Below are 42,700 nucleotides of genomic sequence, written 5' to 3'. Positions count from 1 at the left end.
GCGGCCCCCCACCGCTTAAATTTGTGGCCGGGTTTTGGTCCCGGGCCCCCCCGTTCAAAATTGCCCCCCGCCTTCATTCCTCATCCGGTGGGGGGCGGCCCGCGGGGGCCCCCCCCACGACCTATTGCGAAGGGCTCAGAGAGAAACGCCGTGCTCGCGCAGGTACGCCAGCGGGTCGACGTCGGAGCCGTAACTCGGACCGGTGCGGATCTCGAAGTGCAGGTGCGGACCGGTGGAATTGCCGGTGGAACCGGAGAGGCCGATCTGGTCGCCGCCGCCGACACTCTGGCCCGCCGAGACGCTGAGCGAGGAGAGGTGGGCGTACTGCGAGTACTGGCCGTCCTCGTGCTGGATGACGACCTCGTTGCCGTACGACCCGGCCCAGCCGGCCGAGACGACGGTGCCGGGGCCGACCGCCTTGACGGTGGTGCCCGACGAGGCCGCGAAGTCCACGCCGGTGTGGTAGCCGCTGGCCCAGCTGCCGCCGGCCGCGCGGTAGGCGGTGGTGGTGGTCGCTCCGTCGACGGGGGCGGTGTAGCCGGAGCTGTTGCTCTGCGCCGCCGGCTGGTTCGCCGTGGTGTCGGCCTTCGGGGCGGGCTTCGCGGGAGCGGCCTTCTTCTTGGGCGCGGCCTTCTTCTTCGGGGTGGCCTCGGCCTTGCCCTCGGAGTCCGCCGTGGCCTTGGCGCCGATGGTGAGCTTCAGGCCCGGATGGATCAGCGACGGGTCGTCACCGACGGCCTCGCGGTTGTCCTCGTACAGCTTCTGCCAGCCGCCGCTGACCTTCTGCGTCTCGGCGATCTTGGCGAGGTAGTCGCCCGCGGTGACTGAGTACGTCTTCACGGTCTTGGCGGCGGCGGCCTGCTGGGCCGTCTGCGCGGCGGAAGCGGCGTGCGCGGCGGACGGGGCGGCGGCGGTCTGCTCGGCGGCGTGGGCGCCTGTGGCACCGATGAGCGGAATGGCGATGACCGCGCCACCCGCTCCGGCGGCGACAATTCCGCGCGTGATCGGGTTGGTCCTCGGACGGCGGTGCTTACCCTTTGCGGGCATGGCGATTTCCTTCTCCGGCGCCTACGAGGTGAGCTGTCGGGTTCGGGCTGGAGATGCCCGGCCGCGCGGAGACGCGACTTCACCCCAAGCCGTCCGGATATCCGGACCGGCGTTCTACCTGGGTCCCCCGCTCCTGCCACACATGGATGAGTGCTGGGTGGATGCGGATTCCGAACGGCGGCAGGATTCGGCGATCCGCTCGGATTGCGGTGACCGTAATCCGGGTGGGCCGACCGGTACAAGCCGTTGGTATTCCTCGGCAATCCACCCTCGAATATCGGCCGCCTCGAGCGGTCACCCTGCGTGGATTACGGATCTTCGAATTCCGTGCGCCGTCCCAATTCCCCTTCCGGACGCCGCCACACACCGTCACGGATATGATCTGGCTCACCAACCGAGGACGATCTACCCCCATCCCCCCTGCGATCAGGGCACGTTATACACAATCACCCAATACGGACAGAAGCCCTATTCGTGAGGTCATTTCCGCAAGACCCCATGTCGTAAAGTCGGAGCGCGACAGCGACAGCGTCGGCGACCAGCGCCGACCGCAAACGCGGAGGAGCCCACGTGACGCACGACGTGCCGCAGCAGGTCCCGCCGGCCGAGCCCGAGCTGGCCGGTGTCCGGAACTTCCGCGACGTGGGCGGTCTGCCGACCGTCGACGGGCGGCTCGTACGGTACGGACGACTCTTCCGCAGCGGCCACCTCGCGCACGCCACCCCCGAGGACACGGCGTTCCTGACGTCGCTGGGGCTGCACACGGTCTTCGACTTCCGCAACGCGGCCGACCAGAAGCTCGACGGCCTGGACGTGGAGCTGGTCGGCGTACGCAATGTGAACATTCCGCTCACCGACCCGGCCGACGGGACCGAGTTCTGGAAGATGGTCCGCCACGGCGATCTCGATCAGCTGCGGTCGATCCTCGCGGACGGCAAGGGCGTGGCCCGGATGTCCGCTTCGTACCGTTCGATCATCCTGGACCGCACCGCCGAGCACCGGCAGGTGCTGCACGCGCTGGCCGAGGAGAGCCTGCCCGCCCTGATGCACTGCGCGGCGGGCAAGGACAGGGCGGGGCTCTCCATCGCGGTGTCGCTGCTTGCCGTGGGCGTGGAGCGGGACGCGATCGAGGCCGACTATCTGAAGTCCAACGACCCGCACCGCAGGTACCTGGTGCGCCGCGGCGACCCGTCGCCCGAGGGGACTTCGCCGGAGGTCCTGGAGTTGCTGGCCCCGCTTTTCGACGCGCGCGCCGCGTACCTCGAAACGGCGTTCACGACGATGGAGGAGACGTGGGGCAGCGTCGACCGCTATCTCGCGGACGGCTTGGGGCTGACGGACGAGGCGCGCGAGCGGCTGCGGGCACGTCTCGTGGACGAAGGCTAGGACCTACGAGGGACTACCAGGGCTCACTTGGCGGGCTCACTTGGCGCCCGCCTCGAAGAGCAGCCAGAGGAACCCGGCGACCGCGTGGCCGGCCACCAGGTAGATGAACAGCCGGAGGGCGAGGCCGCGCGGGAAGTTGCTCTCCTCATCCATGACCGACTCGGCGGGCGACGCCTCGGGCGACGGCTCCTGGCGCTGCTCGGGTGGGTTCTCGGGCACGGCGAAGGCCTCTCTGATCTGGTGGAGGTGTTCTGGTCGGAGCTGACGCCGTCTCAGCGGCGGTGGGCCCCGCCCGGCAGGCACAGCTCGGCGACCGGGCTGGTCAGCAGGGTGTGTACGAACAGCAACTCGGTGCCGCCGGGACCGGCCGCCGCGAGGCGGTGCGGTGTCGTCGAGTCGAAGTGGGCGCTGTCCCCCGGATCGAGCACATGGACGGCGTCCCCGAGGCCCAGCCGCAGCCGCCCCTGAAGGACATGGATCCACTCCTCCCCCGGATGGACGCGGACGAGGTCGCCCTGCGCCCCGTACGGCACCGTCACCCGCAGCGGCTGCATCGCGCGGCCGGACGAGCTGCCCGCCTGGCGGTAGATCCAGCCGTCGGCCTCCACGGGTTCCGCCCGCGCGGCTCGGATGACGGGATCGCGCTCGGGCGGCTCCTCGCCGAGCAGCTCGGAGACCGTCGTACCGTAGACGCGGGCCAGACCGAGCAGCATCGGCAGTGAGGGCTGGCGCCGCCCGGTCTCCAGCCGGGAGAGGTGGGCCGGGGAGAGCCCGGCCCGGCCGGCGGCGGCCTCCAATGTGAGGCCCCGGCCGTGCCGCAGTTCTCGCAGCCGGGGGGCGACGTCCGGCAGGTCGTCCGCCGTGGCGTCGGTGGCGTGGGGCTCGGGGCTCGTGTGCTCAGAGGCTGCTGCGGGGTGGTTCATGGCTCCATTGCGCCAGTGATTTTCCTCTGAGGCAAATTCCTTGCCTCAGAGGCAAACCGACATCGGCGCCTTCCCCGCTCACCGGTTGGCGATGGCCTGCTTCACCAGGGTTCTGCCGAAGTCCCACATCAGCCCGCCGCCGCTGTGCGCGTCGTCCATCACGGCCGTGAAGGCCGTCATGAAGCGGTCGACCTCCGGTTCACCGATGGTCAGCGGCGGAATCAGTTTGATCACTTCGAGGTGGTCCCCCGAGACCTGCGTGAGGATGCGGTGCTTCTGGAGCAGCGGCACCACGACCATCTGCGCGAAGAGACCCTTCCGGGCCGCCTGGAGCATCGCCCATCGGCTCCGCAGCCCGATCGACGTCGGCCGCCCGAATTCGATGCCGATCATCAGCCCCCGGCCGCGCACCTCGCTCAGCAGCTCGTACCGGTCGACCAGCGCGGCCAGCCGCGACCGCAGCAGATCACCGGTCGCGCGGGCGTTGGCGACGATCTGCTCGTCCTCGATCACCGACAGGACGGCCAGGCCCGCCGCCATCGCCTGCGCGTTGGATCCGAAGCTGGCCGAGTGGACCAGCACCCGGTCCATCGAGGAGTAGACCTTCTTGAAGATCCAGTCCCTGCCGAGGGTCGCGCCGACCGGCACATAGCCGCCGGAGAGCGCCTTCGCCACACACACCAGGTCCGGCTCGACGCCTTCCTCGTGCTGGTACGCGTAGAAGTCGCCGGTCCTGCCGAGCCCGCTCTGCACCTCGTCGGCGATGAGCAGCGCCTTGTGCCGACGCAGCAACTCCTGTGCGGCCCGCAGGAAGCCGGGCGGTGTCGCGTTCACGCCCTTGCCCTGGATCGGTTCGACGACGAACCCGGCGACGTCGCCTCGCTTCAACTCCCGCTCCAGCGCGTCGAGATCACCGATCTCGAGCGCGGTGTCGGGGAGCAGCGGCGCGAAGCCGTCGCGGAAGCCGTCCTCGCCGTTGACGGAGAGCGAGCCGGTGGTCAGGCCGTGGAAAGCGTGCGAGCAGTAGAGAATCCTGGGCTTCCCGGTGGCGTACCGGGCGAACTTCAGCGCGGTCTCCACGGCTTCCGTACCGCTGTTGCCGAAGAAGACCCGGTCCAGGTGCGGGCTGTGCGCGAGCAGTCTCTCGGCGAGCAGGCCGGGCAGCGGCTGGCAGTCGAAGCGGGTGAGGTCGGCGAGCGAGGCGTCGAGGACGTCGTGCAGGGCCTTGCGTACGACGGGGTGGTGCCGGCCGAGCCCCATCACGCCGAACCCGGCGAGCATGTCGAGGTAGTCGTTGCCCTCGGCGTCCCAGAAGTAGGCGCCCTCGGCGCGCTCGTAGACCTTGTCGAAGCCGATGGTCCGCAGCATGCGCGGGAGTTGGTGGTTCAGGTGCGCGGTGTGCAACTCGTAGCGCTCACCGCCCCGTTCGGCCAGCAGCTTCGCGAGGTCGAACCCCTTGCCCGGTGCGCCGGGCGTCGCCTGCTCGGACATTGCGTGTTCTCCTTGCGCGTCAGTGCGGCGCTGACTACCGGTCAGGTCACCTGAGGGACAGCGGCGACGGGCGCCACTGTCCCTCAGGCGACCATGACGTCACGGGCCGCCGGTGTCACTTGCTCCCGGAGACCGTCTCCCGAACCGCGCGCAGCGACTCCTTGAGGGAGCCCATGGTGGCGAGTACGGCCGTCGGCTCGTAGCCGCAGTGCGCCATGCAGTTGGCGCAGCGCGGGTCCTTGCCGCGGCCGTACTTGTCCCAGTCGGTCTCCTCGATCAGTTCCCTGTACGTCGGGACGTACCCGTCGCTCATCAGATAGCAGGGGCGCTGCCAGCCGAAGAGTGAGTAGTTGGGAATCGCCCAGGCCGTGCACGGGAAGTCGGCCTTGCCTTCCAGGAAGTCCAGGAAGAGCGGTGAGTGGTTCAGGCGCCAGCGCCCCCTGTTGCCGCCGGCGAACGCCTTCTTGAACAGCTCCCGCGTCTGCTCGACGCCCAGGAAGTGCTCCTGGTCGGGTGCCTTCTCGTAGGCGTAGGCGGGCGAGATCATCATCTCGTCGACCTTCAGGTCGTCGTTGAGGTAGTTCAGGACCTCGATGATGGTCTGCGGGGTGTCGGTGTTGAAGAAGGTGGAGTTGGTGGTGACCCGGAAGCCGCGCTTCTTGGCCTCCTTCATCGCCTCCACGGCCTCGTCGAAGACCCCTTCCTTGGCGACGGACTCGTCGTGCCGCTCGCGCAGGCCGTCGATGTGCACGGCGAACGCGAAGTACGGCGACGGCGTGAACTTGTCCAACTTCTTACGCATCAGCATCGCGTTGGTGCAGAGGAAGACGTACTTCTTCTTCGCCACCAACTGCCGGACGATCTCATCGATCTGAGGGTGCATCAGCGGCTCGCCGCCGGCGATGGAGACCATCGGCGCCCCGGATTCGAGCACCGCCCCCACCGCTTGCGCCACGGGCATACGCTGCTTCAGGACCCCGGCCGGGTGCTGGATCTTGCCGCAGCCCTCACACGCGAGATTGCAGGCGAAGAGGGGTTCCAGCTCGACGATGAGGGGGAACTTCTCGCGCTTGCGGAGCTTCTGTTCGACGAGGTACGTCCCGACCCTGATGGTCTGACGGAGCGGCATGGCCATCTAGCTCACCTCCTGGGGAGCAGCAAAGAACGGTGCCATTCAAGAAAAGCCGGAATGACGGCACGAAGGACACGGAAAGCTGATATTCCACCGCGAACTGTGCCAATTCGGACTAGCTCATGCTCTGGAGCGTCCACGACCACCCGTACGGCCGCAACCGGGCCGGACCCGGCGCTCAGAGCACTGAGGAGCGTGGCGGCGGACTCCATGTCCACGGCGACGGCTCCCGTGGCGCGCAGCCCGGCCCTCTCGGGGCCGCGCACCACATGGTCGGATCCGGTCAGCGGGCCGGTATGGACCGTACGTCCGGGCAGCGCACGGGACAGCGCCTCCACGAGCAGCCCCGTACCCGTGCAGGGGGACGAGCCGTGGGGACCTCGGGTCTCGTCGGCGACGATCAGGTCCCCCGGCCGCATGCCGGGGACCAGGCCGGCACAGAATCCGGACGCGACGACGGCCGCGTCCCTGTTCCGGTCCGTTCCGAGCGCACGCGCCGTCGCACGCTCGGCGTTCTTGGGGCCCATACCCGTACGGAGCACGGTGACGGGCCCGGTGTCGCCGGTCCGGTCGTCCCGGCCCGGCAGAGCGCCCCGCAGGCCACTGCGCAGGGCAAGCTGCTCGATGCCGAGGGCGCAGGCGATCAGCAGCGGGGTGGCGAGCGGCGCGGCGGCCGGGTCGCCCGCCCTGTCGGATTCCTCGGCGGGGGCCGCTCTGTCGGGGGGAGAGTCCATCAGGCCCCCTTGCGGCTGTCCGCCCGGCTGTCGGGCCGTCGCTCCTCGGCGTTCCCCGCCCGGCCGTCCCCGAGCAGCGCGGCGCGGTCGGGGGCGCGATCCAGATGCGGCTCCCCGTTGACGTACCGGCCGAGCGCCGTGAGCGGGAACACCTGCCGGTAGAGGTGGTAGTTGATGGAGAAGTCCCACGGGAACCCGGTGCCGGTGAAGTACGGCTCGTCCCAGGAGCCGTCCTCCCGCTGGGCCGCCACGAGCCAGGCGACACCGCGCTCGACGGCCGGTGTGTCGTGGCGCCCGGCGGCGAGGAGCGCGAGCAGCGCCCACGCGGTCTGCGAGGCGGTCGAGGCGCCGTGCCCGATCCACTTCTCCTCGCGGTACGAGCGCAGGTCCTCGCCCCAGCCGCCGTCGTCGTTCTGCACGGACTCGACCCAGCGGACCGCGCGGCGGACGGCGGGATGGCCGACGGGCAGCCCGGCGGCGACGAGCGCCGGTACGACGGACCCGGTCCCGTACACGTAGTTGACGCCCCAGCGGCCGAACCAGGCGCCGTCCGCCTCCTGTTCGGCCAGCAGCCACTCGATGCCGCGCCGGGTGCGGGGGTGCTGGGCCAGGCCCTCGTACGCCAGCATCTCCACGACGTGCGCGGTGACGTCGGCCGACGGCGGGTCGATGACCTCGCCGAAGTCGCAGAACGGCAGGCGGTTCGGGAACGGGCTGACGTTGTCGGCGTCGAAGGCGCCCCAGGCGCCGTTCTTCGACTGCATGCCGAGGGTCCAGCGCGCGCCGCGCTCGACGGCCCTGTCCATGCGCACGGTGTCCGGGTGGGTCACCCGGCGCAGGGCGAGGATGACCTCGGCGGTGTCGTCGATGTCCGGGTAGTTGTCGTTGTGGAACTCGAACGCCCAGCCGCCGGGCGGAAGTCCGGGCCTGCGGACGGCCCAGTCGCCGGAGCGGACGATCTGCTCGTCCAGCATCCACTCAGCCGCCTTGAGGAGCGCGGGATGGTCCGCGCCCACGCCGGCGTCGGCCAGCGCGATCGTGGCGAGACAGGTGTCCCACACCGGGGACTGACAGGCCTCGATCATGCGCGCGCCGTCCTCGCGCCAGACGGCGAAGCGGTCGAGCGATTCGAGTCCGGCGCGCATCACCGGGTGCTTCAGGTCGTAACCGAGCAGATGCAGGGCGATGACCGAGTAGACGGCCGGGGGCTGGATGCCGCCCCAACAGCCGTCGTTCTCCTGGCGTTCGACGATCCAGCGGGCCGCCGCGTTCATCGCCGTGCGGCGTACGACGCGCGGCGCGACCTTGTGGTAGAGGTGCAGCGCCTTGTCGATCCGCTGGAAGATTCCGTCCCAACTGGCCGCCGCCGCAAGGGGCTTGGTAGGGTTCGGACGGTTGGCATCCGTGTGCAGCTCGTCGAGCGCGAAAGGCGCGGGACGGACGGGACGCAGGGCCGAGACGATCGTGAGCGGCACGATGGTCTGCCGCGCCCAGCAGCCGAACGAATAGATGTTCAGCGGGAACCACTTGGGCAGGAAGATCAGTTCGGGCGGTACCTCGGGCAGGTCGTCCCACTTCCACCAGCCGAAGAGCGCGAGCCAGATCCGGGTGAAGACCCGGCTTTCGGCGATGCCCCCCTGCTCCCTGATCCAGGCGGCGGCGCGCGCCATGTGCGGGTCGTCGGGTCTGTCCCCGGCGAGGCGGAGCGCGACGTATCCCTCGATGGTGGTGGAGAGTTCGCCGGGACCGCCGTAGAAGGTGGCCCAGGTCCCGTCGGCGCGCTGCTCGCCCCGGATGAACCGGCCGGCCGCCTCGGTGGTCTTCGCGTCCTGCACACCGAGGAACTGACGGAGCAGCAGATCCTCGGCGTCCATGGTCACGTTGGTCTCCAGATCGCCCTTCCACCAGCCCTGGGCGTCCTGACGGCCGAGCAGATGCTCGACGGATCGTGCGGTGGCACGCCGTGCGGCCTCTCCGATGTCGCTCGCGACGGGAGTGGTGTCGGACGGTTCGCTCGCCGCGGCAGCACGGGGTCCCACGGCCCCGGTGCTTCCGTCGGTCGTCGCTGTCATGGCTTCCCCTTACGTGCAGTTGGTCCTCTGCTGTGCTGGGGTCTCCGTCGTCCGCCGGATCGAGTGGAAATGACGACCCTGACGAACGGCGACTACGGAGGCTGACGGTCCGTCAGCCTCCGGTGAGCGTGGATATGCGATTGGCGATGGTGATCATCTCTTTCGTACGACGACGAAGTCCGCGAGCGCGGTGAGCTGCGCACGGACCCGTTCGGGCATGTCCACGCCGCTCAGGGCCTCGATGGCGACGGTGTGCTGCCTGCGGGCCTCCTGCGAGGTCCACTCCCGGCCGCCCGCCTCCTCGATGAGTGCGGCCCTGGTCGCGAACTCCTCCTCCGAGAAGCTGGCGAAGTCGTTGCTCTTGGCGTCGGCGGCCAGCAGTTCGGCGAGCCGTTCCGACGCGGGACCGCCCGCGGCGAGAGCGGCGACGACCGGCAGGGACTTCTTGCGCTGGCGCAGATCGCTCCATGTCTGCTTGCCGGTGGCTCCGGGGTCGCCCCAGATGCCGAGCAGGTCGTCAACGGCCTGGAAGGCGAGGCCGAGGTGGTGGCCGTACGACTCCAGGATGTCGGCCGTGCGGTCGTCGGCCCCGCCGAGGACGGCGCCGATGGAGACGGCGCAGGCGAGCAGCGCGCCCGTCTTGTTGCCCTCCATCTCCAGGCACTCCTCGACGGTGACCCGCTCGCGGTGCTCGAAGGAGATGTCCTGCGCCTGGCCGTCGATCAGTTTGCGGGTGGCGGTGGTGAGCCTGCGGGTGGCACGGCCGGCCTCGGCGGTGCCGATCTCCAGCAGGATCTCGTTGGCGAGCGCGAAGAGCGCGTCACCGACGAGGATCGCCTGGGCGGGGCCGTGCACCTTCCAGACGGTGTCGCGGTGGCGGCGCTGCTCGTCGCCGTCCATCAGGTCGTCGTGCAACAGCGAGAAGTTGTGCACCAGTTCCACGGCGACGGCGCCGGGGACACCGGTCTCGGCCGCCGATCCGGCGGCCTCCGCCGACACCAGGGCGAGCGCGGGGCGCAGGGCCTTGCCGCCGTCGCCGTCGGCGGGCCGGCCCTTGGAGTCGATCCAGCCGAAGTGGTAGGCGGCGACGGTGTTCATCGGCGGCGCGAGCCGGTCGACGGCGGCCCGCAGCACGGGGGCGGACAGGGCACGGCCGCGCTCCAGCAGCGCGACGACGTCCGCGGTGTCGACAGCCTGATTCGCCGGGGGCACAGTCGGCACGGTCTCTCCTCTTGTTGCAGTACTCATGGGTCCCGTACGCGTCCTCGCCGCGCTCATCCCCGCCGCGCTCGTCGTCGCCGTGTCCGTCACGGCCGCCTCCGGCCTCATGCGGCCTCCCGCAGCGGATGCAGATGGGTACGGCCGAGTTCGGACAGGGCCGCACCCGCCGCGTTGAAACCGCTGCGGACCGCACCTTCCATAGTCGCGGGCCAGCCGGTATCGGTCCACGCCCCGGCGAGAAAGACGCCGGGCGCACGGGTGCGCGCGGCGGGGCGAAGCCGGCCCACGCCGGGCGTGGGGGCGAACGTCGCCGTCCGCTCCCGCGTGACGAAGAAGTCCCGCACCTCGGCGCTTCTCGCGGCCGGGAGGAGACGTTTCAGCTCAGGCAGATAGCGGGCACGCAGCTCCGCGACGGGCAGGTCGATCTCGTCCGCCACGGCCGACTGCGAGAGCGCCACGTACTGGCCGTCCTTCAGACCCGAGGCGTCCGTGCGGTCGAAGACCCACTGGACGGGGGTGCCGAGCGCGGCGAAGAAGGGGCGGCGCAGCACCTTGCGGTCGTAGACGACATGCACGTTGAGGATCGGCGACGTGCCGATGTCCAGGAGCCGGCCCGGTTGGTCGAGCGCGCCGTCGGGCAGCAGCGCGTGTGTCTCGCGCTGCGGTACGGCGAGGATCACCGTGTCCGCCTCGATGCTCTCGCCCGGTACGTCGACGCTCCAGCGCCCGTCCTCGGTCCGGGCCACGGCCGTGACACGGGTGCGCAGTTCGGTGCGTACGCCCGCGGAGTCGAGGGCCTTGCGGGCCAGCGTGTCGTGCACGTCGCCGAGCGGCACGCGTGCCCAGCCGATGTCGGCGGCGCCGCGCTCGGAGAGCAGTCCGGTCTTGAAGACCATCGCGGCCAGCCCCATGGAGGCCTGCGCGGCGCGGACGTTGAGCGTGGCGACGCAGACGAGGTCCCACAGGGCCTCGACGGCGCGCGGCGACTGGCCGTGGCGGCCGAGCCAGGTCGCGAAGTCGATGCCGTCGAGCGCGGGGTCGGCCGGGTCGAGCGCCTTGAGGGCGAGGGCGGCGCGTCCTACGGAGGCCTTCTCGGCGAACGAGAGGTGCGGGTAGGTCGCGAGCCCTCCGGCGAGGTGCAGCGGCACGGGCAGCGAGTCGCGGCGCAGCCGTCCGACCCGCGGCCGGTCGCGTCCCACGTCCAGCACGGGTACGTCGAGCCGGTCCTGCAGGGGGGCGAGGGCCGCGCCGTCGACACGGTCGAGGAACCAGCGGTAGGCGGTGCAGCAGCGCAGATACACATGCTGGCCGTTGTCGACGGTCAACTCGCCGCGGGTGAAGGAGAAGGCGAGTCCGCCGAGGCGCGGGCGGCCCTCGACGAGCGTGACACGCACTCCGGCGTCGGCGAGCTGGAGTGCGGCGGTGACACCGGCGATGCCGCCGCCGACGACGACGGCGTGGCGCGACGCCGTTCTGCCCGGTGTCGTCATGCGCCCTCACCCCTGACTGTCTCAGTCAGGGACGCGGCAGGTACCCGGAAGGTTGATCGCGGCGCACGGGCGTCGCCGCCGGCGCGGGACAGCGGCGTCACGGACGCCTCCTGACGCTCTGCCGGGAGATGCTCCTGGCGTCGAGTCCGGAGAGGCCACGCACCGCGACGTACGCCTTCTCGCGGCCCGGCAGCGAGACCCGGCCGCGCAGGACGGCTTCGGGGTCGCGCTCGATGCGGTCGAGGAGCCGGCGGTAGATGCCCGCCATGGCGGCGACGCAGGCACCGCTGCGCCGGTCGAGCATGGGCAGCAGCCGGTAGCCCTCGGCGAACAGCGCGCGGGCGCGTCTGACCTCGAAGTGGACGAGCCCGGTGAAGTCGGAGCCGGCGGGAGGGGCGGCGCTGTCGAAACCGGCCGAGCAGCCGAACTTGGCGAGATCGTCGGCGGGCAGATAGACCCGCCCGTTGCTCGCGTCCTCGCGTACGTCACGCAGGATGTTGGTCAGTTGGAGCGCCAGGCCGAGGGTGTCGGCGTACTCGGACGCGCGCTCGGCGCCCGGTGCGGCGGGGTCGGTGCCGAAGACCCCGAGCGAGAGTCTGCCGATGGCTCCGGCGACGCACCGGCAGTAGATCTTGAGGTCGTCCCATGTCTCGTACGTCTCGCCCTTGACGTCCATCAGGACGCCGTCGATCAGTTCGTCGAGGCCGCCGAGCGGGAGCGGGAAGCGGCGGGCCGCGTCGGCGAGCGCGACGGCGACGGGGTCGGTGTCGTCCTCCTCGACGCGGCCGTTTCTGATCCGCCCGAGGAGGCCGCGGGTGTCTTCGAGCCTGGACTGCTTGGCGCCGGGCTCCAGCGTGCCGTCGCCGATGTCGTCGACGCGCCGCGAGAACGCGTAGAGCGCCGACATGGCCTGCCGCTTGTCGGCGGGCAGCAGCCGGATGCCATAGGCGAAATTACGGGCCTGCTGCCCGGTGATGGCCTCGCAGTAGCTGTACGCGGCCTCTACCGGCGCCGACACGGGGGTCTGTTCCTCCACGATCCGGCTCACCCCTTTCTGTGCGTTTTCCGCAGGACTGCTCCCACTTCACGCAGCAGACGCGGTGTGGTGGCTTTGGGCGGTCCGGGCAGTACATCGTGTCCGACGGCGGCGACGGAGGAGAGGGCGGCGCGCCCCCCGCCGACGAATCCGGCGAGCAGCAGTCGGAGCCTGCCGCGCACGCTGTGGACCAACGGCCCTCCCTCGTCCAGGAGTTGACGGGCGCGATCGGCCTCGAAGGCGATCAGGCTGCGGACGGACGCGTTCGCGGTCGGTGCGGCGAGGTCCGCCTCGGTGACATGGAACCGCTTCATGTCGTCGGCCGGGAGATAGATCCGGTCGCTCGCCAGGTCCTCGGCGACGTCCTGGAGGTGCTCGACGATCTGGAGCCCGGTGCAGACGGCGTCGGAGCGTCGGACGCGCTCGGGGGTCGCGGTGCCGGTGATGGCGAGGACGAGACGGCCGACGGGGTTGGCGGAGAGTTCGCAGTAGGCGAGGAGGTCGTCGTAGGTGCCGTAGCGCCGTACGGACTGGTCCTGGCGGTTGGCCTCGATCAGGCCGAGGAACGGCTCGGGCGTGAGCGCGTGGCGCCGTACGGTCGGGACGATGCCCCGCAGCAGCGGGTGGCGGGGGGCCGGGCCCGCCGGGTCGAACACCCGGCGCAGGTCGGTTTCGAAGGCGTCCAGCATGGCGAGCCTGTTGTCCGTCATGGCGGGGTCGAGGCCGAGGTGACGGGCGTCGGCGCCGCCGGGTGCGAGGTCGCCGTCGCCGATGTCGTCGACGAGGCGGGCGTAGCCGTAGACAGCCATCAGGTCTTCGCGCCAGGTGCGCGGCAGGAAGAAGGGGGCGACGGGAAAGTTCTCACCGGACGCCTTGTCGAGGGTGGCTCGCGAGGAGGTCTCGGTCTGCCTCTGGGCGGCCCCCGTCACTGCGGTCCGCCTGCTGCGGGGACGGCGCGACCCTCGCGGAGCTGGAGATCAACCGTCATTGCCGTCACGTCTCCCGTTCTACACTGCCGACCCAAACATCCCATTTCGGACACGCCGCGCGGCCTGGCGACTGGGATACCGCCGATATGGGCGGATCCGCAGCCGGTCAACCGGGGCTCACGGACGTATCGCCGCTCTTGCCACGAATCAGCACCGCTACAGCTTACGTCGTACAACACCCTCGGCCGCGCCGGGGGACCTCGCGCACCACGACAACACCACGGATCCGTACAACCTTCCTCAGCGGCACGGGACTTGACGGAAGTTTGACGATTGACGGGCCCTACGGCCCCGGCTCACGCTCCGCCGGGCCGGTCTCGGGGCACCAGCAGGCCGGCCACGATCGTGTCGGTCGTGCGCTCGATGACGGCGGCCAGGTCCGTGGCCGGAAGCCGGCGCATCGGCCCGTCGAGGACGAGCATCGCGAGGCCGTGCGCCGTCGACCAGGCGGCGGCCTCGGCGCCGGGGCGGTTGTGGGCGGGCATACGGCCGGTGGCGACCAGCTCGTCCAGCGCCTTGGTGAGCAGGTTGTACGAGCGGTACTGAGGGCTGTCGGCGGGCGGCGTCACACCACCCCAACCATCGCCCACACCCTCGTCGCCGTCCTGCAGCGAGTGGGAGAAGGCCGTACGGAAGAGGCCGGGCTGGTCCAGGGCGAAGCCGACGTAGCCCCGGCCGATCGCCGCCAGCCGCTGTTCCGCGGCCAGACCGGGGTCGTCCGCGCCGGGCGCCGCCGCGGCGACCCGTTCCATGGCGTCCGCGAGCATCTGCTGCGCCTGGATCTTGACGGCGAGGAGCAGATCGCCCTGGCCGGCGAAGTGGCGGTAGGCGGCGGTGGCCGAGACGCCCGCGCGGCGGGCGACCTCACGCAGGACCACCTTGGCCGGCCCCCCGTCGGTCGCGAGCTCCACCCCGGCTCCGATCAGCGCGTTGCGCAGGTCGCCGTGGTGATAGCCGGCCTTGCCTCCCTGGTTCGCCCGGTTGTTCGCCATGCCTTCATCCTGCCCGATGTTGACAGCATTAACATCCCCTGCCAGAGTCAGTGTTGACGCCGTTAACATTCCTGGATGGGGGATCCCGTGCTGTCCACGATCGCTGAGCTGGCCCTGAAGAGGTCGCGGCTCCTACTCGTACTGACCACCGTCACCGTGGTCGCCATGGGCGCCCTCGGCGCGGGCGCCTTCGGCAAGCTTCTCGGCGGCGGATTCGAGGACCCGGACGCGCAGTCGTCGCGGGCCGCCGTCCAGATCGACGAGAAGTTCGGAGGCCAGACCAATCTGCTGTTTCTGATCGGCGAGGAAGGGAGCGGCCGGCAGGGGCCCGGCTCCCTCGCCGTCGACGAGCAGGGCCGCGCCATCACCGCCGGCCTCAAGAACGACCCCACCGTGAGCAACGTGGTGTCGTACTGGGACACCAAGAGCCCGCGTCTCATCTCGGAGAGCGGCGGCGAAGCACTCGTCGCCCTCCATGTGAAGGGCGACGAGTCGCAGCGCACCGAACGCGCCGAGGAGCTGATCGACCGCTACAGCGGCGAGCACGACGGTGTCCAGGTCCGGGCGGGCGGCGCGACCGCCATCGGCATCGACATCGGCGGCCAGGTCTCCGGCGACCTCGCCGTCGCCGAGGCGATCGCCGTACCGGTGACGCTCCTGCTGCTGGTACTCGCCTTCGGCAGCCTGGTGGCCGCCATGCTGCCCCTGGTCATCGGGCTGATCGCGATCGTCGGCACCTTCGCGCTGCTCTTCGTCCTCGGCAGCGTGACCGACGTGTCGGTCTTCGCGATCAACCTGACCACCGCGCTGGGCCTCGGCCTCGGCATCGACTACGCGCTCCTGCTCGTGAGCCGCTTCCGTGAACAGCTCACCGCGGGCGACGAGGTCCCCGACGCGCTGCGCGCCACCGTGCGGACGGCCGGGCGCACGATCCTGTTCTCGGCCGCCACCGTCGCCGCCGCGCTCGCCGCGCTGCTCGTCTTCCCGCAGTACTTCCTGCGCTCCTTCGCCTACGCGGGGATCGGCGTGGTCGCGATCGCGGTCGTCGCCGCCCTGTTCGTCGTGCCGCCGCTGCTCGCCGTGCTCGGCCACCGGGTCAACAAGGGCCGGGTGCCCTGGGCTCGTACCGTACGGCGCTCGGACGCGCCGTTCTGGGGGCGGCTCGCCGCGCTCGTCATGCGCCGTCCCGCCCTCACCGCCCTGCCGGTGCTCGCCGTGCTGCTGCTCGTCGCGAGCCCGCTGCTCGGTGTCACGTTCGGCACACCCGACGAGCGGGTGCTGCCCGAGGAGGCGGCAGGCCGCCAGGTCGCGACCGCCGTCCGGGACGACTTCCCCACCGACGAGGCCGGCGCCGTGCAGATCGTGAGCACGTCGGCCGTCGGTGCCGGGCCGCTGGCGGCGTACGCGGGCGAGGTGTCCCGGCTCGACGGTGTGGTACGCGTCGACGCCTCCGCCGGTACGTACACCGACGGGCGGAGCCAGGAGCCGGGCCCGGCCAACGCGGGCCTCGGCCGGCCGGACGCGCAGCGCCTGGTGGTCGTCACCGACACGGTGCCCAAGTCCGGCGCCGCACAGGACCTGGTGGCGGACATCCGGGCGCTGGAGCGGCCCGCTGGCACCGAGCTGCTGGTCGGCGGCGTGGACGCGGTGCTGGTCGACTCCCGGCAGTCCATCGGTGACCGGCTGCCGCTGGCGGTCGGGCTGGTCGTCGTGACGACCTTCGTCCTGCTGTTCCTGTTCACCGGCAGCGTCGTCCAGCCGCTGCGTGCGCTGCTGCTCAACACGATCAGCCTGTCGGCCGCGGTCGGCGCGATGGTGTGGATCTTCCAGGACGGCCATCTCTCGTCGCTGCTGGGCTTCACGCCACAGCCCATGGACACCTCCATGACCGTGCTGCTGTTCTGCGTCGTCTTCGGACTGTCGATGGACTACGAGGTGTTCGTCACCAGCCGGATGAAGGAATTGCACGACGCGGGCGCGGACGGGACCACGACCGTCACCCAGGGCCTGGCCCGCACCGGGCGCATCGTCAGCATGGCGGCCGGGCTGCTGGCCGTGAGCTTCTTCGCCTTCGGTACGAGCCAGATCAGCTTCCTCCAGATGTTCGGCATCGGGACCGGTCTGGCGATCGTCATCGACGCGGTCGCCGTGCGCGGTGTGCTCGTACCGGCCGTGATGCGGCTGCTGGGACGCGGGGCCTGGTACGCGCCGTCCGCGCTGCGCACCCTGCACGGCAAGGTGGGCCTCGCCGAGGAGCCCGCCGCCAGGGAGCCGGAGCGCACCCCGGCCGGTGTCTGACCACGCGTACACACGCCGAGGCGGCCCCCGCCGGATCCAGTCCGGCGGGGGCCGCCTCGGTCGATGCGGGGCTCGAACTCCCGTGGAGACACGCCTACTTGCCGGTCTCCTTCTCGTACGCCTTGAGCACCTCGTCCGTCGGGCCGTCCATCAGCAGCTCGCCCTTCTCCAGCCACAGCACACGGTCGCAGGTGTCCCTGATCGACTTGTTGCTGTGACTGACCAGGAAGACCGTGCCCGCTTCCTTCCGCAGCTCGCGGATCCGCGCCTCGGAGCGGATCTGGAACTTGCGGTCACCGGTGGCCAGGGCCTCGTCGATCATCAGGACGTCGTGGTCCTTGGCCGCCGCGATGGAGAAACGGAGCCGGGCCGCCATACCCGAGGAGTACGTCCGCATCGGCAGCGTGATGAAGTCGCCCTTCTCGTTTATGCCGGAGAAGTCGACGATCGACTGGTAGCGCTCGCGCACCTGCTCGCGCGACATTCCCATGGCCAGACCGCCGAGGATGACGTTGCGCTCGCCGGTGAGATCGTTCATCAGCGCGGCGTTCACACCGAGAAGCGAGGGCTGGCCGTCGGTGTACACCTTGCCGTGCTCGGTGGGCAGCAGCCCCGCGATGGCGCGCAGCAGGGTCGACTTGCCGGAGCCGTTGGTGCCGATCAGGCCGATCGCCTCGCCGCGGTACGCGGTGAAGGTGACGCCCCTGACGGCGTGGACCTTGCGGACTCCGCGCGACTCGTCCTTGTCGCGCCTGAGTATGCGGCTCAGTGCCGCGGTCGCGCTGCCCTTGCCACCGCCGCCGCCGTTGACGCGGTACACGATGTGCACGTCGTCGGCGATGACGGTGGGGACACGTCCCTGCTCGTTGAGGTCAGCCACGGCCGTACCGTTCCTCAGCCTTCCAGAAGTACACAAAGCCCGCGATGCCGACGAGGAGCGACCAGGCGAGACCTGAGGCCCACACGTGCTGGGGCAGGTTCTCGGGGCCGTAACCGTCGATCAGCGCGAAGCGGATGAGGTCCATGTAGATGGCGGCGGGGTTGTACTGGAGGACGTCGACGATCCAGCTCGGCCAGTCCGGCTTGTTGGCGAGCATCAGCGGGATGGAGAACATCACTCCGGACGCGTACATCCAGGTGCGCATGATGAACGGCATGAGCTGGGCGAGGTCGGGCGTCTTGCTGCCCAGCCGGGCCATGATCAGCGCCAGACCGGTGTTGAAGAAGAACTGGAGCACCAGGACGGGCAGCACCAGCAGCCAGGACAGGCCCGGCAGGCTGCCGAAGGCGACCACCACGACCAGCAACACGATCATCGAGAACATCAGCTGCTGGAGCTGCTGGAGCGCGAAGGAGATGGGCAGCGAGGCACGCGGGAAGTGCAGGGCCCGCACCAGCCCCAGATTGCCCGAGATCGACTTCACGCCCGCCATCACGGACGTCTGTGTGAAGGCGAACACGAACACGCCCGTCACCAGGAACGGGATGTAGACGCGGATCTCCATCCCGCGGCCGGCGTTCAGGATCAGACCGAAGATCAAGAAGTAGACGAAGGCATTGAGCAGCGGGGTCGCCACCTGCCAGAGCTGGCCGAGCTTCGCCTGGCTGTACTGGGCCGTCAGCTTCGCCTGGGAGAAGGCGAAGATGAAATGGCGCCGGCCCCACAGTTTGCGGATGTACTCGGCCAGTCCCGGACGGGCACCGCTCACCGACAGGCCGTACTTGGCGGCAAGTTCGGTCGAGGACAGACCGTCGTCGGGAGACGGCGGCGCGCTCATGGCGATCGCGCCGTCATGGGTTGTGTCACTCACAAGTTGAAACTTTCGTGTTCAAGATGCGCAGCCGGTCGGGCACGAGCATGGACGGCCGTGACCCGGAAGTTATATCTCCCGATGGTCTCAGAACCGAGCCTGTCAGATGACAGGCGGTCGGCCCAGTCGGGTCAGCCGCCACACCGTACGCCACTTCATGGGCCTGCGGGGACCGCACGGAGTTGTCCAGCCTTCCCGGAAACCGCCGAACCATGCCTTGAGCGCGGGGACGGTGGGGCGGCGGGCCAGGGTGAGCAGGATCCAGACGCCGAGATAGACGGGGACGACGGGCGCGGGCAGGTTGCGGCGTGCGAGCCAGACCCGGTTGCGGGCCACCATGCGGTGGTACACCGCGTGCCGCGACGGCGGCATCGTGGGGTGGAAGAGCACCATGTCCGCGCGGTAGTCGATCATCCAGCCGGCGTCCAGCGCCCGCCAGGCCAGGTCCGTCTCCTCGTGGGCGTAGAAGAAGTCGCCGGGCAGGGCGCCGACCTCGGCGATGACCTTCGTACGGACGGCGTTGGCGCCGCCCAGGAAGGTCGTCACGCGGGAGGACCGCAGCGGGTCGGAGGCGCGCAGCCGGGGGACGTGGCGGCGCTGGGTGAGGCCGGTGTCGGGGTCGGCGATCCGGAAGCTGACGATACCGAGGACCGGGTCGGCGGCGAACGCCGTGCGGACCAGTTCGGCGGTGTCGGTGCCGGGCAGCAGGCCGTCGTCGTCGAGGAAGAGCAGGACGTCCACGTCGGAGCCGGAGGGGCCGAAGGCCTCGATGCCGACGTTACGGCCGCCGGGGATGCCGAGGTTGTCGGGCAGCTCGATGGTCCGTACGCCGTCGGGCACGTCGCCGACCGGGGCGCCGTTGCCGACGACCACGACGTCGATCGCATCGCCGTCCTGCTTGGCCACGGAGTCGATGAGGGCGCGCAGATCGTCGGGGCGGTTGCCCATGGTGATGATCACCGCACCGAGACGCATGTCACTCACCTCAGCCTGCTGGAGGCGAGGATCGACACGAGGTGCAGCACGGCCTGGAGGAGCGCGATACCGGCCAGCACGGCGACGCCGAGACGGGAGAAGAACAGGTCGTCCCTGATCGAGTCCAGGATCGCCAGGACGAGGATCAGCAGGGACGCCTCGATGCCGAGGATGAGCCGGTGGAACTTCAGCGCCCCGGCCGCCCTGCGGGCCAGCGCCATGCCGGACGAGCGCGGCTCGGAGGCGGACTCCTTGACCGGCGGCAGGCCCTGCTGGTGGCGGGCGACGCCGACCAGGTCCGTCTCGGCCTTGATCAGGATGGCGCCGAGGGCGGCGAGCGTACCGAGGAAGGCCCACAGCCAGTCGATCCGTCCGGTGCCCCACAGGTCGGCGGCGCGCAGCCCGAAGCCGACCAGGACGGCGGCGTCGCACAGATAGGCGGCGACCCGGTCCAGATAGACCCCGGTCATCGAGTACTGCTTCTTCCAGCGGGCGATCTCACCGTCGACACAGTCGAGCAGCAGATAGAGCTGGACCATCAGCACGCCGAGCACCGCGCCCGTGATCCCCGGCACCAGGAGGGCGGGGGCCGCGAGGGCGCCGGCGACGGTCATCACGTAGGTCACCTGGTTCGGCGTGACCCGCGTGTTCACCAGGTACCGGTCGACACGCAGGGAGACCTCCCGCATGTAGAGCCGGCCGCCCCAGTGCTCGCCGCTCCGCCGGTCCTTGACGCCCGGAGGGTGAACGACCGGACGGAGTTCAGCTACTGATGGTCGTGGCATAGTCGGCGTACGCGTCCCTGATCTGGTCGGTGGACAGGTCGAGGTGCTCAAGAATCGTGAAGCGGCCCGGACGGGTCTGCGGTGCGTATTCGACGGCCTGGACGAACTCGTCGGCGGTGAAGCCGATCTGCTCGGGCAGCACCGGCAGTTCGTGTCTGCGCAGGACCTCGGCGATGAGCCCCGCCTGCTCGCGCGCGCCGCGCAGATGCATCGCGAAGGCGGCGCCGATGCCTACCTGCTCGCCGTGGCTCGCGGCCCTCTTGGGGTGGAGCAGGTCGAAGGCGTGGCTGATCTCGTGGCAGGCGCCGGACGAGGGGCGGGTGTCGCCGCTGATCGAGATGGCGATGCCGGACAGGACCAGCGCCTCGGAGAGCACGGTGAGGAATTCGTCGTCGCCGACGCCGCCGGGGTGGCGCAGGACGGACTCGCCGGCGGTACGGGCCATGGCGGCGGCCAGCCCGTCCACCGGTTCGCCGTTGATCTCGTGCGACAGCTCCCAGTCGGCGATCGCCGAGAGGTTGGAGATGGCGTCGCCGATGCCGGAGCGTACGAAGCGGGCCGGGGCCTCGCGTACGACATCGAGGTCGATGACCATCGCGATCGGCATCGGCACGCCGTAGGAGCCGCGGCCGTTGTCGTTGTCCAGGGTGGCGACCGGTGAACACAGGCCGTCGTGGGCGAGGTTGGTGGCGACGGAGACCATCGGCAGCCCGACCCGTGCGGCGGCGTACTTCGCGACATCGATGATCTTGCCGCCGCCGAGCCCGACCACCGCGTCGTACCGCTTGCCCTTTATGTCGTCGGCGAGCTTCACGGCGGAGTCGATCGTGCCGTCGGCGACGGCGTACCAGGCGGCGCCCGGCAGCAGCGGTGACAGCTTCTCGCGCAGGGCCTGCCCCGAGCCGCCGCTGATCGCGATGGCGAGCTTGCCGGACGCGGAGATCCGCTGGTCGGCGAGGAGGCCGGCGAGGTCGTCCATGGCGCCGCGGGTGATGTCGACGACGACCGGGGACGGGATGAGTCGGGTCAGTACTGGCACGCGATGACACGGCCCTTCGCGAGGTCGTCGTGGTTGTCGATCTCCACCCAGGGGACGTCGCCGATGGGGGCGACGTCGATGGTGAAGCCTCTGTCCACGAGTTCCTGGTAGCCGTCCTCGTAGTAGAGGCCGGGGTCGCGCTCGAACGTGGTCCTGAGGGCGTCGGCGAGTTCGTCGGCGGCCTCGGGCTCGATGAGGGTGACGCCGATGTACTCGCCGGTGGCGGTGGCGGGGTCCATCAGCTTCGTGATGCGCCGCACGCCCTTGTCCGGCTCGGCGATGACCTTCATCTCCTCGTCGGCGAGGTGCTTCTCCGCGTCGAGGGCGAGGATGATCTTCCGGCCCTCGCCGCGCGCGGCGAGCAGTGTGCGCTCGACGGAGACGGGGTGGACGGTGTCGCCGTTGGCGAGGATCACACCCCGCTTGATGACGTCACGGGCGCACCAGAGGGAGTAGGCGTTGTTCCACTCCTCGGCCTTGTCGTTGTCGACCAGGGTGAGCGTGAGGCCGTACTTCGCCTCCAGGGCGGCCTTGCGCTCGTACACGGCCTCCTTGCGGTAGCCGACGACGATCGCGGCCTCGGTGAGCCCGATCTCGGCGAAGTTGCCCAGTGTGAGGTCGAGGACGGTCGTGTCGCCGTCGACCGGGACGAGGGCCTTGGGGAGCGTGTCGGTGTAGGGGCGCAGGCGCCTTCCGGCACCAGCTGCCAGTACGAGGCCGATCATGCGGTTTCTCCTTCGTCGTGTACGGCGGGGGCGCCGGAGGACACCCAGAACTGGATGGACTCCGTGAGCGCGATCACGGCGACGACGACGGCGAGCACCGTCAGTCCCGGCGGGAGGTCGAATGCGGTCGTGGAGAAGGCGGCGAGCACGGCGACGAGCAGCGTGCGGCCCTCGTGTCCGCCGAGCGACCGGACCAGCCCGCGGGGCGGGGCTCCGGCGCCGCCACGGATGCGGTACACCGTGTCGTAGTGGTGGTAGGCGACCGCCGCGACCAGCCCGAACGCGGCGGGCAGGGCACCGGGGACGTCGGCGCGGGCGGCGAAGATCAGGACGGTGCTGTACTCGGTCGCCCGGAAGACCGGCGGGATGAGCCAGTCGAGCGGGCCGCCCATCCGGTGGGCGACCGCGATCCCCGAGGTCACGACGTACACCAGGGCGCCGAGGACGAGGACAGGGCTGTCGAGCGGGCCGAAGGCGGCCATGGTGACGGCGGCGGTGCCGCCCGCGACGGCGATCAGCAGAGGCAGCACACCGGGCAGCGGGCGGGCCGGGCGCCGTACGACGCGTGCGACCAGTTCGGCGAGCGGGCCCGAGTCGGCGAGGTCCGCGAGCGCCTGGGCGGCGCGGTCGGTGCGGACGGCCTTGCGGGTCACCGAGCGCAGGACGCGGCCGGCGGTGGTGTAGCAGGCGGCGAAGGCGCAGCCGGCGAGGAGCGCGTAGAAGACGATCCGGGGAGTGGTCAGGGCCGTGAGGACCGCGATCATCGCCCAGCGCTCACCGATCGGCAGGACGATCATCCGGCGCACCCAGACGGTCCAGCCGACGCTGTCGAGTCTGCTGGAGAGGGCGGTGGTGGGGGTGCCGACGACGGCCTTGCCGTTGACCGTCGCGGCGGTGCTGTCGGCGTTGGCCTCGTTGAAGGAGAAGTCCACGAAGTGGCGGACGGACTGGAGGACCATCGCGGCCAGCGCGAGGGTCCATACGTCGTCACCGCCGCCGCGGGCCGCGCCGATCGCGAGACCCGCGTAGTACGCGTACTCCTTGGCCCGGTCGAAGGTCGCGTCCAGCCAGGCGCCCATCGTGGAGTACCGCAGCGAGTAGCGGGCCAGCTGTCCGTCGGTACAGTCGAGGACGAAGGAGAAGATCAGCAGCAGACCGGCCGCGACATAGCCGCCGCGGGTGCCGGTGGCCGCGCATCCTGCCGCGATCAGGGCGGTGAACAGGGACGCGGTGGTGACCTGGTTGGGGGTCAGTCCGCGCCGGGCGCACCAGCGGGCGAGGTAGCGGGAGTAGGGGCTGACGCAGAAGGTGGTGAAGAAGCCGTCGCGTGCCTTCACGGCGGAGCGCAGCCGTACGGCCTCGTCGTCGACGGCCGCGACGGCGGCCAGCGCCTGTTCGCGGGCGGCCGGCCGGTCGGGGACGGTGGCGACGAGCGAGCCGAGTTCGGGGTGCTGTACGGCGGTGCCGTCGGCTTCGAGGGCGGCGCTCACCCGGTCGGCGAGGGGGAGTTCGACGGGCTGTTCGGCCTCGGTCACCAGGCCGGTGCCACCGGTCCGTACGGCGGGGGCCTCGGCGGCCCTGTCCGTACGGTCCACGGCTGTGCCGTCGGTCACGGTGGCCAGCGCCACGGTCAGCGCGGCTCGCGCCTCGGGTTGGGCGGTCAGCGCGCCGTTGACGGCCGCGGCCGGGAACCGGGGATCGGTCAACGCCAGCCGCAGCGCGTGGAGATGACCGACGAAGCGCTGATCGACAAGGGCGACGCGGTCGGCGGCGGGCGCCGAGGCGAGCAGGCCGAGGGCCGCCGCCGCGTCGGGCGCGGTGCGCACGTCGAATCCCAGCGACCGCAGATCGCCTTCGAGCGGCGATCCGGGTACCGGCGTACCGGTGAGGATGGCGGTCGACAGACGAACTCACTCCTTGACACTGACAGGGCGGACGCGCGGCGGCTCTGCCCAGGGGGGTCCGGGCGGGCGGCATGTCGGCAGAGGCTATCGGATGAACGGAAGACCGAGTTCACTACCCGTTCATGCCCCGGACGCCCCGGACACCACGAGCCGGGCCAATTCCGACCCGCCGGGAGATCATCATTGTCGATCGGTGCCCCGCCTCACAAACCGTGGCCGTCAGGGACCCCAACGTCCCCGTAAGACATATCCGACTCCGCACGATATGCACCGTCGAAGCCGCGACCGCGAGATGAACGTCCGGTAACCGTACGGCCTCCGGAGGCGTCCCGGCACAGGCTCTATGGTGACGGCATGACTTGGCTGATCACAGGTGGAGCGGGGTACATCGGGGCGCATGTGGCGCGGTCCATGGCCGAGGCGGGTGAGCGGGTCGTCGTCCTCGACGACGTCTCGTCGGGTGTCGTCGAGCGGCTGCCCGCCGAAATCCCTCTGGTGCGCGGCTCGTTGCTCGACCGGGAGGTCCTCGACCGGGTGCTGGCCGAGCACGCGGTGACCGGTGTGGTGCATCTCGCCGCCAAGAAACAGGTCGGCGAATCGGTCGAGCGACCGCTCGCGTACTACCGGGAGAATGTGCACGGTCTCACCGTGCTGCTGGAGGCCGTGGTCGCCGCCGGAGTCGAGCGGTTCCTGTTCTCGTCGTCGGCCGCCGTGTACGGCGTGCCCGATGTGGAGCTGATCACCGAGCGGACCCCGGCCGTCCCGATCAACCCGTACGGCGAGACGAAGCTCACGGGCGAGTGGCTGGTACGCGCCACCGGCCGGGCCCATGCGCTGTCCACCGCGTGCCTGCGCTACTTCAACGTGGCGGGGGCGGCGCGCCCCGAGCTGTCGGACACCGGGGTGTTCAACATCATCCCGATGTTCTTCGACCGGATCACCCGCGGGGAGCCGGTGCGGATCTTCGGCGACGACTATCCGACGCCGGACGGCACCTGCGTACGGGACTACATCCATGTGGCGGATCTGGCCGACGCCCATCTCGCGGTGGCCCGGCGGCTGGCCGCGCGGGACGTGCCGGGCGACCTGACGTACAACATCGGGCGCGGCGAGGGCGTGTCCGTGCGCGAACTCGCGGATCTGGTGGCCGAGGTCACCGGCCGCACGGCTCCCCCGGTCGTCGAGCCGCGCCGGGCGGGGGACGCGGCGAAGGCCGTCGCGTCGGTCGAGTCGATCACCAGGGACCTCGGCTGGACGGCCCGGCGCGGGGTACGCGAGATGGTCGAATCCGCATGGGAGGGGTGGCGGCTGCACCACCCCGAGCTGCCCGCCGGCTGACCCGTAAAAGATCTTGCCAACCTGTTGACCTGCGGGCATTCCCGCAGGTCAGAGGTAATGACAACGGTGTTCAGTCCCGTGTTGCTAGATACCCCCCACCCGTAGTTCACTGGGCCGCGTCGGCACGTTCGAACAGACCGGGAGGCACCCCATGGGGGCTGGGCACGATCACGGGCACACGCACGGCGCGCCACCGCCGGGAACCGCGACCGCCGCGTACAAAGGGCGGCTGCGCATCGCTCTGGGAATCACCCTTTCCGTCATGGTCATGGAGATCATCGGCGGCATCGCCTCCGACTCCCTGGCCCTGATCGCCGACGCCGCGCACATGGCGACCGACGCGGTCGGTCTCGCCCTGGCGCTGCTCGCCATCCACTTCGCCAACCGGCCGTCGACGAGCAACCGCACATTCGGCTTCGCCCGCGCCGAGATCCTGGCCGCGCTCGCCAACTGTCTGCTGCTGCTCGGCGTCGGCGGCTTCCTGCTCTACGAAGCGGTCGAGCGCTTCATCACCCCCGCCGACACCAAGGGCGGGCTCGCGATCATCTTCGCGACCGTCGGCATGTTGGCCAACCTGATCTCCCTCTCCCTGCTGATGCGCGGGCAGAAGGAGAGCCTCAATGTGCGCGGCGCGTATCTGGAGGTGCTGGCCGACACCCTCGGCTCGGTCGCCGTCCTGGTCTCGGCGACGGTCATCCTGACCACCGGCTGGCAGGCGGCCGACCCGATCGCGTCCCTGGTGATCGGCCTGATGATCGTCCCGAGGACCGTGAAGCTGCTGCGCGAGACGCTGAACGTGCTGCTGGAGGCGGCGCCCAAGGGGGTGGACATGGGCGAGGTCAGGGCGCACATGGTGGCGCTGCCCGGCGTGGAGGACGTGCACGACCTGCACGCGTGGACCATCACCTCGGGCATGCCGGTGCTCTCGGCGCACGTGGTGGTGGACCAGTCCGCGCTGAGCAGCATCGGGCACGAGAAGATGCTCCACGATCTCCAGGGCTGTCTGGGCGAGCACTTCGACGTGGAGCACTGCACGTTCCAGCTGGAGCCGGCGGGGCACGCCGAGCACGAGGCGAATCTCTGCCACTGAGCGCCGGGCACGGCCCTGTTAGAGTCCCGGCCGGAGGCGACAGCGACTCCCCTGTCGTGAGAGGAGCTGAGGTTGATGACCGTCGCAGTGGAGGTCGCCATGCGCGGCACACGGTCCTTCCTCAGCTTCCGGGCTGCCGGCTGACCGGTTCTCGCACCACACCGGTCCCGCGTCGGCCGGAGCCCCTCACACAAGGGTTCTCACGTTGTCCGACAACGACACGCACGACACCAACGACATTCACGACGCCTTCTTCGCCCTGCACCACGGTCTGCCGCGGCAGGGCCCCGGTTCCGACGCCACCACCCGGCGGCTGCTGTCCTTCGCCGGACCGCTGCCGTCGCACCCGCGCGCGCTCGACCTGGGCTGCGGCCCCGGCCGGGTGTCGCTCCTGCTGGCCGCCGAGGCCGGCGCACAGGTGACCGCCGTCGATCTGCACGAGCCGTTCCTCGACGAGCTGCGGCAGAGTGCCGCCGCCCGCGGACTCACCGGATCGATCAGCGCGGAGACGGCCGACATGGCCGAACTCCCCTACCCGGACGGGGCGTTCGACCTGATCTGGGCCGAGAGCTCGATCTACTCCATCGGCTTCGACAAGGGCCTCGGCCGCTGGCGGCGGCTGCTCGCACCCGGCGGCACCCTGGTCGTCACCGAGTGCGAGTGGACGAAGGCCGAGCCGAGCGCCGAGGCGCGTGCCTTCTGGGACGGGCAGTACGCGCTCCGTACGACGGAGGAGAACACGGCCGCGGCCGTCGCCGCCGGATACACCGTGCTGGAGGTGTACCGGCAGCCGGAGAGCGACTGGGACGAGTACTACGGGCCGCTCGGCGCGCGGGCCGACTCGGCAGACCGGGGGGCGCCGGGAATGGACCAGGCGCTCGCGCTGACCCGTGCGGAGATCGCGATGCGCCGCGAGCACGGCACGGAGTACGGCTACACCGGCTATGTCCTGCGTCCGGCCAGGGCCGCGGCTCCGGACGCGGCTTAGGCTTAGGCTCCGGCTCCGGCTCCGGCTCCGGCTCCGGCTCCGGCTCCGGGGCGAGTCGGGGCGTAACACCCGTGTCCGCCCCCGCAGCACATCGCGGGGGCGGACATGCCAGTTTCACGGAAGTGCGGACAAGGCGCTGTCGTACGGCAGACTTGGGGGGCCGAGGACCGAAGCGAAGGATGGCTATGCCGACCACACCTGTCACTGCCCCGAGCGACTCGCCGAACGGCGTAGAAGAAGCGATCATGCTTGAGCTGGTGGACGAGGACGGCAACACCATCGGCACAGCCGAGAAGCTCGCGGCACATCAGCCGCCGGGCCGGCTGCACCGGGCGTTCTCGGTGTTCCTCTTCGACGCGCAGGGCAGGCTGCTGATCCAGCGCCGCGCGCTCGGCAAGTACCACTCCCCCGGTGTCTGGTCGAACACCTGCTGCGGGCACCCGTATCCGGGTGAGGCGCCCTTCGCCGCCGCCGCCCGGCGCACGTACGAGGAGCTGGGCATCTCCCCCACGCTCCTCGCCGAGGCGGGCACGGTCCTCTACAACCACCCGGATCCGAAGTCCGGGCTGGTGGAGCACGAGTACAACCACCTCTTCGTGGGGCTGGCCCAGGCGACGCTGCGGCCGGACCCGACGGAGATCGGCGACACGGCCTTCGTCACACCGGCGGAGCTGGATGAGCGGCACCGGTCGGCGCCGTTCTCCGCGTGGTTCATGTCCGTGCTGGACGCGGCGCGCCCGGCGATGCGGGAACTCACGGGGCAGGCCGCGGGCTGGTAGCCGGGCCACCGGCGCGCTCCCGCTCCTCCCGCCCCTCCTGGATCACCCGCGCGGCGGGCACCATCAGAGCCTCGGGAGTCAGCGGGAGCAGCGCCCAGACGATCTTTCCACCGCTCGCCGTGTGCTCGACGTCGCAGCTGCCGCCCGCCTCCCGCGTGATCTCCCGTACGAGCAGCAGACCGCGCCCGCCGGTCTGCGCGTAGTCCCGCTCCAGCGCCTTCGGCCGGTACGGGTGGCTGTCCTCCACCGACACCCGGATCCAGGCGGTGGTGATGGCGACCTCCACCGCGAGTTCGGGCGACAGCAGGGCCGCGTGCCGTACGGCATTGGTCACCAGCTCCGACACGATCAGCAGCAGCCCCTGGACGGTCTCGTCGGACACCGGGGCGCCCTGCCGGTCCAGCAGGTCGCGTACGGCGTGCCGCGCCTGTGGCACGGAGATCTCGACGGCCGGTGCCGTGAACCGCCAGACCCCCTCGTACGGCTTCGGTCTGGCCGGCACGCTCCCGAGGCTCTCCATCAAACAGCCACCCGCCCTCGGTTCCCCAGCGCTCCGAGCGCGCTGTGCATCGGACACCGAGTCTTGGCAACGAGGCCGGGGGGACCGCGGCACTGAACAGAAGTCTGCGCCTATCGATGGATAGTGTCCGGGGTCGTTCGGCCGTGTCAGGCGGCTGACCCACGGTGTCGCTTTCCGGCCCCTTCGCGATCACCGGTCCGCGGGCCCCGGATAGCATCCGGCCCATGGAGCCCACCGAGCCCGCACCGCCGGGGCTGGCCGCCGTCGTCGCCGACGGGATCGCCACCGTGACCATCACGCATCCCGCCAAACGCAACGCGCTGACCGCGGACATGTGGCGGGCGCTGCCCGAGCTGCTGGGCTCGATGGCGACGGATCCCGCCGTACGCGCCCTGGTGCTCACCGGCGCCGGCGACTCCTTCAGCGCGGGTGCCGACATCGGTGCGCTGCGCGAGCCCGGCGACACGATGCAGGACCTCAGCGTGCGGGCCGAGGAGGCGCTGGCCGCGTTCCCCAAGCCGACTCTCGCGGCCGTACGCGGCTACTGCGTGGGCGGCGGCGCCCAGTTGGCGGTGGCGTGCGATCTGCGCTTCGCGGAGGAAGGCGCGCGGTTCGGGGTCACGCCCGCGAAACTCGGCGTCGTCTACCGCTCGTCGTCGACCCGGCGGTTGGTCTCCCTGGTCGGCCCGTCGACCGCCAAGTACCTGTTGTTCTCCGGGGAGTTGATCGAGACCGGGCGGGCCCTGCGGGTCGGTCTGGTGGACGAGGTGCTGGCGCCGGGCGAACTGGGCAAGCGGGTGGCCGAGTTCACCCGCGTACTGACCGCGCGCTCGCAGCTGACGCAGGCCGCGGCGAAGGAGTACGCGACGGGCCGCGAGGACCGGGACGCGTACTGGGACGAGCAGGCGCGCGGCAGCGGGGACCGTGCGGAGGGCGTGGCGGCGTTCCTGGAGCGCAGGACCCCGCGGTTCGGGTGGACGGTGCGGGACCGACCCGTTGACGGCACCGGGACTGTCGGCCGTACCAACTAGTCGGTAACATGCGGGACATGGCCACTCTCACCCCGCGCGCCGGACGCCGCTGCCACAACGCTCTCAACCCGTTCCACGCGACGGTCTACTTCTCCCCGGACCTCGACAAGGAATTCGCCGGGATCGGCATCGACGACCCGAGGGCCGTGTACTTCGCCGGGCGCGCCGCGGCGATGGGCGCGGTCGGGCCCGGCGTGATCGCCGCCGCCTTCTACAACTTCAACTACGAACTGCTCGCCCGGCACGTCCCCGCCGTGTGGCGCGTCGCCTCGCCCGAGACCGTGCTCGACGCCCGGCTGCGCGCCGCCGACGCCACCCTGCGGCGTGTCCTCGGTGAGGAGGTCGTCGCGTCCGACGAGATGGCCGAGGCGGCCCGGCTCGCGCTGCGCGCCGCCGAGGCCTGCACCCGGAACGCCCGGCCGCTCTACGCCGCGCACGCCGATCTGCCGGTTCCCGAGCAGCCGCACCTCGCCTACTGGCACGCGGCGACGCTGCTGCGCGAGCATCGCGGCGACGGCCATCTCACCGCGCTGCTGTCCGCCGGGCTCGACCCGGTCGAAGCGCTGGTGAGCCACACGGCGACCGGCAAGGGCATGTCCCCGCGGTGGCTGCTCGCTACCCGTGGCTGGCAGCGTACGGACTGGGACGCCGCCGCCGAGCGGCTGAGGGAGCGCGGACTGCTGGACGGCGCCGGCGAGCCGACCGAGGCGGGGACCGCGCTCCGTGCCGATCTGGAGGAGCACACGGACCGGCTCGACGCCGCTCCGTACGAGCATCTGGGCGCCGACGGTGTGGAGCGGCTCACCGAGCTGGGGCGCGGCTTCCTGATCACCGCGACCGGTGCCGGTGCGTTCCCCGCCGACCTCATCGGAAAGGGCTGACGTTCGCGGGCGCGCTCAACGGTCGTACAACGCCACGAGGCCCCGGATCGAGAGGGCGCGCGACACGGCACCCGGCCACACGGCACAATGCAGGCACAGCCAGCACGAGAGCCGAGTCGGGGAAAACGTGACGACGTCCATCGAAGGCAGGATCGCCGGGGAACTCGGCGTACGCGAGCGGCAGGTGAAGGCGGCCGTCGAGCTGCTGGACGGCGGGTCGACCGTCCCGTTCATCGCCCGCTACCGCAAGGAAGCGACCGAGATGCTCGACGACGCGCAGTTGCGCACGCTCGAAGAGCGGCTGCGCTATCTGCGCGAACTCGAAGAGCGCCGGACGGCGATCCTGGAGTCCGTACGCGAACAGGGCAAACTGGACGAGGTTCTGGAGGCGCAGATCCGGGCCGCCGACACCAAGTCGCGGCTTGAGGACATCTATCTGCCGTTCAAGCCCAAGCGGCGCACGAAGGCGCAGATCGCCCGTGAGGCCGGGCTCGAACCGCTCGCCGACGGAGTGCTCACCAATCCGTCGGTGGAGCCCCTGGCTGCCGCGGCGGCGTTCGTCGACACCGACAAGGGCGTCGCGGACGCCGCCGCCGCGCTGGACGGCGCCCGCGCCATCCTCACCGAGCGCTTCTCCGAGGACGCCGACCTCATCGGCGAGCTGAGGGAGCGCATGTGGACGCGCGGCCGGCTCACGGCGAAGGTACGGGAGGGCAAGGGCAACGCCACGGAGGGTCCGGCCGCCAAGTTCGCCGACTACTTCGACTTCGCCGAAGCGTTCACCGAGCTGCCCTCGCACCGTATGCTCGCGCTCTTCCGCGGCGAGAAGGAAGAGGTCCTGGACCTCAGCCTGGAGCCGGAGGCGGACGACGCCGACGCGGGGACGCAGCCGGGGCCCAGCGCGTACGAGTCCATGGTCGCCCGCCGCTTCGGCGTCGCGGACCGGGGCCGGCCGGGCGACAAGTGGCTTGGTGACACGGTCCGTTGGGCCTGGCGCACCCGGATCCTCGTGCACCTCGGCATCGACCTGCGCCTTCGGCTGCGCACGGCGGCCGAAGACGAGGCGGTACGGGTCTTCGCGTCGAACCTGCGCGATCTGCTGCTGGCCGCGCCCGCGGGGACGCGCGCGACGCTCGGGCTGGATCCGGGATTCCGTACGGGGGTCAAGGTCGCCGTCGTCGACGCGACGGGCAAGGTCGTCGGCATCGACACGATCCATCCGCATGTCCCGGCGAACAGGTGGGACGAGTCCCTGGCGAAGCTCGCGCGCCTGTGCGCCACGCACTCCGTCGATCTGATCGCCATCGGCAACGGCACGGCGTCCCGCGAGACGGACAAGCTGGCGGGCGAACTGATCGCGAAGCACCCGGAGTTGAAGCTGACGAAGGTGATGGTCTCGGAGGCGGGCGCCTCCGTGTACTCCGCCTCCGCGTTCGCCTCCCAGGAACTGCCCGACCTCGACGTGTCGATCCGCGGCGCCGTCTCGATCGCGCGGCGCCTCCAGGACCCGCTCGCCGAGCTGGTGAAGATCGACCCCAAGTCGATCGGCGTGGGCCAGTATCAGCACGACCTGTCCGAGGTGAAGCTCTCGCGCTCGCTGGACGCGGTCGTGGAGGACTGTGTGAACGGTGTGGGCGTCGACGTCAACACGGCGTCCGCGCCGCTGCTTTCGCGGGTGTCCGGCATCGGCTCGGGTCTCGCGGAGAACATCGTCGCCCACCGCGACTCCAACGGTCCCTTCCGCTCGCGGCGGGCGCTGAAGGACGTGGCGCGGCTGGGGCCGAAGGCGTACGAGCAGTGCGCGGGCTTCCTGCGGATCCGGGACGGGGACGACCCGCTGGACGCGTCGTCCGTCCACCCGGAGGCGTATCCGGTGGTCCGCGCGATGGTCAAGACGACGGGCGGTGAGGTCGCGGCGCTGATGGGCAACGCGGGGGCGCTGCGCTCGCTGCGGGCCGCCGACTACGTCAGCGACGCGTTCGGTCTGCCGACGGTCACGGACATCCTGCGCGAGCTGGAGAAGCCGGGGCGGGACCCGCGGCCGGCGTTCAAGACGGCGACGTTCAAGGACGGTGTCGAGAAGATCGGCGACCTCGCCGCCGGGATGGTGCTGGAGGGCGTGGTCACGAACGTGGCGGCGTTCGGGGCGTTCGTGGACGTCGGGGTGCATCAGGACGGGCTGGTGCACGTGTCGGCGATGTCGAAGACGTTCGTGAAGGATCCGCGCGATGTGGTGAAGCCCGGTGACGTGGTGAAGGTGAAGGTGCGGGAGGTCGACATTCCGCGCAAGCGGATCTCGCTGACGCTGCGGCTGGACGACGAGGCGCAGTCGCCCGCCGGCGGTGGTGGCGGCGACCGGGCGCCGCAGCAGCGTCGTAATGGCGGCGGTGGCGGTAACGGCAAGCAGCGCGGGTCCGGCGGCGGCGACCGGGGCGGCGCGCGGCGCCAGTCACCCGCGAAGTCGGCGAAGCCGGCCCCGACGAACAGCGCGATGGCGGACGCGCTGCGGAGGGCGGGGCTGGGCGGCTGAGCGACGGGCGCAGGTGGGTCGCCCGTCCCTTCGCGACCGGTCCGGTCGCGAAGGGACGGGGCCACCTCGGCTGATGCGGTTGCCCGGACGAGATCAGTGGGCGGGCTTGCCGAACCAGCGGGAGAGGTGGTCGTCCAGGTCCCGCTGATCGTCGCCGATCCAGGCGACGTGGCCGTCGGGTCGTAGCAGGACGCTCGGAACGTCCAGTGCCGCGGAGGGGTCCGCGAGGTGATCGACCCGGTCCGACCAGCCGCCGGCGGTCAGGCGTTCGGTGCGGTCCAGCAGCAGGCCACGGCCGCGACGCAGCAGACCGTAGAGGTGGCCTTGGTTCACGTCGATGTCGGGCAGGCGGCGGCCGAGCAGGTCGGGGCCTTCGCCGAAGTCGTAGCGGATGCCGATCGCGGTGATCTTCTCGATGAGGTGGCGGTTCACCTCGTCGAAGTCCATCAGTTCGGTGAGCAGTCTGCGCAGGGCCCGCGGGCCCGGTTCGGCGGAGTGCAGTTCCATCTGGGCGCGGGTGTTGTCCAGGACGTCCTCGGCGACCGGACGGCGTTCGGCCTCATAGGTGTCCAGCAGTGTTTCCGGCGCCCAGCCGCGGAGGTACGCGGCCAGTTTCCAGCCGAGGTTGAAGGCGTCCTGAACGCCCAGGTTGAGGCCCTGACCGCCGGTGGGCGGGTGGATGTGTGCCGCGTCGCCGGCCAGCAGCACCCGACCGACCCGATAACGCTCGGCCAGCCGGGTGGCATCCCCGAAGCGGGACAACCAGCGCGGGGAGTGCACGCCGAAATCGGTTCCGGCGATGGTGAGCAGCTGTTGTCTGAAATCCTCAAGAGTGGGCGGTTCCGCGCGGTCGCCGACCCCTGCGGCGGGGACCAGGACGCTGTAGACCCCTTCGCCGAAGGGCCTGAGCCAGAATCGCTCATTGGTCTGGCGGATTTCGGTCACCCTGGCGGCGATCTCCTCCCGCGGCACACCCACTTCCATCTCGCCCATCAGCGTCTCGGTCCGCGAGGGCTCACCGGGGAAGCCGACGCCGAGCAGCTTGCGCACCGTACTGCGCCCGCCGTCACAGCCGACGAGACAGCGCGTGCGCAGCTGTTCGCCGTCGGCCAGCTCGACGGTCACGCCCTCGTCGTCCTGCTCGAAGCCGGCCACCGCACCACCGCGCCGGACCTGCGCACCCAGTTGGGTCGCATGGTCTTCGAGCAGGCGAACGATGACCGGCTGCGGGATGCCCAGCATGTAAGCGTGCGCGGAATCCAGGCCCTGGGGCGCCGGCTTGTTGATGGCGGCGAAGAAGCCGCCGGCCGGACGCTGTCTTCCGTGTGCGCGAATGCGGTCCAGCAGTCCGCGCATCTCCATCAGCTCAAGACTGCGAATGTGCAGGCCTACGATGCGGACGAACGACAGGGGCTCGGTTTCCTGCTCCAGAACGAGTACCCGTACATCGTGCAGCCGGAGTTCGGCGGCCAGCATCGCGCCGGTCGGCCCGCATCCGGCGATGATCACGTCGAACATGTCGTTCGACGATCGTTCGGTGGTGAACTGCCAAGAGTCCATGGGGTGTTGCCTTTCGGGAGTGCCTTGTTGTGGCGGCGCTCCCGGCGACACCTACGTCAGTCGCCGGCCGTGACAGGAAAGGGGGAGCACCCACGTCGATACTGCGTTCATGGGTCTCACCTCCTCGGGCGGTGTCACGGTCCACTGCGAGCTGCAAACTACAAGCCCGAGCAACACCCCGTCCAACCCTTTCCCAGCCACATGATCATGACTCCGTACGTCAGGCCTCGGTGACCTTGCCCGCTGTGACCTCGATGCGGCGCCCCGTCCGGACGGAGCCCAGCATCCGGCGGTCGTGGGTGACCAGCAGCAGCGTTCCCTCGTACGAGTCGAGCGCCGACTCCAGTTGTTCGATCGCGGCCAGGTCGAGGTGGTTCGTCGGCTCGTCCAGGACCAGCAGATTCACTCCCCGGCCCTGGAGCAGCGCCAGGGCCGCGCGAGTGCGTTCACCGGGAGAGAGCGTGGTCGCCGGACGTAGCACGTGGGCCGCCTTGAGGCCGAACTTGGCCAGCAGCGTGCGGACTTCGGCCGGCTCCGTCTCCGGCACGGCCGCGCAGAACGCGTCCAGCAACGTCTCCGTGCCGTGGAACAGCGCGCGGGCCTGGTCGACCTCGCCGACCACCACGCCCGAGCCGAGCGAGGCCGCGCCCGCGTCCGGTGACAGCCGTCCGAGGAGCAGCCCCAGCAGGGTGGACTTGCCCGCGCCGTTCGCGCCGGTGATGGCGACCCGGTCCGCCCAGTCGATCTGGAGCGAGGCGGGCCCGAAGTGGAAGTCGCCGCGCCGGACTTCGGCGCCGTTCAGCGTCGCGACGACCGAGCCGGAGCGCGGCGCCGAGGCGATCTCCATCCGGAGTTCCCACTCCTTGCGGGGCTCGTCGACGGCCTCGGCGTCGAGGCGTTCGATCAGGCGCTGGGTCTGGCGGGCCTTCGCGGCCTGCTTCTCGGTGGACTCGGAGCGGAACTTACGGCCGATCTTGTCGTTGTCCGTGGCCTTGCGGCGGGCGTTCTTGACGCCCTTGTCCATCCAGGAGCGCTGCGTCTGGGCCCGCCCCTGGAGGGCGGCCCGCTTGTCGGCGTACTCGTCGTACTCCTCGCGGGCGTGCTGCCGGGCCCGCTCACGTTCTTCGAGATACGCGGCGTAGCCGCCGCCGAAGAGGTTGACCTGCTGCTGGGCCAGGTCGAGTTCGAGGACCTTGGTGACGGTGCGGGTGAGGAACTCGCGGTCGTGGCTGACGAGGACCGTTCCGGCCCGGAGGCCGGTGACGAAGGATTCGAGGCGTTCGAGGCCGTCGAGGTCGAGGTCGTTCGTCGGCTCGTCCAGGAGGAAGACGTCGTAACGGGACAGCAGCAGGGACGCGAGGCCGGCGCGGGCCGCCTCGCCGCCGGAGAGCGCGGTCATCGGCTGGTCGAGGCCCACGGTCAGGCCGAGGGACGCGGCGACTTCTTCGGCGCGTTCGTCGAGGTCGGCGCCGCCGAGCCCGAGCCAGCGCTCCAGGCCGACGGCGTACGCGTCGTCCGCGCCGGGCGCCCCGTCGACCAGGGCCTGGGTGGCCACGTCGAGGGTGGCCTGGGCGCCGCTGACGCCCGTACGCCTGGCCAGGAAGTCCCGTACGGATTCGCCGGGGTGGCGCTCGGGCTCCTGCGGGAGGTGTCCCACCGTCGCGGTGGGCGGGGACAGGCTCAGCGCCCCGTCCTCGGGCGTGTCGAGCCCGGCGAGCAGCCGGAGCAGGGTCGACTTCCCGGCTCCGTTGACTCCGACGAGACCGATCACGTCACCGGGCGCGACGACGAGGTCGAGCCCGGCGAAGAGTGAGCGGTCGCCGTGGCCTGCGGCGAGATTCTTGGCGACGAGGGTGGCAGTCATCAGACCGTCGATTCTAGGGTGCGGAGGACGTGGGGCCGTGGTCAGAGCAGGCCCGCCAGTCTGTAGAGCCCCAGGCTCCCGGCCACGGCGACATTGAGGCTGGCACCGGTGCCGAGCATCGGGATTTCCACGCAGGTGTCCAACAGGTCCAGGGCTTCCGGCGGGATGCCGTGCTGTTCGTGGCCGAGGACCATGACGGTGGGCCGGCGTGCGGCGGGCAGGTCCGCCAGGCGTACCGCCTCGTCGGCCAGCTCGACCCCCACGACGTGCGCGCCGCGCTCCCGCTGCCTGGCGAGCCAGCCGAGCGGGTCGCCCGTCCAGTGGACGCACGGGGGTCTGCGCAGGGTGTTGCCGCGTGCCAGTGCCTCCGGGACCCAGGAGAAGCGCGGCAGCGCCAGGCACGCGCCGACCGCGTCGCAGGTGCGGGCGAGGGTGCCGAGGTTGGCGCCGTGCAGGGGCCACAGCGGCGCCGCGTAGAGGTGGTCCCAGCAGGAGTGGGCGCGGGGGCGGCGGCTGCGGCGCAGTTCGCCGGGGGTACGGGGACGGATCGCCGTCATCGGCGCGAGGAGGCCGGCCTCCGGGGGTGTGGACTCATGTCGTACGGCGATTCGCGGCTCGCCGGGGCCATCGTCGGTCCATGTCGTGCTGGACCGAGCTTCGCGTCCGGCCGGCGGGATGTCCAACGAATTCCTCCTCCGCTACGGTCCCGGCATGAGTGAGACGGTGATCGTGGTCGGTGGCGGGGTCGTCGGGCTGACGAGCGCCGTCGTGCTCGCCGAGCGGGGGCGGCGGGTCCGCGTGTGGTCGCGGGACGCCGCCGAGCGGACCACGTCGGCGGTGGCGGGCGCGCTGTTCTGGCCGTATCGGATCGAGCCCGCCGAGCGCGTCGGCCCGTGGTCCCTGCGGTCGTTGCGGGAGTACGTGGCGCTGGCGCGGGATCCGGAGGCGACGGGCGTCCGCGTGGTGGCGGGTCTGATGACCGGCACCGCTCCGGCGGGGCTGGGGAGTTGGGTGCGGGAGCTGCCGGAGCTGCGGGAGGCGCGGCCCGGGGAGTTGCCCGCCGGGTGCGGTCAGGCGTTGCGCGGCCGGGTGCCGTTGATCGACATGCCGGCGCATCTGCGGTATCTGGAGGGGCGGTTGCACGCCGCCGGCGGGAGCGTGGAGCCGCGTACGGTCGGCGCTCTGGAGGAGGCGGCGGCCGAGGCTCCCGTCGTGGTCAACTGCTCGGGGCTGGGGGCCCGCGAGTTGGTGCCCGACGCGTCGGTGTTCCCGGTGCGCGGGCAGCTCGTGGTGGTCGAGAACCCGGGAATCGAGGAGTGGTTGGTGTCGAAGGGTGGGGACGGGGGCGGGGGCGCGGCCGGTTTGGCGTACCTCTTTCCGCAGCCGTTCGGTCTGGTCCTCGGCGGGACCGCAGAGGACCACTCGTGGGACCTGCGGCCCGACCCGGCGACCGCCGCCGCCATCGTCGAGCGCTGCGCCGTACTGCGTCCGGAGCTGAGGGGTGCGCGGGTGCTCGCGCACCGGGTGGGGCTGCGGCCAGCACGAGCGCGCGTACGGGTCGAGGCCGGTCAACTGCCGGGCGGAGCACGGTTGGTGCACAACTACGGCCACGGTGGCGCGGGCGTCACCGTGGCCTGGGGCTGTGCGGAGGAGGCCGCCCGGCTGGCGGGGTGAACCCGCGGCGCCGGGGCCGGGCGGCCTGTCGTACCCGTGAGCCGACTCAGCGCGGCGCCGACGTCTCCGGGGTGCGCCCGGTCGGTTCGTCGTCGGGCGTCGGGCCGATCTGGATCTCGAAGTCGCCGTCGTACTGCTCGTGTCCGGCGATGACGGCCGACTCGACGACCTCGACGCCCCGCTCCTCACGGATGATCAGCGGGTCACGGCGCAGGTCGCTCATCAGGGCCACACACATGCCGATCATGACGAGCGCGAACGGCGCGGCCACCAGGATCGTCATGTTCTGCAGCCCCTTCAGCGCGTCGCCGCCGCCGTTGCCGACGAGCAGCATCACCGCCGCGACGGCGCCGGTCAGCACACCCCAGAAGACGATCACGTACTTGCTGGGCTCGAAGTGGCCCTTCTGGGAGAGCGTGCCCATCACGATGGACGCGGCGTCGGCGCCGGAGACGAAGAAGATGCCGACGAGGATCATCACCAGCAGGCTGGTGACGGTGGCGATCGGGAAGTCCTGGAGCAGTTGGAAGAGTTGGCCCTCGGGCGTCGCCTCCTTGACGAGTTCGCCCTTGCGCTCCTGGAGCCTGATGGCCGACCCGCCGAAGATGGCGAACCAGATCAGGCTCACGGTGCTCGGTACGAGGATGACGCCGCCCACGAACTGACGGATCGTCCGGCCGCGGCTGATGCGGGCGATGAACATGCCGACGAAGGGCGTCCAGGAGATCCACCACGCCCAGTAGAAGACCGTCCAGCTGCCGAGCCATTCGGCGACGCCCCGGCCGCTGCTGGCCTCGGTGCGGCCGGCCAGTTCGGCGAGGTCGCCGAAGTAGGCCGCGATCGAGGTCGGCAGCAGGTCGAGGATGAAGACCGTCGGGCCGAGGACGAACACGAACAGGGCCAGGAGCAGCGCCAGCACCATGTTGGTGTTGGAGAGCCACTGGATGCCCTTCTCGACGCCGGAGACCGCGGAGGCGACGAACGCCAGGGTCAGGACGGCGATGATGGTGACGAGCAGTCCGGTGGTGACGGTGTCGAGCCAGTTCAGCTCGGTGAATCCGCTGCCGATCTGGAGTGCGCCGAGGCCCAGCGAGGCGGCCGAGCCGAAGAGGGTCGCGAAGATCGCGAGGATGTCGATGACGCGGCCGGGGGTGCCGTTCGCGTGCTTCTCGCCGATGAGTGGCACGAAGACGGCACTGATCGTCTGGCGCCGCTTGCGCCGGAAGGTGCTGTACGCGATGGCGAGGCCGACGACGGCGTAGATGGCCCAGGGGTGCAGGGTCCAGTGGAACAGCGTGGTGGCCATGGCGGTTTCGGTGGCCGCCGCCGCGTCCGGCGGGTTGGTGCCGGGCGGCGGGCTGGTGAAGAAGGTGAGCGGTTCGTTCACGCCGAAGAACATCAGGCCGATGCCCATGCCGGCGCTGAACATCATCGCGACCCAGGAGACGGTCCTGAACTCGGGCTTCTCACCCTCTTCACCGAGTGTGATCTTGCCGTAGCGGCTGATCGCCAGCCAGAGGGCGAAGACCACGAACCCCGAGGCCACCAGGACGAACGCCCAGCCACCGTTGTGGATGAGACCGGAGAGCATGGAACTCGACACGTCCTCCAGGGAGTCGGTCGCGACCGATCCCCAGATGACGAAGGCGAGGGTGAGGACGGCCGTGACACCGAACACCACCCGGTCGGTCTGGGGGTGTTGGGAGTCCTGGGGGTGGCCGGGACCCGCCGTCGTGACCGACGGCGGACCTCCTCCGGCTCCTTCGGCTCCCGATTTCTGAGCGTCCTGCGGCACGAGCAACACCTTCCGGGGGTTTCACGGAGCGTGCGTGGGGGCTCCGTTACGCCTTAGCACTTGTGATTTGAGTCTCTTTCTATCAACAAGCCTCCACCGGTTGTCCAACGGTGAGGTGGTACGTGGCGCGTCCGTCGAGCAGGAGCGGGATCAGCTTGCGCTGGGACTGACGCAGCGGAACGAAGGCGCCGTCGGCGCTCGCGGGCAGGGCTTTGACGCCGTGCAGCGCCAGTTCGTCCTTCACATCCGCGTACTGGGCGGCGTCGAGCCGGTAGCCGCAGGGCGGGTTCTCGACGGTGTCCTCGGGCGTCGCCGGCTCGTTGTCGGCGCCGCCGAGGTAGATCGCGCCGCGGTCGAGCAGTCCGGCGGCGCGGGACAGGGCGGTGGCGGTGGAGATCTGGGCGCGGCGCTCGTCGGCGTAACCGAACAGGCCCTTCAGGGAGTCGAGTTGACTGACGACGCGGCGCTGGTGGTTCAGCGCGGGGTCGTTCTGCTCGGCTTCGGACAGGGCGTCGACGCGGCTCTCGATGAGCAGGCCGACGGAGTGCTTGACGCCGGAGGCGTTGCGCAGGATGCGCTCCTGCCCGTCGCCCGCCGTCTGCTTGATCGGGTCGCCGGTGACGGGGTCGGTCCAGATGCCGTACGTGCCGATGGAGTGGCCCTCGGCGCGGGCGGCCGGGCGTACGTACGCCTCCGAGAGGGTCTGCGCCTCCTTGTGCACGCGGGAGGAGGTGTTGAGGTTGCGCGGCCAGAGGTCGAAGAGGTCCTTGTCGTAGTACGGCGGCGTGGCTCCGTACTCGTGCAGGTCGTAGATGACGTCGGGCTCGCGGTCGCGGGTGAGGGCGGCCATGGTGCGGCCCTCGGCGGTCTTGAGCGCGATGTGGTCGCGGTTGATGTCGACGCCGTCGGAGTTGCCGCGGGTGTCGGCGGCCCGGCCGTCGGGGTTGGCGGTCGGCACGACCAGCACGCTCGTACGGTCCAGGAAGCGCTTCGTCGCGCGGTCCTTGGGATAGGCGAGGTCGCGGACGGTGGTGAGGCAGGCCTCGCGGCCCGACGGCTCGTCGCCGTGCTGGCTGCAGATCAGCAGGAGACTGGTCGCCGAGCGCTTGTTGCCCAGTTCGACGAGGTTGAGCGGGCGGCCCTGCTTGGTGGTGCCGATGGTGCTGACCTCGACCCGGTCTCCGCCGCGGTCGACGGCCGCGAGGAATTCCTGCTCCTGCGCCAGGGTGGTCCAGTCGGCGCCGTCGCTCTCTTCGAAGCCGGTACGCGGCGGGGTGTCGGCCGGACCGGAGGAGACGGCCGACGAGGGAAGTGCGGTGAGGGGAACGACGAGGGCGGCTGCCGCCGCCGAGAGGACGAGCGTGCGAATCCGGGACGTTCTCATCTGCTGCGGTCTCCGATGCTCGGCGGGGTGGTCCGACAGACACATGCCCCGTGAACGGATTTCCATGGGGCGGAAACGTACTCCGGTGAACAGCGGTGCGACAGAGGGTTGTCCGCGATCAGCCTTATGTCGGGAGACTGGCGCCGTCCCTGCTGAGGCGGGTACGGGCCGTCGCGTGAAGCGCGCGTCGGCGCTTGGGAGCGCTCTCTGCGCGGCGGAGGCAGCGGATACCCTGTACCGGCCCGGCTGCCCGTACGGGCACCTTCGCCTACGAGGAGCGCCCGCCTTGCCCGAGCAGTCACCTGGGCCCCGGCCCACGCTGGAAGCCGTCGCGGCACGTGCCGGTGTCTCCCGTGCCACGGCGTCCCGCGTGGTCAACGGCGGCGCCGGGGTGCGGCAGCCACTGGTCGACAAGGTGCTCAGGGCCGTGGAGGAGCTGCGGTACGTGCCGAACCACGCGGCCCGCACGCTGGTCACCCGGCGGACCGGCGCGGTCGCCGTGATCATCGCCGAGCCGGAGATCCGGATCTTCTCGGACCCGTTCTTCTCGCAGCAGATACGCGGCATCAGCAAGGAACTGACCGCCCACGACACCCAACTGGTGCTGCTCCTGCTCGAAGGCCCCGGCGACTTCGGGCGGATCGCCCGGTATCTGGCGGGCGGCCATGTCGACGGCGCGCTCGCCTTCTCGCTGCACATCGACGACCCGCTGCCCGCGATCATCCGCAGGTCGGGGACACCGACGGTGTACGGCGGCCGGCCGAGCTGGACGTCCGCGCCGAGCGACCAGGGCGTGCCGTACGTGGACGCGGACAATCGCGGCGGAGCGCGGGCGGCCGTGCAGTATCTGCGCGATCTCGGGCGCGAGCGCATCGCGCACATCGCGGGTCCGCGCGACCAGACCTCGTCCACGGACCGGCTCGACGGCTACCGCGACGTGCTGCTCGACGCCGACCCGACGCTGATCAGCGAGGGCGGGTTCACGGTGGAGAGCGGCGCGCGGGCGATGAAGGAACTGCTGGACCGGCGTCCCGATCTGGACGCGGTGTTCGCGGCCAACGACCTGATGGCGTCGGGTGCGCTGCGGGTGTTGCGCGAGCGCGGGGTCTCGGTGCCGGATGAGGTGGCGCTGGTCGGTTTCGACGACATGGTGTCCATCGCCGAGGACACCGACCCGCCGCTGACCACGATCCGGCAGGACGTGGAGGGGCAGGGG

At 70.7% G+C, this 42,700-nt stretch carries 35 protein-coding genes, 1 pseudogene and 1 riboswitch (1 of these 37 only partly in view); of the genes and pseudogenes, 11 read left to right on the top strand and 25 right to left on the bottom strand.

Annotated elements, in window-relative coordinates:
- Positions 1-135: 135 nt before the first annotated feature.
- Entirely contained in the window at positions 136-1,047 is a 912-nt protein-coding gene (locus tag ACIBLA_RS04910; protein ID WP_363246741.1) for a LysM peptidoglycan-binding domain-containing M23 family metallopeptidase, read from the bottom strand.
- Between the two features lie 3 nt (positions 1,048-1,050).
- Positions 1,051-1,210, bottom strand: a riboswitch (cyclic di-AMP (ydaO/yuaA leader).
- Positions 1,211-1,629: 419 nt separating this feature from the next.
- Here ACIBLA_RS04910 and ACIBLA_RS04905 point away from each other — a divergent pair.
- Positions 1,630-2,433, top strand: a complete 804-nt coding sequence (locus tag ACIBLA_RS04905) for a tyrosine-protein phosphatase (RefSeq protein WP_399197752.1) — start codon at positions 1,630-1,632, stop codon at positions 2,431-2,433.
- Positions 2,434-2,469: 36 nt separating this feature from the next.
- Here the strand turns inward: ACIBLA_RS04905 and ACIBLA_RS04900 are convergent, their stop codons facing one another.
- The 11 genes from ACIBLA_RS04900 to ACIBLA_RS04850 all read right to left on the bottom strand — a co-directional run bounded on the left by ACIBLA_RS04900 (position 2,470) and on the right by ACIBLA_RS04850 (position 14,513).
- A complete protein-coding gene (locus ACIBLA_RS04900; RefSeq protein ID WP_399197744.1) occupies positions 2,470-2,652 on the bottom strand; it encodes a DUF6126 family protein in 183 nt (60 codons plus the stop codon).
- A gap of 53 nt (positions 2,653-2,705) precedes the next feature.
- Positions 2,706-3,356 carry a helix-turn-helix domain-containing protein gene (locus ACIBLA_RS04895; RefSeq protein WP_399197743.1) on the bottom strand — a complete coding sequence of 217 codons (651 nt, stop codon included), beginning with the start codon at positions 3,354-3,356 and terminating at the stop codon, positions 2,706-2,708.
- A gap of 78 nt (positions 3,357-3,434) precedes the next feature.
- On the bottom strand, positions 3,435-4,847 hold the full coding sequence (locus ACIBLA_RS04890; RefSeq protein ID WP_399197742.1) for an aspartate aminotransferase family protein: 1,413 nt from the start codon (positions 4,845-4,847) through the stop codon (positions 3,435-3,437).
- A gap of 115 nt (positions 4,848-4,962) precedes the next feature.
- Complete coding sequence (gene hpnH / locus ACIBLA_RS04885; protein ID WP_363246737.1) at positions 4,963-5,982, bottom strand: adenosyl-hopene transferase HpnH; 1,020 nt, start codon at positions 5,980-5,982, stop codon at positions 4,963-4,965.
- Between the two features lie 5 nt (positions 5,983-5,987).
- A complete protein-coding gene (locus ACIBLA_RS04880) occupies positions 5,988-6,713 on the bottom strand; it encodes a 1-hydroxy-2-methyl-2-butenyl 4-diphosphate reductase (protein WP_399197741.1) in 726 nt (241 codons plus the stop codon).
- Positions 6,713-8,785, bottom strand: coding sequence for a squalene--hopene cyclase (gene shc / locus ACIBLA_RS04875; RefSeq protein WP_399197740.1), 2,073 nt, complete (start codon positions 8,783-8,785; stop codon positions 6,713-6,715). The genes ACIBLA_RS04880 and shc overlap by 1 nt, the downstream gene beginning before the upstream one ends.
- 153 nt (positions 8,786-8,938) lie before the next feature.
- Complete coding sequence (locus tag ACIBLA_RS04870; RefSeq protein ID WP_363246734.1) at positions 8,939-10,033, bottom strand: polyprenyl synthetase family protein; 1,095 nt, start codon at positions 10,031-10,033, stop codon at positions 8,939-8,941.
- Between the two features lie 77 nt (positions 10,034-10,110).
- Positions 10,111-11,496 carry a hydroxysqualene dehydroxylase HpnE gene (gene hpnE / locus ACIBLA_RS04865; RefSeq protein ID WP_363246733.1) on the bottom strand — a complete coding sequence of 462 codons (1,386 nt, stop codon included), beginning with the start codon at positions 11,494-11,496 and terminating at the stop codon, positions 10,111-10,113.
- Positions 11,497-11,593: 97 nt separating this feature from the next.
- The gene (gene hpnD, locus ACIBLA_RS04860) at positions 11,594-12,544 is read right to left on the bottom strand and encodes a presqualene diphosphate synthase HpnD (protein ID WP_363246732.1); all 951 of its coding nucleotides are present in this window, start codon (positions 12,542-12,544) and stop codon (positions 11,594-11,596) included.
- Complete coding sequence (hpnC, locus tag ACIBLA_RS04855; RefSeq protein ID WP_363246731.1) at positions 12,541-13,461, bottom strand: squalene synthase HpnC; 921 nt, start codon at positions 13,459-13,461, stop codon at positions 12,541-12,543. The genes hpnD and hpnC overlap by 4 nt, the downstream gene beginning before the upstream one ends.
- Positions 13,462-13,817: 356 nt before the next feature.
- Positions 13,818-14,513, bottom strand: a complete 696-nt coding sequence (locus tag ACIBLA_RS04850) for a TetR/AcrR family transcriptional regulator (protein ID WP_363246730.1) — start codon at positions 14,511-14,513, stop codon at positions 13,818-13,820.
- 87 nt (positions 14,514-14,600) lie between these two features.
- On the opposite strand from ACIBLA_RS04850, the gene ACIBLA_RS04845 reads away from it, so the two are divergent.
- Positions 14,601-16,811, top strand: coding sequence for an MMPL family transporter (locus ACIBLA_RS04845; protein WP_363246742.1), 2,211 nt, complete (start codon positions 14,601-14,603; stop codon positions 16,809-16,811).
- 94 nt (positions 16,812-16,905) lie between these two features.
- On the opposite strand, the gene ACIBLA_RS04840 is transcribed toward ACIBLA_RS04845, so the two are convergent.
- From ACIBLA_RS04840 to ACIBLA_RS04810, 7 genes are all read right to left on the bottom strand, one after another.
- On the bottom strand, positions 16,906-17,691 hold the full coding sequence (locus ACIBLA_RS04840; protein ID WP_363244809.1) for an ABC transporter ATP-binding protein: 786 nt from the start codon (positions 17,689-17,691) through the stop codon (positions 16,906-16,908).
- Positions 17,684-18,622 carry an ABC transporter permease gene (locus ACIBLA_RS04835; RefSeq protein WP_363244810.1) on the bottom strand — a complete coding sequence of 313 codons (939 nt, stop codon included), beginning with the start codon at positions 18,620-18,622 and terminating at the stop codon, positions 17,684-17,686. The genes ACIBLA_RS04840 and ACIBLA_RS04835 overlap by 8 nt, the downstream gene beginning before the upstream one ends.
- A 102-nt stretch (positions 18,623-18,724) precedes the next feature.
- Entirely contained in the window at positions 18,725-19,597 is an 873-nt protein-coding gene (locus ACIBLA_RS04830) for a glycosyltransferase (RefSeq protein ID WP_363244811.1), read from the bottom strand.
- 5 nt (positions 19,598-19,602) lie between these two features.
- A complete protein-coding gene (locus ACIBLA_RS04825; RefSeq protein ID WP_363244812.1) occupies positions 19,603-20,382 on the bottom strand; it encodes a CDP-alcohol phosphatidyltransferase family protein in 780 nt (259 codons plus the stop codon).
- A complete protein-coding gene (locus tag ACIBLA_RS04820; protein ID WP_363244813.1) occupies positions 20,360-21,421 on the bottom strand; it encodes an iron-containing alcohol dehydrogenase family protein in 1,062 nt (353 codons plus the stop codon). Before ACIBLA_RS04820 ends, ACIBLA_RS04825 begins: the two co-directional genes overlap by 23 nt.
- On the bottom strand, positions 21,409-22,146 hold the full coding sequence (locus tag ACIBLA_RS04815; RefSeq protein WP_363244814.1) for a phosphocholine cytidylyltransferase family protein: 738 nt from the start codon (positions 22,144-22,146) through the stop codon (positions 21,409-21,411). The genes ACIBLA_RS04820 and ACIBLA_RS04815 overlap by 13 nt, the downstream gene beginning before the upstream one ends.
- Complete coding sequence (locus ACIBLA_RS04810; protein WP_399197751.1) at positions 22,143-24,050, bottom strand: DUF5941 domain-containing protein; 1,908 nt, start codon at positions 24,048-24,050, stop codon at positions 22,143-22,145. The genes ACIBLA_RS04815 and ACIBLA_RS04810 overlap by 4 nt, the downstream gene beginning before the upstream one ends.
- Before the next feature lie 354 nt (positions 24,051-24,404).
- On the opposite strand from ACIBLA_RS04810, the gene galE reads away from it, so the two are divergent.
- The 4 genes and pseudogenes from galE to idi all read left to right on the top strand — a co-directional run bounded on the left by galE (position 24,405) and on the right by idi (position 28,245).
- Positions 24,405-25,388, top strand: coding sequence for a UDP-glucose 4-epimerase GalE (galE, locus tag ACIBLA_RS04805; protein WP_399197739.1), 984 nt, complete (start codon positions 24,405-24,407; stop codon positions 25,386-25,388).
- A 151-nt stretch (positions 25,389-25,539) separates the two neighbouring features.
- The gene (locus tag ACIBLA_RS04800) at positions 25,540-26,478 is read left to right on the top strand and encodes a cation diffusion facilitator family transporter (RefSeq protein WP_363244816.1); all 939 of its coding nucleotides are present in this window, start codon (positions 25,540-25,542) and stop codon (positions 26,476-26,478) included.
- A gap of 205 nt (positions 26,479-26,683) precedes the next feature.
- Positions 26,684-27,439: pseudogene (locus ACIBLA_RS04795) on the top strand (class I SAM-dependent methyltransferase); the annotation flags it as partial.
- Positions 27,440-27,651: 212 nt separating this feature from the next.
- The gene (gene idi / locus ACIBLA_RS04790; RefSeq protein WP_363244817.1) at positions 27,652-28,245 is read left to right on the top strand and encodes an isopentenyl-diphosphate Delta-isomerase; all 594 of its coding nucleotides are present in this window, start codon (positions 27,652-27,654) and stop codon (positions 28,243-28,245) included.
- Here idi and ACIBLA_RS04785 read toward each other — a convergent pair.
- Positions 28,220-28,765 (bottom strand): ATP-binding protein, encoded by a 546-nt coding sequence (locus tag ACIBLA_RS04785; protein ID WP_363244818.1) that lies wholly within the window; start codon positions 28,763-28,765, stop codon positions 28,220-28,222. The genes idi and ACIBLA_RS04785 overlap by 26 nt on opposite strands.
- A 224-nt stretch (positions 28,766-28,989) precedes the next feature.
- Here ACIBLA_RS04785 and ACIBLA_RS04780 point away from each other — a divergent pair, with 224 nt between their 5' ends.
- The 3 genes from ACIBLA_RS04780 (at position 28,990) to ACIBLA_RS04770 (ending at position 33,207) form a co-directional block, all read left to right on the top strand.
- A complete protein-coding gene (locus ACIBLA_RS04780; RefSeq protein ID WP_363244819.1) occupies positions 28,990-29,796 on the top strand; it encodes an enoyl-CoA hydratase-related protein in 807 nt (268 codons plus the stop codon).
- A 17-nt stretch (positions 29,797-29,813) separates the two neighbouring features.
- Entirely contained in the window at positions 29,814-30,677 is an 864-nt protein-coding gene (locus ACIBLA_RS04775) for a hypothetical protein (protein ID WP_399197738.1), read from the top strand.
- 127 nt (positions 30,678-30,804) lie between these two features.
- Entirely contained in the window at positions 30,805-33,207 is a 2,403-nt protein-coding gene (locus tag ACIBLA_RS04770) for a Tex family protein (protein WP_363244821.1), read from the top strand.
- Between the two features lie 93 nt (positions 33,208-33,300).
- Here ACIBLA_RS04770 and rox read toward each other — a convergent pair whose 3' ends face one another.
- The 3 genes from rox to ACIBLA_RS04755 form a co-directional block, all read right to left on the bottom strand.
- Positions 33,301-34,767 carry a rifampin monooxygenase gene (gene rox / locus ACIBLA_RS04765; RefSeq protein ID WP_399197737.1) on the bottom strand — a complete coding sequence of 489 codons (1,467 nt, stop codon included), beginning with the start codon at positions 34,765-34,767 and terminating at the stop codon, positions 33,301-33,303.
- Between the two features lie 220 nt (positions 34,768-34,987).
- Positions 34,988-36,631 (bottom strand): ABC-F family ATP-binding cassette domain-containing protein, encoded by a 1,644-nt coding sequence (locus ACIBLA_RS04760; protein WP_399197736.1) that lies wholly within the window; start codon positions 36,629-36,631, stop codon positions 34,988-34,990.
- Positions 36,632-36,672: 41 nt separating this feature from the next.
- A complete protein-coding gene (locus tag ACIBLA_RS04755; protein WP_363244875.1) occupies positions 36,673-37,188 on the bottom strand; it encodes a TrmH family RNA methyltransferase in 516 nt (171 codons plus the stop codon).
- A gap of 154 nt (positions 37,189-37,342) precedes the next feature.
- Between ACIBLA_RS04755 and ACIBLA_RS04750 the strand changes: the two genes are divergently transcribed.
- Entirely contained in the window at positions 37,343-38,305 is a 963-nt protein-coding gene (locus ACIBLA_RS04750; RefSeq protein ID WP_399197735.1) for an NAD(P)/FAD-dependent oxidoreductase, read from the top strand.
- 46 nt (positions 38,306-38,351) lie between these two features.
- On the opposite strand, the gene ACIBLA_RS04745 is transcribed toward ACIBLA_RS04750, so the two are convergent.
- Both ACIBLA_RS04745 and ACIBLA_RS04740 read right to left on the bottom strand, forming a co-directional pair.
- The gene (locus tag ACIBLA_RS04745) at positions 38,352-40,100 is read right to left on the bottom strand and encodes a BCCT family transporter (RefSeq protein WP_399197734.1); all 1,749 of its coding nucleotides are present in this window, start codon (positions 40,098-40,100) and stop codon (positions 38,352-38,354) included.
- 82 nt (positions 40,101-40,182) lie between these two features.
- A complete protein-coding gene (locus ACIBLA_RS04740; protein WP_363244825.1) occupies positions 40,183-41,484 on the bottom strand; it encodes a M14 family metallocarboxypeptidase in 1,302 nt (433 codons plus the stop codon).
- 286 nt (positions 41,485-41,770) lie between these two features.
- Here ACIBLA_RS04740 and ACIBLA_RS04735 point away from each other — a divergent pair, with 286 nt between their 5' ends.
- On the top strand, positions 41,771-42,700 hold the 5' portion of the coding sequence (locus ACIBLA_RS04735) for a LacI family DNA-binding transcriptional regulator (RefSeq protein WP_363244826.1). Its footprint extends 111 nt past the window's final position; the window shows 930 of its 1,041 coding nt (coding positions 1-930); its start codon is at positions 41,771-41,773; its stop codon lies beyond the right edge, outside the window.

The sequence above is a fragment of the Streptomyces sp. NPDC050433 genome (assembly GCF_044458565.1).
GTDB lineage: Bacteria > Actinomycetota > Actinomycetes > Streptomycetales > Streptomycetaceae > Streptomyces.
This window is presented reverse-complemented; position numbering and strand designations above follow the sequence as displayed.

What these genes read in the sequence shown, in the direction of transcription:
- ACIBLA_RS04910 (WP_363246741.1), bottom strand. Translation starts at nt 1,047, where the DNA reads ATGCCCGCAAAGGGTAAGCACCGCCGTCCGAGGACCAACCCGATCACG.
- ACIBLA_RS04895 (WP_399197743.1), bottom strand. Translation starts at nt 3,356, where the DNA reads ATGAACCACCCCGCAGCAGCCTCTGAGCACACGAGCCCCGAGCCCCAC.
- ACIBLA_RS04890 (WP_399197742.1), bottom strand. Translation starts at nt 4,847, where the DNA reads ATGTCCGAGCAGGCGACGCCCGGCGCACCGGGCAAGGGGTTCGACCTC.
- hpnH (WP_363246737.1), bottom strand. Translation starts at nt 5,982, where the DNA reads ATGGCCATGCCGCTCCGTCAGACCATCAGGGTCGGGACGTACCTCGTC.
- ACIBLA_RS04880 (WP_399197741.1), bottom strand. Translation starts at nt 6,713, where the DNA reads ATGGACTCTCCCCCCGACAGAGCGGCCCCCGCCGAGGAATCCGACAGG.
- shc (WP_399197740.1), bottom strand. Translation starts at nt 8,785, where the DNA reads ATGACAGCGACGACCGACGGAAGCACCGGGGCCGTGGGACCCCGTGCT.
- ACIBLA_RS04870 (WP_363246734.1), bottom strand. Translation starts at nt 10,033, where the DNA reads ATGAGTACTGCAACAAGAGGAGAGACCGTGCCGACTGTGCCCCCGGCG.
- hpnE (WP_363246733.1), bottom strand. Translation starts at nt 11,496, where the DNA reads ATGACGACACCGGGCAGAACGGCGTCGCGCCACGCCGTCGTCGTCGGC.
- ACIBLA_RS04850 (WP_363246730.1), bottom strand. Translation starts at nt 14,513, where the DNA reads ATGGCGAACAACCGGGCGAACCAGGGAGGCAAGGCCGGCTATCACCAC.
- ACIBLA_RS04830 (WP_363244811.1), bottom strand. Translation starts at nt 19,597, where the DNA reads ATGCGTCTCGGTGCGGTGATCATCACCATGGGCAACCGCCCCGACGAT.
- ACIBLA_RS04825 (WP_363244812.1), bottom strand. Translation starts at nt 20,382, where the DNA reads ATGCCACGACCATCAGTAGCTGAACTCCGTCCGGTCGTTCACCCTCCG.
- ACIBLA_RS04815 (WP_363244814.1), bottom strand. Translation starts at nt 22,146, where the DNA reads ATGATCGGCCTCGTACTGGCAGCTGGTGCCGGAAGGCGCCTGCGCCCC.
- galE (WP_399197739.1), top strand. Translation starts at nt 24,405, where the DNA reads ATGACTTGGCTGATCACAGGTGGAGCGGGGTACATCGGGGCGCATGTG.
- ACIBLA_RS04800 (WP_363244816.1), top strand. Translation starts at nt 25,540, where the DNA reads ATGGGGGCTGGGCACGATCACGGGCACACGCACGGCGCGCCACCGCCG.
- idi (WP_363244817.1), top strand. Translation starts at nt 27,652, where the DNA reads ATGCCGACCACACCTGTCACTGCCCCGAGCGACTCGCCGAACGGCGTA.
- ACIBLA_RS04785 (WP_363244818.1), bottom strand. Translation starts at nt 28,765, where the DNA reads ATGGAGAGCCTCGGGAGCGTGCCGGCCAGACCGAAGCCGTACGAGGGG.
- ACIBLA_RS04780 (WP_363244819.1), top strand. Translation starts at nt 28,990, where the DNA reads ATGGAGCCCACCGAGCCCGCACCGCCGGGGCTGGCCGCCGTCGTCGCC.
- ACIBLA_RS04775 (WP_399197738.1), top strand. Translation starts at nt 29,814, where the DNA reads ATGGCCACTCTCACCCCGCGCGCCGGACGCCGCTGCCACAACGCTCTC.
- rox (WP_399197737.1), bottom strand. Translation starts at nt 34,767, where the DNA reads ATGGACTCTTGGCAGTTCACCACCGAACGATCGTCGAACGACATGTTC.
- ACIBLA_RS04760 (WP_399197736.1), bottom strand. Translation starts at nt 36,631, where the DNA reads ATGACTGCCACCCTCGTCGCCAAGAATCTCGCCGCAGGCCACGGCGAC.
- ACIBLA_RS04755 (WP_363244875.1), bottom strand. Translation starts at nt 37,188, where the DNA reads ATGACGGCGATCCGTCCCCGTACCCCCGGCGAACTGCGCCGCAGCCGC.
- ACIBLA_RS04750 (WP_399197735.1), top strand. Translation starts at nt 37,343, where the DNA reads ATGAGTGAGACGGTGATCGTGGTCGGTGGCGGGGTCGTCGGGCTGACG.
- ACIBLA_RS04740 (WP_363244825.1), bottom strand. Translation starts at nt 41,484, where the DNA reads ATGAGAACGTCCCGGATTCGCACGCTCGTCCTCTCGGCGGCGGCAGCC.